We start from the raw sequence: 52,648 nt of genomic DNA on the forward strand, positions 1-52,648 counted from the left end.
GCCGCTGTCGCCTTCACCGCCGCCATCGCACCCTCCTGGCCCTGGGCCGGTGCCGCCTGCGCAGTACCCGCAGCGCTGGTAGCGGTCGAAAGGGTCCACAGCGGTGCGCACTACCCCTCCGACGTCGCCGCCGGCGCCGCCATCGGACTTACCACAGCGGCCCTCGTCCGAGCAGCACCCCGCCTTCTGATCAGAATGAGGACGCCCGGGTAAGTGCGTGCCGGCAGTCGGCTGCACGACGGCGCCGATGCCTGCCGCGTTTCTCCCGGCTGCTGAGGGGCCAATGGGAATGTCGTGTCCGCCGATACGACGCCAGATGTCGTGCGATGCGCCAGCGACTACCCCCTGCCCACAAGGCCAGAGGGTGCGATGTTGCAGTCCTGGTGAGTTCGAAGACTCCGGGAGCACGGGGGGCACTGTGCACGCAGAGGTTGGCGCGGAGGCGTCCGGTGCGCAGGCTCGGGCAGGAGGCTGGAGCACGTCATCAGGGAGACGGGCTGCCCGGCTGCGCACACGACGGAGATCGAAGCGAAGTCCGGGACCGTGCCGGTCCCGGACTTGCACTGACAGGTAAGGGCGATGGCTCCGGTCCTGACAAATGCGAGGCAGCTCAGCACCCGCTCGGGCCGTCTGTGAGTGCCGTCTTATGGTTCCGGAATGAGTAACTCTGCTGCGGCTGCGGTCCTCACAACCACCGACCTATCTGAAGCGATACGTGCGGTGCGTACCTTGCTGGGCATGGCAGACATCGATCAGGGAGAGGTGGACTTCGAAGCCGTGATCAGGTCGCCGGACGTCCTGACGCAAGTACGTCACGTACTGCCCGACCTCGAATGGTGGGCGTTGGCCGGCGAACGGCATGGGTCTTCGAAGGCCAACGACAACCCTGCAGACTGTCTGCCGATCCAAGTGTTCGACTGGGGGCATCCGCTGGACCGCGCTGAGCCCTTCGTCGCCGCTTTGGGGCCGGACCCCGCAGCTGTTCGATGGGATCTGAACGCATGGCCTGCGGTTCCCGAAGCCGGGCTGGAAGCGATCTCGCAGAAGTACGCCTACCTCACGCTGACAGTGAGATCGTTTCATCTTGAAGTGGCTGGCCACGGTGCTGGTGTGATCGTTCAGGGTGGCTCTCGCGCTGGTCGGCGGGTTGATCGGTAGCGGGAGATCGTCTGTCACCGGGAGACTTCGGCGCGGGTGAGGACGAGCAGGGCCCGTAGCAGGGCGGTGGCGTGACGGGCGCCGAGGCGGAGCTTGGTGAGCACGCGCCAGTTCTTGAGGTCGGCGAAGCCGTGTTCGTTCGCCGCGCGTTCGCGGGCGACGAGCTTGTTCGCCTCCTTCTGCGCGGCGGTCAGGCGGCGTCCGCGAGCGGCGCGGTAGCCGGTGATGATCACCGGGTTGTCCGCGTCGTCGTCCAGGCCAAGAAAGCCGAGGTCGCAGATCGCGCCGAGTCCGGCCTCGCGCAGGTGGGCGGTGAGGTGGTCGTGGCGGGCGGCGGTGATGTCGTGGGTGCGTCCGCGCCGGGCGGCCGAGACCCAGATCAGGTTGCCCTTCTCGTCGGTGAGTGCCAGGACGTGCAGGCCGTGCATCTTGCGTTTGCCCGAATAGTTGGGGCGGTCGTCCTTCCCGGTGCGGCGCCGGGTGGGTATCAGCGTCCCGTCGATCAGCACGACCTGCCCGCCCCTCTTGGTGATCTTCTTCAGGGCACGGTCCAGGCGCTCGGCGCGGGCGGCCAGCAGGTGGACGACTTCCAGCAGCCAGCGGCGCACAGTCGAGGCGGACACCTGGTAGGCGCCGGCCATGTCGGCGAGGCGCTGATCATGCCGGAGGACAGCGAGGACGATCAGGGCGATGCGGCCCGGCGGGAGCTTGCGCCACCGCGAGCCGATCTTCTTCAGGCGGGCCCTGATCAGGTCCGCGACCAGGTCCAGGGTCGTACTCGACAGCGGCAGACGGCACTGGTAGACAAGCGAGTCCGGGCCGTCGGCGGCAGTGGCGTTCATCGGCATGAACACCCCAACTGGCTTCGGGGGCCCGCTCGTTACGGGTGACGCTGATCACTGTGGCCGGTCGCCGAGGGTGGTGAATCGGCCGCCCGGGGTGCGGTGCAGCCAGCCCCGCTCGGCGAGCCGCTTCAGTTTCGCGCGGACCCCTTCGACCTGGCCGGGCAGCGTGCTTTTGCCGAGAGCCTCGCTCACCTGCCCGGCCTGGGCCGGTTCGGAGGCGTCCGCCACGACCTTCATGATCGCCTGGTAGTCGTCGGGCAACACGTCGGTACTCATGCCCGGCCCGCGGTCCGGGATCAGTCGCATCCCGCCTGCGCCAGGCGAGGCGGTGACCCGCTCCAACTCCACGTCCATGGCCGGATCATCAGCCTCACCCACGCGTTCGGCCTCGATGAACTGGCCGATCACGACCTCGGCGGCCTCCAGCCGGGCCACTTCGGCCTCAATCTCCACGAGTTCCTTGCGCAGTTGCTCGGCCCGGTCAGCCAGCACGACCCGTCGCTGGATCACCCACGTCAACACCTCGGCCACCAGCACATCCTCCCGTCCGCGAACTCCCGCTGCCCTGCGGACAGTAGGAGACACGACAAGGCCCGGACAGAAGTTCCGGCGAACTGCCCCCTGACAGACGATCTCCTGCTACTGATCAACCCGCCGACCAGGGCGAGAGCCACCCTGAACGATCACACCAGCACCGTGACCAGCCACTTCAAGATGAAACGATCTCAGTGAATTCCCGGGACCTCTACCAGGACGAACCGTCGCAGGACCACACCGTCCACGTTCACGTCCGGGATCGGAACGGCGACCAGATCGCCCGCGTCCACTGGCTCGCCGTTCAAGTGGGTGGCCGATTCACAGGCAGGGTGGAGTTGGCGCCTCTGTAACCCCTCAGCAAGCAGGCAAGATCGGTGTTTCTATCTGCCTCTGCCGCATGATCGGCCGGACAAGTCCTAGAGCCGAACTGCAGGGACGAGCTCTGCACTCAACGCTGCACCCTCGGGGTCCGGACGGCATGCGCGGGCTGGGTGCGAGTGGCATTCTTGGCCCGAAGATGCCGACAGCGGGACCGGCGAGTGAGAGCGCGGCCCTGATGCAGCTGTCGTCGACGTCCCTCCGCGGCGGTCCTGTCAGTGCATTCCCACACCGTGGTGGAGGGCGGCTTCTGATCCTGGGGTCGTTCTCCACCGGCTTCGGGGTGTTATCGGTGGTGTGCCGCCAGGGTGCCGCCGACGGCGCAGACCGCGGCTGTGGTCGTGCCGAGCACGGTGGCGGCTTCGGGGCCGCCGGTTATCGCCAGGACGGTGACTCCGGCCATGCCGAGCACGCCCACGACGAGCGTGGCCCAGCTCATCGGGTTGGCCTGACGGTGGTCTCGGGTGTGAGGTCTCACCGATGCTGCGGTAACCGCATGTTGTTGACCTGCGCTGCCACGGGTGCAATGCGACGGCTTCTGGGACCTGTATGGGCTGTCTGACCTGCGGCGCTGCAGGTTGGATGAGAGTGCCGCACATGTGGTGAGAATGCCTATAGGGGCGGAGGCAGGGGAGTCGCCTTCGGTACGCAGCTGATGGTGGTCCCACGTGCAGTCGCGCACGGCACCACAAACGATCACGATGTGGTGTGCTGACCACGCGCTGTGGCAGGTGTCGCATACGCTTTCCGCCGTCCTCTTTGCCGGTCACCCCGAGTGCGGATACGGCCGGTGGCGCCGCAGAACTCGCAGGTGCGCTCCGCCTCCGCCTCGGCTGGGGCGATCAGGCTCCGCAGGATGTCACCGCTACCCGGCGGCCCTTCCACGTAGACGCGCCGACCACGACTGCCGCCAGCCCGGCCGCACTGTGTGCACCCGCGCGGGGATCTGTTCCGGATGTGCGCCAGCGGGGGTGGAGTCGTCAGCCATGTCCCCATCCTCGAGCACAGCGCGCTCGTACAGGCTCCGCCCGTACCGGGTGCAGGTGCTTGCCCGGCACGAGCCCGGGACAGGTTGACCTCCTGTTCATAGGACGGCGCAGACGCTGGGGCCTGGGGATGTCAGCGGGGTGCTGGACACTGGTCATGTATGACTGCGGCGAGACCAGGGGGACCGACGTGAGTGACGATGCCGTCCAACTCGAGCGGCGTATCCGCTTCGCCTTGAGCATCCTCGGCGAGAGTAATAGCCATCACGAGTTCGAAGCCCTGTGCCTGGGCCTGGCTCGCCGGAGGATCACCAGCAATCTGCTTCCCGCGACCGGCCCCGTCAGCAGCGGCGGGGACCAGGGCCGGGATGCCGAGAGCCACTGGACGAACATCCCGCGGGAACTGCCCGGCACGTCCCTGTACACGTCGCTGGCCTCCACCCAGCGGGTGGTTATGGCCTGCACCCTCCAGGCCACCGACGTCCCGGGCAAGATCCGCAGGGACCTCGCCTCGATCTGCGGGCAGGGCACGCCCGTTGACCGTGTCATCTACTTCACGGTGACCGCCGTGCCCACCAGAAGACGGCACGACCTGATCGAGGAAGCCACCCGGACACATCAGGTCGACCTGGAGATCTGGGACGCTGCCGCCCTCGCCCTCCACCTCGCCGACTACGACCTGTTCTACCTCGCCGTCCAGTACCTCCACCTGCCCTCCGACCTTGCTCCGCCGCGCCCGGACGGCGCCGGTGAACTGCCCGACTGGTATGTCGAAGCCCGCCAGCGATGGCAGGCGAACGACGAGCCGGGCGGCACCCTGGGCGACCTGGTGGACCTACGGGCCCCGCTGCGCCACGCCACCTTCCACGAGGAGGCTCGCGCCGACCTACCGGAGTGGATCGGCCACGCACGGGCCTTGCTTGCTGCCGCAGTGGGGGAGCGCACCGCTCTGCGGGTCCGCTACGAGATCGTCGTGGCGACCCTGCGCGGCCTCGGGGACATGAACCCGACCGACCAACTGGCCCGCGACTTCTTCGACACGGTCACCGCCGATGACACCCTCACCGACCCCGGCATCATCGAGGACGCCGTCATACTCCTTCAGTACGGATTCGGGGCGCTGGCGCGCGGCCTCACCTCGCTGACTGCCAACGACCTGTGCGACTGGCAGCGCCTGCTGGCCGACAAGACCGACCGCCTGCTGGACGCGGACCCACCCGACAACGCCATGGCCCACCTGCTGGCCATGCGGGCCCGCCTGGCCCTGCACGCCGACATGACCGCCGAACTCGAAACCCTGCGTGAGGACCTGCCCACCGTCGCGGAGGTCACCGCAGCCGTCGTCGCAGCAGTAGAGGCCGGCGAGCCAATACCTGCCCTGCAGTCGAAGCCGCCGCTCACGGACCTCGACACCGGCATGAACATCCTGCTCCAGCTGGGCCACCACCTGGACAACGCGCCGCTGTTCCACATCGAGCACACCGCCGACCTCTTCGACTACCTCACCCCCGTACTGGTGGACCACCCGCTCTACCGGGAGGTCCGTGACCTGCTCGATCAGGCCACCGACCGGGTTGCCGGCCAGACCGCACGAGGTGAACGCGCCCAGGCCCGTGGCCTTGCCCTGATCCAGAACGGCCGCCTCCCGCAAGCGCTCCAGGAGATCCACGAAGCCAAGGCCAACTGGCTGCGCGGCGACACCCTCGAGGGCGGCCTGATCGTGCTGTTGCTGTGTGCGCGCCTCTACAGCGAACTCGGCCTGCCCCTCGCTGCCAAGCAGTACGCGCTCGCAGCCGCCGCCGCCGCGAAGACCGCACCCGCCCCCGAGCTCAATCGCTACGTCCCCCGCGGCATCATCCTCGCCGCCCAGTACGACCGCCAGGCAGGAAACTGGATCTCCGCCACCCGCCTGTTCTCCATCGGCCTCATGGCGCAGAACGTCTACTGCGACGAGCCGTACCACCACGAACGCTACCCGTATGTCTGGGAGATGATGGCCGACCAGGCGCTCACGCTGCGCATCGCCGACGCGGTGCGGCCCGGCTTCGTCCCGCTGCTCCGCACGATCACCGCTTTCGTGGGCATCGACACCCTCATCGACGACCTGCTCGCCCCGACCGCCGATGACCCCACAGCAACCGAGGAGACATACACCGAGGAGGCCGATACCCAAGGGATAGGACGGCCCTTCAGCGACGCCGGCCCCACACGCTCCTATGCCTGGCACGCGCTCGGTGTCGCTTGGGAGATCACCTGCCCGAACGACCGGCTGTCGGTGCTGGCCGCGGAACGCTACATCGCGGCACTCCAGGTGTTCCTAGGTGAACTCGCCACACAGGAACCGCTGTTCCTGCCCGGACGCGTCAGCGTCGAGATCCGCGCAGACGTAAGCCTGCCGCACGACCAGCCCGCTGTCTGCGGCCAGAGCGCCGAGCAGGACACCAACCGGTGGAGCCTGCGCCTGCCCACCGGCGTCCCCGCAGACCTGGAAGCGGAGCCACACCGTCTGCTCACCGCGCTAATCAAGGTGGTGCTCTCTCAGTCGCTGCTCTCCAACGAGGCATTCATGTATCTCGTCGAGCAGGCGCTCGCTAGCGGCCTCTGGCACAAGCTCCTCGTCGGCCGCCCCTACGACGAACTGGCTGACTTCCTGGAGTCCGAGACCTACCAGACGATGGCCGCGCTCGCCGATCCGGCCGTCGGAGCAGGCACGCCGCGCGGCCAGGCGAAGCTAGCTGTCCTGCCGGCCCGGAGCGGACCTGGACCCGGTTACGAGCACAAGGAAGCTCTCGAGGCCGTCCGCAACCGCTATGCCGTGATGCTCCCCATCGTGCGCTACACCCTTCCCCGCTTGTCCGCAGACCCCGGTTTCAGGCGCACAGCCACGCAGTTGCGGGAGGAGGGATGGCGCGACTGGCATCTGCTGACCGCCATCGCCAACGTGATCGGCAACCATCGCGCGCAGCAGCAGGGCCTGCACCCCTCCCCGGGCGATTCCTGGGAGTACCGGGCCCGCATCCTCGCCGCCATGCAGGCCCCCGAGCGTCCCGAGGACCCGCCTGTCCCCGCAGAGGCATTCACCGAACGCGCCCTGCGGGCGCACCTGTCGGTCGCGGCGGTGAACACGGCGCACTCCCTCGGTCTTGTCGTCCGTCATGGCCTCCTCGACCGGCAGGCACTGCTGTCGGTGCTGGGTGACCGGTACGGCTACTGGACGGACGACGTTGAGCACGATGACCCGTTCGGCTGGCCGGCCGCGGAGGACGTCACGACATCGGACTGAGGGCGCGCCTGACCCGCAGTCCCGGGAGGACGCCAGCGTGCTGTTCCTCCGCCCAGAGCCTTAAAACCCCTGGTCGAGTTGCTGATCCTGTGCTCACGGCTCACCGGAAAACCCCGGTGACCGGGCCACGGCCCGCCCCGCCTCGCAGGAGGCGGCCGATGACACCGCCGCCCCCCACTCCCACTCGGATCCACGCCGCGCACATGTATGTGCGGTCCAACCGCACACACTGCGGCACACCGCGCGGAGAGTGCGATGCCACCCCGGCCTGCCCTTGGGATGCGACGGCCTTGAGTCTGCGACACCCCGGCCGGTCAGCGCCGCACACCAGTTCTCGCGGTACGAGGACACCCAGGGCCCAGATGTCGCCGCCCAGGCGATGGCTTGAAGATCCCCTTCTGGTGATGCCCTTGTTGCGTGCGATGTGCGGCGGCAGGTCCACCGTCCCGTGCCCAGGTCCGGTCGGTTCGTCGAGATGGCGGGCAGGCGTTGCTTGTCTCCCGTTCAAGCAACGAGGCGATGGAGCCGGGGGCGTCGTGCACGGTGTCCGTCGTCATCGGCGCGTCGGCTCCGGGCTGCACCAGTCGCTGCGCTCGGCCAGCACGCCGGTCGGCAGGCGGGGGGAGGGCTGCAGCTCTACGTAGGCGCGCGTGCTTTAGCCCTGTGGGCGAGTGGTTGGTGCTCGGGTTGAGAGGCGGCCGTACCCGTAGAGTGTCCTCCCAGCACAGCGGACCAAGGGGACAGGGCGGGCAGCGGGTGGGGCAGCAGCATGTGCTCGGGGTGCACGGGATCGGGCAGGGCAAGACATCACAGCGGGAGTTGACCAAGAGCTGGCGCGATGCGCTCGATCGCGGTGTGAAACTGCTCCACGGCGGTGCAACGCCCCCGACGGAGAGCATGCTCGCCCCGGTGCTGAAGGTGCCGCACTGGTCGGCCCTCCTGGCCGATGACGAGGGCGGACTGAGCACGAAAACGGCGTTTCCTGATGACGCGACACCGTTCACCGCAGACGAGGAGGCTTTCGTCGTCCAGGCCCTGGACGACTTGCTCACCCCTCAGGAACGCGCCTACGCCGCGCAGGTCGACCCCACCACGCTCGGGCTGGTCAAGGTGCCGCCGAGCATCACCCAGCGTGCGATCGCCTACGACCGGCGCAATCCCGGCGGCCGGGTCAGCAAACTCATTCGGTCCCTGCGTGAGGTCAACACCTACCTGACCGAACCCGACCTGGCCAGCCTGGTCCGCAAACACGTCCTGGAGAGCGCCGACGCGCACACCACGGTCCTGATCGGCCACTCCCTGGGCAGCGTGATCGCCTACGACCTCCTCCGCCACGGTGAGATCGCCGCGCCCGGCACGGCGGGTGCGGCCGTGCACACCTTCGTTACCTGCGGCTCGCCCCTGGCCATCCCCACCGTCCAGCGGGGCATGTGTATCACCGACGGGCGGCTGACGCAGATCGCACCCCACCTGCGGTGGATCAACGTGTTCGACCCGGACGATGCCGTCACCGGCGCCGCCGGCCTGGCCCTGGCGGCGGACCAGGTCAGGGACATCGAGGTCGACAACGGCCGCCTCGATCCGCATGCCGCCGTCAAGTACCTGCGCACCCTCCCCGTCGCTCGCGCCGTCACCGCCACCTGGTCATGACCGACGAGCACGCCCCCGCCACCTCCGAGCGCCACCTCCTCGTGATCGCCGTCAGCGACTACGACGACGGCACCCCGGCCAAACGCAGGGCCTTCCGCGAGGGGATCGACGCCCAGGTCGCCGTCGTCAAGGACTGGTGGAACAGCTCTCGCCTGGACGACCAGCGCCGCTTCACACCCTCCCACCCGCCCAAACCACTGCAAAGCGTTCATGACCTGAGAACGTTCCTTATCGACAAGGACCTCATCGGCGCAGCGGATGACGAAGCCCTCGTCATCTACCTCACCGGCCACGGCCTGGCCCCTGCGGGACCGCAGCACTTCCTCCGTCTGCCCGACACCCACACCGACCGGCCCCTGGCTACCGCATTCCCTACAGCCGAACTCATCGCCGCGGCCCTCGACTCTCCGGCCGAGCACGTGCTGGTCATGGTCGACTCCTGCTTCTCCGGTCGCCTCGCCGAAGAACTCGACCGCACCCTCAAGGCCCTGCACCCCGACCGGCACGCCCTGAGCTCGCTGGTCGTCCTGGCCGCAGGCAACGAAGACAGCACACCCCGCCTGCGCGCCTTCGCCTCAGCCCTGGCGGCCGTCCACGCCCACTGCGCCGACGAGGCCAACGGCTACGCCCGCTCCCATCTGAGCTGGGAAGACTTCCATACCATCCTGGACACGGTGTGGGATCCAGCGCAGATGGCCGACATTCACGTCCTGTGGCCGCCTCGCAGCGTCAGCCGCCGTCTCGCCGCCCGTGAGCTGAGCCCCTGCCTGCCCAACCCCGGCTACACCGATACCACCCTGCTGGAAGACGCCCGCAGTCAACTGGGATGGACACGGCCCGACGTCGACGACTACTGGATCACCAGGGCCAGCGGCCAGATGTCCGGTGACGCGGGCTGGTACTTCACCGGCCGCACCGCACTCGTCACCCGCATGAACGCCTTCCTCGCCGGCAGCGACAGCACGCTCATCGTCACCGGGCAGGCCGGCTCTGGCAAAAGCGCGCTGCTCGCCCGCCTGGTCACCCTCAGCGACCCGCGCTTCTGCGACAACCCCGTCTACCGCCCCTACCTGGCAGCGATCCCAGAGGAACTGCGGGTGCCCATCGGAGCCATCGACGCCGCGGTGCTGGCCCGCAACACCGACCCGCAGGAACTGTCCGCCGCGCTCTACCGGGCACTCACCGGCCAGCCCGTGCCGGCCGGCACGGACGCCTCCGAGCTGCTGCGCGGCCATGCCCGCACCACGCTGGCCCGCACCGGCCGGCCGCTCACCGTGGTCGTCGACGGTATTGACGAAGCGAAGACCCCCCGCCGCATCATCACGGACGTCCTGGGCCCCCTCGCCGCCCTGCACGGCCACGGCCAAAACGCGGTCCGCCTCATCCTCGGCATCCGCAGCTCACCACCCCCCTCCCGCCACACCCTGCCGGTCAGGGACACACACGCCGAACGGGGCCTCCTCGAACTGCTCCGGCAGGCCACCGACGCAACCGCCCCACTGCGCACCGACGATGACAGTGCGCAAGAGGACATCGCCGCCTACACCGCAGCCCTGCTGCACGCCGAACCCGTCACAGGATCCCGGCTGGTCCACCGCAGCAACCAGCCCATTGCCGCCGTCGCCGCCGCCGTCGCACAGGAAGTCACCCCTTCCTTCCTGGACGCCCGGCTGGCCGCCCAGCAACTGCACGCCCGCGCCTTTCTGCCCGCGCCGTACGACGCCTCATGGCGCCGCCAACTGCGCGAGGGCACCCAGGAACTGCTGCGGCAGGACCTCGCGGACGTCGCCCAGCACACCCGCACCAGGCCCGAGGACCTCCTGGCCGTCCTGCGCGCCACAGCGTTCGCACTGGGCGCCGGACTGCCCTGGGCGACCGTGTGGCCGGCCGCCGTGCACGGCCTCGAACCCGGCTGCGACGCCCCGGAAGCGACGATCCGGCTGGTGCGCAACAGCCGCCTCACCGGATACCTGACGACCGCCATCGAAGACGGCCGAACCGTCTACCGGCCCATCCACGAACGCGTCAGTGAAACCCTGCGCACCGCCCCCCAGACCCTGCTCGTCGAGCAGGCCCTGCCCGGTTTCGACGACATTCCTGACACCGGCAGCACCCAGGTACACGCCCATCTGACCCAGGCCTTTGCCCGTCTGCTTGCCGTCGCACCCCAGCAGCCGCCGCATCCCTACCTGCGCCGTCACCTGATCGCCCACGCCGAGGCGGGCGGTGTCCTCGACGACGCGCACATCCCTGCATCGTTCCTGCCGTTCGAATCCCACGGCCGCATCCGCGGCGCCCTGGGACTTCCCGTCACCGCTCAGGCCGGCACTCGGCGCCTGGCCGCATGGTCCCGCATCGAGCCGTTCCTGGCCGACGCCCCGCCCGCCGCACGGGCCGACAGCCTGGCACTGGCCGAACAGGCGGACAGCGCTCAACCCGTGCCGCGCCCCGACACCCTGCCCCGGCCGCCGTCACTGGTACCCCGCTGGAACCGGCTCCGCCTGCCCAACAACATCCTCGCGGGTGCCCCCAGCGGCGTCTGCCAGCTCGTCACCTTCCGCAGCGCGGACCGATCGACCATCGTGGCCGCCGGTCACGTCGACGGCTCCGTCACCATGTGGGATGCCCGCACCGGAGTCCCCTTCGGTGCACCCTTCACCAACCTCGGCCCCTATGTCCGCGCCATGACCGTCCTGAGCACACGCCGGAGGAAAACCCCGCTCCTTGTGGTGGGCAGCGATGCCGGCCTGTGGCGGTGTGACCCGGAGACCGGAGGCATCTGGAGCCTGCTGGACGGCCGCATCAGAGCCATCGCATCCTTCACCGGACCGGACCGGGTCACCGTGCTGGCCGTTGCGACGCCGCAGGGCGTGCTCACGATAGACCCCTACACCGGAGCCATCGTGCGCGAACGCCCTCGCACGCTTGAACGCCGTCCCGCCACCGTCCACGCCCTGGAGACCATCACGCTGCTCGACGGCCAGACGCTGCTGGCCATCGGAGAAGACGGCTCACACATCCCGCTGCTGGACGCACACACCCTCGAGAGCGCCGGCCAGCTGCCCGGCATGGGCATGGGCACCTCGGCGCTGCAGGCCTTCACCGACCGGCACGGCCAGCCTCGTCTTGCCATCGCCTCCCGTTCCGGCAAAGGCGTGCGGATCTTCGACCCCGTCACCAGACGACCACAACCCCATGCCCCCATCCGCCGGTCCGTGGCGTCGATGGCCCACTTCCCCGACCTCGCCTACAACGGGCTGCTGGTCCTCGGCAGCGGAGTCGACGGAAGCATCACCCTGGTCGACCCCGACGACGGAGAACAGCTCTACACACTGCCCGCCGAACACACCAAGGCCATCCGCGGCCTGGCCGTCCTACGGGTGGACAGGGAACCACTCGTCGTATCCGGTTCCATGGACGGAACCATCCGGCTCTGGGATCCCGCCCGCGACGACACCCACGACAACCGGAGCGCCGACCGGCACGCCGACCATGTCGCCCTCCTCCCGCAACAGACCGGCCCGCCCCGCCTCATCACGGGCTACGACGCGAACACCCTCATGGAGATTTCTCCCACAACCGGGCGCACGACGTCATACCCGCACGATGGCCCCGACCTTCCCGGCCACCACATCACCGCCCTGGCCGCCCCGGAGAATGCTTCCCACCGCCGTCCCACGCCCCTTGCCGTCGGCTACAGCGACGGAAGCCTTCGCATCCTCACCGAAGAAGGCGACCACCATGTCCTGCAGACACCGTTCAACCACCCCCGCCGCAGCCATGCACGCACCCTGCTCTTCCTGCCGACCGCACCATCGCAACCCCCTGTCCTGGCCGCAGGGTTCAGCAACTCCTGTCTCGTCTACTACACCCTCGACGACGAGTACGCCCCAGGCGGGGACACACTGCATGCCGACGGCGCCATCCGTGCTCTGGCCGCAGCACCCGCCGGCGAATCACCCCTGCTGGCGGTGGCCACCCGCACCGTCCGCCTGCTGCACCCCGGCCAACCGGCCCACGCCCGCCTGCCCCAGCGCATCGGCAGCGCGCACAGCCTGGCCTTCATCGCCCTACCCGCCGCACCAGGCCCGTTCCTGGCGACCGGCGGCGCCGACGGCGCCATCAGACTGTGGAACCCCACCGCACCGCGCAGGGAAGCTCTGCCTGTTCTGCAAGGCCACCGAGGGAAAGTGACCGCCCTGACCGTCCTGCACCACCCGGCCTACTGCCAGCCCCTGCTGCTCAGCGCCAGCACGGACGACACCACCATTCGGGCGTGGGACTGCCAGACCGGCGAAGAGATACTGCGGCTGGTCACCGCAGCCCCCGTCACGGCACTTGCGGTGCTCCCGCCCGCCCCCCACGGCCAGGACAGCCAGCCGATCATCGTCTTCGGCAGTCCCCGAGGGGTCGCCGCGGCGACCGTCCACCTCTGATTCCTCGTCCAACTAGAAGCCGACAGCCCGGCCCCAGCCCTGTACCCGTGAAAGGGAAGGGGCCCCTGTCGGCGTACTTGCCTATGTGCAGAGGTGCGTACGGATGAACGTGCAGAGCAAGTAGCCGCCCGCTGCGCTCATCGCCATGCGAGAGGATGGTGCGGTGGACCTTCGTTACTTCAATCAGACCGGCTGGACCGCGATCTTCAATGGCACCGAGACCGAGATCGGCCGCATGGTGCGGGTGGAGGCATGGGACCCGGCAACTGGAACGGCGCTTGTCGTCGACCCGAAGCGAGGCGCCATGCGTCCCGTCACGGACTACGAGGACTTCTCCCACCTTGAGAAGGCCGACCAGGTCGTAGCCGCAGTGCCTGGTGGCGGGTGGCGGGCCCACTGGAAGGACGAGGGCCCGGGGAACACCCCGCTGACGGAACAGGTACTCGCGTGGCTGATCACCTCGCAGGGCCGGGCAACGGCCATCACGATGGATGCTCACGGGCATGTTGACGATGCCGACAGCGCCGACGCCTTCATCCCGCCGGGCGAGGAACTAAGCCAGGATTGAACTCCCTTATCAGGCCACTTCCGTCTCGCGCTCGATGGCCTTGAGACGGTTCTTCAGCCGGTAGCTGGGGCCGTTGATGGCGACGACTTCGCAGTGGTGCAGGAGGCGGTCGAGGATGGCGGTGGCGAGGACTTCGTCGCCAAAGACCTGGCCCCATTCGCTGAAGGTCTTGTTCGAGGTCAGGATGATGGAGCCCTTTTCGTAGCGCTTTGAGATGACCTGGAAGACCAGGTTCGCCTCGGCGCGTTCGAGGGGCTGGTAGCCGACTTCATCGACCACGAGAACGCTCGGCCGCAGGTAGGAGCCCAGTTTGCTGGTCAGACGTCCGGCCGCCTCGGCGGCTTTGAGGTTGCGGACCATGTCGTCGAGGCTGGTGAAGTAGATCGAGTAGCCGGCCCGGCAGGCCGCGACCGCCAGCGCGATCGCGATGTGGGTCTTGCCGACGCCGGGCGGCCCCAGCAGGGCGGCATTGGCCTTTGCTTCGACGAAGGACAGGGTGGCCAGGTCTTTGATCTTGCGCGGGTCGAGCTCGGGCTGGAACGAGAAGTCGTACTCATCCAGGGTTTTGTGGTGCGGCAGCCGGGAGAGCCGCAGGCCCTGGCGGAAGCGGCGGTCGTCGCGGACGGCGAGTTCTTCGGAGAGGACCAGGTCGAGGAAGTCGAGGTAGCCCATCTTCCCCTCGTTCGCCCGCCGCGTGTACTCGTTGATGGTTTCCGCCAGGTGGGGCAGGCCGAGCTTGGTCGCCGTGGTGCGGATGCGGTTGCCGGTCAGCTCGCTCAAGACGGTTCCTTCGTCGCTCGGTTACTGGTGAAAGGGCGGGTCCCGGTCAGTTCGTCATAGACCGACAACGGTCGGCGGCCGACCTCGACGCGGGTCGCCGCAGCCCGGTTGAGGAGGGCTTGCAGCGGTCCGCTCTCCTCGCCCGGGGGGCGATCGTGACGCGGCCCGGGCAAGGCGTCGCCGGTGGTGGTCCGGCGTCCTTTGCCGGTGGGCAGGCCGTCCCAGTGGTGTTCTTCGACGACACGGATGCCGCGTCCGACGGCCCGTGGATGCCTGGCAAGCAGCGTCTCGCCGCTGGAGTCGGCAATGGTGGAATGCAGCGTGACCTGCGACTTCGTGGCTCTGATCTCCACCAGCTGACGCGGTCGGACCTTGGTGGCGGGGACTGAGTAGAGGTTCCCTCCGAAGGCGACCAGGCAGTCCTTGCCGACCGGCCGCAGATGACGTTCGGCCACCAGATACGGAGTGGGTGGCAACGGCTTGAGAGCCGCGTGGTCACGAGCTGCCCGCTCGCCGATGATCTGCTGGTGAGTTCGGTGCGTGTGGGTTCGTCGTTTTGGCACCCAGGCGGTGAAGGCGGCGTCCATTTCCTCGATGCAGGAGAAGGCCCGGCCCGAGAGAACGTGGTCGCGGACGATCAGGACCTGGCGTTCGACGCGGCCCTTGCCCTGGGGCCGGTAGGCCGCCAGGACATCGATGTCGAAGTCGTAGTGGCCGGCGAACCCGACAGCCTCCGGATGCAGGGGAACCGCCTCACCTGGGGCGACGTGACGGCGCACGACCGTCTTGGTGCGGTCGTAAACGATCGTCATCGGGACCCCGTTGAAGTGCGCGAATGCCCGCCGGTGGCAGTCGAAGAACGTCTGCAGGTCCAGGCTGGTGGTGAAGCAGCAGAACGGATCACGCGAGTACGACAGCACCATGTGGAAGGAGTAGACCTTCGGGACGCCCATGTGGGCCAGGAGCTTTCCTTCATCGCCCCAGTCCACCTGAGCCTGAACACCCGGGATCACCTCGAACCTGCGATGCATCCCCGCCAGCTCCCGCGGAGCGATCCCCAATTCCTCCGCGATCCTCGGGCGGGCCTCCTGCACGTAGAGCTTGACCCGCTGGTAGTTCCCGGTGAACCCGTACTCCGCGGCCAGCCGCTCGTGAATCACCGCGGCCTTCATCAGGATCTCCGCCCGCAGCATCGCGTCGATCAACGGAGCGACCTCGTCGACCACCCGCTTGCGCGGCTGACCACTCGCCATCCGGCGCGGCGGCGCGGACGAGTCGGCAGACAGGTACTTGCTGACCGTCCGCCAGTTCAGCCCGGTCTCCTTGGCGACCTCCGACAGGCTCATCGCCCCGGACTCCACCAAACCACGAAAACGCCGGAGCTCGAGCCAGCGCTGCGGATCCAAGACCATGGCCCACCCCTCTCTGCGACCTTCGACAACAGGCAGCAGCGTGCCGGGGGCCGGCACTCAGCGCATCAAGAACTCTGCACGTTCATCCGTACGCGGCTATGTGCGTTCACGTGTACGCCGACAGCCCCGAGCAGGCCACGCGAAACAGGCTCCGCAAGCGCCGGGCACCGACGAGACTGGCCCACGGTGCCCCGCCTTCCCTCCGGCGCCGACGCTCGACCTCAGGGGTGTGCTCTCCCACTCTCCGTAGAGATCGCCGTGCTGATGGTGATGGGCGCCGCGCGGCCGGCCGATGACTATGAGGTCGGCCCGCTGACCGAGCGCATCCTCAACCTCAAGGGTATGGAGATCGTGGACCAGGTCGCCTGGACGGTCAGCGAGATCACCTGGGTGAGGGGACACCCCGACGACGCCGACTACCTGCTACAGCTCCCTGAGATTGGACCCACGGTCAGCCTTTCCCCGACTTGGCCCTACGGCGGCAACCGAGAAACGGGTTTCGCCAATGGGCGTTGGCCGGTCTCAGCGCACCATTTCCGCAGTAAGACACAGGACTTTCGGTGGGGTCCCCGGACTCATTAGAGCAGGGGTTTCTGCCACGGACCTTCATGATTATCTAGTGGGTGGTGCCAGCTGCAGGTTCGCGATTTACGCCCCCCGGCGGCTTCCCGTCGTTGGTCAACCAGCGCCGTCGTTGGCGATGTCAGTGCAGGACTCTACGCTGTGGAGCTGTGACGACAGCATCATTGTCCGGAGCGGTCTACCCATGGGCACGTCAGACAGTGCCGCTGGGGGAGTGGGCACCAGGCCGAGACCGTAGAAGCGCACCTGCTGCGGAAGGAGACCACGGCTGGCGACTGGAGGACCTGCGGGACGTGCCGGTGCTCGCCCTGTTCGGAGAGCGGGGCGCGGGCAAGTCGGTGGCGCTTGTGCAGGATTACCAGATGCTGGAGGCTGCGCGAGCCACGACGCGGTGGGTGAATCTGGGACGGCTCCAAACAGAGTCCCAGGTTCGGGCAGCTCTGGCTGCCACGTCCGCTGCCCGGGGAGCGGGGGAGTGGTGGGTATTCCTGGACAGCGTCGACGAGGGCTTGAACGTCCTGCCTGCCCTGGGCAGCCTGATCGCCGACTGGGTTGACTCGCTCACCGTGGACCAACGAGGCAGCATCAGGCTGCGTTTCAGCTGCCGCACGGGACGCTGGCCTGACGTCCTGCAAGACACACTCACCAGGCACTGGCAGTCGCCGCTTCAGGTGCGGCACATGATCCTGGCCCCGCTCAGCGCCCACGATGTCGCCGTCGCTGCCGACGACTACGGTCTCGATGCTGATGCCTTCTGTACCGCGTTGCGTGAGCGGAATCTGACCCAGTTGTCCAAGACTCCCGTCACTCTCCTGCATTTGCTCGAATACCACCATGTCCACGGGACTTTGCCGGCCACCGCGGCAGATGCCTACCGGCAGGCGTGTGTGCTCTTTTGTTCCGAGAACCGGCGCCCTGTCGACATCCGTGAACTGCGTGCTCAGCCCACAGGGGAACGTCTGCTCCCGGTTGCCGCTCGCGTCGCTGCTGCGATGCAGTTCGGTGCACACAACGTGCTTAGCGATGACTCCTACCAGCCCCCCGGCCGCGGGGAGATCACTCTGGCCGAGCTGGAAGGCGGGCATGAGCCCGGCCTGCTGGATGGCCAGGTCCCGTGCACGACCGACGAGCTGCGGCGGCTGACCGAGTCCCATCTCTTCGAACCTGTTGGCCTGCTGCAGTGGACCTTCGGGCACCGTAGCTACCAGGAGTTCCTGGCCGCCCACTACCTGCATGCCCACCAGTTCGACCCGCGCGCCCAGGACGGATTGCTGTGGGTCGGAGACGCCGCAGCGCGGCACATCTACCCGGCCCACCGCGAGGTGGCTGCCTGGCGCAGCGGCACCGACAGCACCCTCTTCGAAGACCTCCTGTGCGATGATCCGCTGGTGTTGCTCCTGGCCGACCTGCCCGCGCGGCCGGCAGCCGACCGGGCCCGAGTCGTCGAAGCCATCTTCAGCTTGGTCCAACAAGATGACACGATCGACATCGACCACACCACGCTGCACCGCCTCGAACACCCCGGTCTGCCGCAGCAACTCCTGTCCCGCCTGCGACCGGACGCGGACACGCTGGTGGTGTACACCGCGCTGCGAGTGGCTCGATTCTGTCCTCATCCAGCGCTGACGGATGCCCTGCTGCAGATCGCCGGGACCACCAGCCTGCCCGAGGAGATACGCGCCCTTGCCCTAGGGGCCATCGCCGACTTCCGTCCCGCGGATGTCCCGACAGTGAAACGGGTCAGGCAAGTGGCAGCCGATGACCCATCACCGGAAGTTGTCGCTGCCGCTCTCCACCGATTGTGGCCCAGCTCTCTGTCCCTGCGAGAACGTCTCGACCTCTTCCGTGACCCGGCTGCCGACTACTACGGCCGCGCGTGGGTACTGCGCTCGGAAATCCCCGCCCAGCTGGCCGCAGCCCAGACCGCGGAGGCTCTGCTGTGGGCCCGCGACACGATTCAGCGGCCGCTACCGGGGCGCAGCATCGTCCTGGCCACCAGCCTGATCAGTCGCGCGGTCACCCTGGCCGGTACCGATGACCTTCCTGGACTGCCTCATCCCGAGACCGTCATCGGCGAGGCGCTCATCGCGCTGGCCAACCACAGCGATCTGCTGTACAGCCCTGAAGGGCGCACCGAACACGAGGCCTTGGGCGATGCCTTGCGCACCCAGCACAGCCTCCGCCGTGCCCTGACACTCCACCTTCTCACCCACCTCGGCGAGCAAGACTTCATCCGCGTATGGAGCGCGGTGCCACGTGGCGGCCTGACGACCTACGACGACGCGTTCTACTGGATGGGGCACTGGGAACAACTCGCTGACGTGCCAACCGCACTAGCCCGGCTAGTCGTATCCATAACCCCACCGACCGACCCTGATCTACAAGCTCTGGTAGAAGCAGCCTGCCGAGCCCATCCCACCCTCCGGCAGATCACCGAGCGTTGGGCTCCGGCCCCCGCCCCAGAACCCGCCACCACTCGCGACGAGAGTCGCGTCTACAGCGAGACACGGCTACGCGAAGCGCTTGCCGCCGTTCACACCGCCAGCCCCGAGACCATCCGCCACGCCTGGGGCACCGTCATCGACCAGATGAGATGCACCCACGACGGAGCCGCGCCTTCTCGCCTGTGGGAGGATCCGCTGCTCCTGTGGGCGCACCACGCCCCGTCCCGTCCGGGGCAGGGCAGCGACCTCGATGCGGAGCTGAGAGCTGCTGCCCGACTGGTGCTTATGACTGCGCCGCCACTGCCAGCGCACCTGCTGGCCTATGGCGGACGCGCCAATCCGCGCCTGATACTGGAGCTCAGTGCTCTCGCAGTACTGGGAACCCCGGACGAACTCCCCTCGACGACCCCTGCTCACTGGGCCGGCTGGGCTCTCGTCCTGGCCACCACGAACGCGTACACATCCCCCGGCGAAGCCGTCCGGGATGCCTTCCTGCCCTACTGCACTGAACAAGCAGGCCCCGCGCTGATCACGCTGCTTGACGACGTGCTCAGCGATCCCCACACCGACGCCGCCACCACACATGACATGGCCCGCCACCTCGTCGCCCACACACAGCAGGACGCCGTCGACGCTCTCACCGTCTGGGCCGCCCACCCCGACCGCGACCCTGAACACTGGCAGGGCGTCACCAGCGCCTTGGCCTTCGCCGGCCACCCCAGCGCCCACGCGCACCTGCAGGCGGCCCTAGACCTCAACCCTTCGAACCCGGCCATGACACCCGAAACCCTGACCCGATGGCTCATGGCAGCGCAGATCCTTCTGTACTGTCCGGCGCTCCCGAAACTGTGGCCGCTCGTGCAGAAACGTCTGAACGTCGAGGTGCTTGCCAGGTCCTACATCGGCCAACTCGGCCAGCGCCTCGTGCACCACTACACACAGCCGCACCAGCTGGCTGGCCTGACCGAGGAAGCCCTCGCCGAGCTATACCTCGCGCTCGCCCGCCATGCACCAGCGGAAGCTCTTGACCCTCCCTTGAGCTCCGGCTGGATCGGCGAGGACCACTTTGGCGAGCTGATCCGATCCATTCCACCGCTCCTCCAGGCAAAGAACACGCCGCAAGCCGCCCACCAACTGCGCCGTCTGGCCTCCCAAACAGGACTGTGGCGTCTACGCCAGCTCGCCCGGCAGACTGCCACCGCCGCCGCGCGATCCCTTCACGCCCCGGTAACGCCGCCCCAGCTCAGGGAACTTGCCGAATCGAACCAACGCCGCTGGGTCACCGACGAAGGACACCTTCTGTCGCTTGTGTTGGAGGCTCTTGGCCGCTTTCAACACGCCCTGCGTCGTCCCAATGGCCTGAGCATCGCCCTGTGGAACCGCTCGGAGTCCTCCGCGGCACAAGCCGAGTGGTGGCCCTGTTGGGAGGAAGACCTCAGCGACATCCTCGCCGCATTTCTCCTGCAGGACATCGGCGGCTACCGTGTGGTCGTCAATCGTGAAGTCCAACTCGACCGCCCGGGTCTGTCCGGTCGCCGCACCGACATCCAGATCGAGGTACCAGCCCCGCCAAGCAGCGGCCACGATCCGGTCAGACTGGTGATCGAGTGCAAAGGTTGCTGGAACAGCACACTGCCCACAGCCTTGGAACACCAACTCGTCGACCGCTACCTGAACACCCCTCGCACGGCAGGCATCCTGCTGACCGGTTATTTCGACTGCGACCGCTGGACGCCTGCTAAGCGGCGGTCGTGCCCCGCAACCCAGCACACGCTCAAATCCGTTGACCAGCACCAGCAGCATCAGGCCCATACACAGCAAGCCCTCAAGGGTGTCCCCGTCGCAGCCTTCACCCTCGACTGCACCCTGCGCTCGTAAGGCCGGCAGGCATGAATCGCCGCGATGAGATGGGCGCCCATAGAACCGATCAGATGCCCACGATAGCCAACGGATTTTGCAGGCCACGGTATCTCGGCGACCTTACCGCCCCCTCGGGCAGGTCATACACGGCGCGTGGGTCGGCGCCCCGGTCCGTGCTCCGCAGGAGATGGACAAGAGGACACGATGAGGGCATGTCCGATCCCCATGACCGGCACGGGGCTCACCAGAAGGCAACTGCCCAACCGGATAGGTGTATTGCCCCGCAGTGTTGCCTACGCGACTGATCGTTGGCTGGCCGCCGAGTGCGGTGCGGCGGCCGAGCCCGTACGCGGCCGCCCTCCGGACTTCTTCCGCTGCTCATGCCGCGCTGGCCTTCGAGTCTGTCTGCCCGGCGTGCCGCACGGCGACGGACCGGTAAACGAGGGTGTCCGGTGCCATCCACTCAGGCGTAGCGGGATGGCCGCCCTGGGAGAGGACCTCGAACTGGGAAGAGAGAAGAGCAAGGAGTTGTCCTGCGTCGTTGCGCGCTGCGGTGAGCAGTGTGCTGGCTAGCTGCCGGTCGTATTCCTCGATCGTCTCGTTCCAACCCCTTTCGCGCAGTTCTTCAGCTTCTTCGTCCTCGGTGGTCCAGAGCAGTTTGACCGTTACTCCGAGGAGGCCCCCGTCGCGGACGGAGGTCCGCGCGGCGAGCGCTGGACGTGAACGCACCAGAGCGCGCACCTCGCCGCACAGCACGGAAGCGTCGATCAGACGCGCAACCTGGTCTGCGCTGAGCTCCGGAGCGGCAGCGGTGGTGATGGTCAAGCGGTCAAGCCCCTGGTCGTGCGCCGTCACGACTGCCTTCTGGAGGCGGCTACGAGCGGTGAACACCTGGGTGCCCGCAGAGCGCAGTCCTTGGGCAAGGGACTTCAGCCGTAGGGTTTCACGAGCTTCCGCAATGGCGTCACTGGACGCCTGGCGGATCGCGGGGGGCTCGGCAGGTGTCTGCTCGTCGATCTGGGCGTGGGCGCGTACCTCCACGTCTGGCTGGTCGGGGTAGTCGCGCAGTACGCAGGCGAGGAAGCGGTCCAGCATCTGCTGCGCAAGGTCGTCGGTACCGCCGCACATCCCCGAGTCGGTGAAGTACAGTCCCGGCTGCTCATCCTCTTCCTCTCCTTCGAGGTGTTCGTGGTGCTCCCACTGGGTTGCGCTGGACGTCCTGGTCTCGATCCAGGCCTTGTAATAGATCACTGAAGGTCCTCTCTTGGTGATGGAACAGTCGCTCAGTAAGGGCGCTAGCCGAGTTGCGCCGTTCGCTACGGCTGATGGGTGGGCGTGGAGCCGCCGACCGTGTAGCGCAGCTCGAGCTGGGGGACTTCGGCGCTCCTCCAAGGCTGACTCGCTCGGAGAAGCAGGTAGGGACACCGTTGGCCGTGGATGCCCTCAAGCGGCCGAGCCCTCCACACGGGGCATATTCCGACTCAGCCAGGCAGGAGGGGGTCTTCGTTGAAAGCGCCGACCAGTTGATTGTCGAGGAGCTCTGTGGTGATGGCTTCGGCGCCGGTTTCGATGGCTTCCTGGGCGCTGTGGCAGATGAGCTGGGAGAGGGGTTTCATGTAGCCGCCGGTACGTCGGTGCAGGTGCTCGGCCAGGGCCAGGAGGTCACCGGGCTTGTGCTGGTGCAGCCGAAGGCTCTGGTCGAAGAACTTGACGATTTTGTGGAACAGGGCGTGGTCGTCGGGGCTGTAGGGGATCGGCAGTACAGGGAGGGTGGGGATGCCGCCGGATCCGCTGGAGGGAGGGCCGGGGTGCTTGCCGTGGCGGGCGTCGTTGACGATCTCGCGGGCGCCGGTGCCGCAGTAGACGAAGCAGACATCGCATTCGGCGGCCAGGTAGCCGAAGTAGTCGAAAGCTGTCGACAGTTCGGAGTTGTCGAGCCGGTCGATGCCGTCGACCAGGACGAGGCGGGTGCCGCGGGTCCTCATGACATGGCAGACGGGGCCGGTCATGTCGGTGCTGCGACCTGCGGTTTCCGGGTCCTTGGTGTGCTTGAAGCCCAGGAACTCGGCGAACGGGATCGACATGTCCAGTTTGCTGCCCGGTGCGAGAGGGGCGTTGATGTGGATGACAGGGACCCGGGTGGCGTCGGCCGGCAGCTGAGCACGGACGATCCCTTCGAAGGCGCGGCCGATCTTCCGCAGGACCGTGGTCATGCCGGTCTCCCCGGGCCCGTCCACGGCCAGGTGTAATTGGCCCTCGCTCCGCGGGCCGCTGGCCAGCCACAGACGGCGCGCCAGGGTGAGGGCCTTCGCCATGGGCGGCGTCTGAACCGTCTGCATACCGGCGTGGTACAGCATGCGTGGGTCGTCCGGATCGACCGGAGGGTCTGTCGGCGGGCAGGGGCCGAGTGCCGGCGGGCTGACGACGTGGGTCAGGCGGGCCTGCCACCCGGCGCGGACCGTGGCGGGGAGACTCAGCGGGTCTGCGGATGGATCATGAGAGTGCATGGGGAACAGTCCTGGGGGAGGGGTATCAGGTCGCGCCGTGCGGCAGCGTCGCAGCGGGCTGTACCAGGGGCAGGGGGCCGCTGCACAGATGGCTCAGGGAGACGTCCATGCTGGGCAGGGCACTGATTGTGTGGAAGTCCGGGGCGGGGATGCCCCGGTAGGGGTCCGGGGCGGGCTCGACGCCCACGGTCATTCCGCGGTCAGCAGCCGGGGCGGGCTCGCTGTGCGAGGACGCGCGGGAGGGGCCGTGGCCGGCGCGCTGCAGCAACGCCCGGACCTCTCGGGCGATGGCCGCCTCGTTGTGGGTGCTGCCGCCCTTGTCGAGGTGGTGGGCTGTGGCCAGGTCCCAGATCTGTTCGGTCCATGCATCGCCGATGAGCCGCTGATACACGAACGTGGCTTCTTTCCACCCACCGGCGGGCTTGGTCTGCAGCCATACCTTCTCGGGCTGGTGCGGGTGGTGGCGCACCGGCCAGCGCTGTCCCTTGCCCGGCCAGCCCGACAGCTTGCCACGATACGGGTTCAGTGCGCGGCTGTCGTAGGTGCGGTTGTTGATCCGGATGCCCTTCTCGGTGACGGTCACCCAGGTGGTGGGCAGCAGCCGTAGACGGTCCTCGGGGCTCAGGCGCATGGGCGTGTAGCCGTTGCTGGCGACATGGGCGGCGAACATCTGGTTGGGGGTGCGGGGCGGCATCGACGGCAGGAACGGGTTACGCAGTTCGGCATGCGGGCGCTGCTGCCAGCCGAGTGCGATCCACTGCTGCAGGAAGTCATTGATCTGGTCGATGCGCCACAGCCGCTCTTTGGCGACGCTCTTGCCCTGTTGGGAGAGGTCCTTGCCCATGTAGCCGGGCAGGAACTGGCTGAAGAGGCTTTTGACCGAGCCGAAAGTCCGCTCCACGATCGCTTTGTGGGTGGGGGAGTTGTAGGCGGCGGGGCGTACCGAAATCCCCAGCTGGGCGCAGGCGTCCATGAAGGCGCGGCCGGCGAAGACCTTGCCGTTGTCCATGACGATCATGTCCGGGACGATCACCGGACGCGCTGCCGCACCGGCCATGCGCTCGTCAGCCTCGACCAGCTCCGCGTACGGCAGATCCGACCCCTCTGCCGCAGCCTTGAGCGACCAGTGCGGGCGCATCGGCTGCGGGGTACACATCTCGGCCAGCAGCAGCAGCGCGTCCACGGCCTTGGTAGACCTCCCGCCGTGCCGACGGGAGCCGGAACCGGCCTTGACCCCCGTGGACTTGGGCCGGACCACGGCGGCGAGGACGGACCGGGACACGACTTCGATGGCCGCGGTCAGTTCGAGCGAGACGACCCTGCCGGCCTCGTCGATGCCCTTCAGGTCCAGCGACGTCGTGTCGATCTGCACCTGCTCGCCCAGGGCCGTGGCCATGGGCAGCGTGAAGGGCGGTTCGGGCCTGTTACCGTCATTACGCCGACTGCGGGCGGTCTCTCTGCCGCAGGCGATGCCCAGGCGGTCAAGCAGCCGGTAGAACGTCGCGCGGGAGGGCATCAACTTCTCCGCCCTCTTCTTGAACTTCCGCCGGCATGCCCGGCCGAGCAGCTCGAAGAAACGTGAGCGGGTCCCGATGGACTTGCGCTCGTAGCGTTGGTGAATCTTCTGCAGCAGGCGTACGACCTGCTCATCGACGCGGCCGTAGGCCGTCGTGGTGCGCAGACTGCGCTTGTCGACCAGCCCCCACACCCCCTCCCGGAGCCAGGCCAGCCGTTTGCGTTCCACCGTGCCCGCAGACACTTGGTGGTGGGCTGCGCGCAGTTCGGCGGCCTTGGTGGCGTAGCGCTGCCGCAGAGTGGTGCGGTCCGGGTCGAAGCAGGACCGCGGAACGGTTCCCGGGACGGCGAAGCCGGGCAGGCCGGTATGCACCTCCAGGACATGGTCCAGCCAGAACTCGGCGTCCTCACGCACGTTCGGAGGGAGACCGTCGAGCAAGGGGGCACAGCCCAGAGCCGGCCGCCCGCTCCGGCCCGCAGCACCGCCTAAGGCTCCGTCGGTCAGCTCGGCCCCCGGATGCGCTTGGTCCACGATGCGAAAGCCGGGGGAGGAGTACAGGACGTCCAGGAGGACGACCGCGTCCTCGCCCTCGGCATGCTGGCTGAGCAGATGCACCCTCCTGCCCTGGAGAGCGGCTACCAGGTAGCTCTCGCCGCGCCAGTGGACGGCCTGTCCCAAGGCCACCTGGCCCGGTGGTGCCACGGCGGTCGTCACGGGGTCTCCCGGCCGGTCCAGACCAGGGAACGGCCCGGGGTGAACGGGCGGCTCCAGTCGATGAGCAGTTCGCCCCGCCAGATGAGATGGAGTCCGCACGCGGCAGTTCTCATCGGTGGCAGACCGCTGGTCTGGATCCCGGCGTCGAAGGGGCGGGGGTCGGCGAACACGTCCCGCAGCACCCGAGCGGTATCGGGGCACGCCATCCGCATGTGCCGGTAGCGCGCCAACCTCTGCCGGTTCCGCGTCACTACCGCGTCATCGCTTTCGTGGACCCGCACCTGCCAGCCCGCCTGTTCACCCGCAGCGGTCACCAGTTTCAGGGCTCTGCCCCAGGCATCGCCGGTCGCGGCATCGCCGGTCGCGGCACCGCCGCTCGGGCGGCGGACCAGCAGGCAGGCCTGTCCGTCGCGCAGCCGGGCGAAGAAGTCGGGCACGTACCCGTCCGTGCTGCCGGCCCGGAAAAGCCGCACCGTCCACGAGGCGAAAGCGGTGACCTGCGGGTCGAACTCCAGGGAGATGGCGGCCTCCAGCGCACCCAGCGTCGCGCATCCGACGTGCCCGGCCCGGTCCGCGGGCCGCCACCACGTCGTGATGGCCCGCCGTCCCCGGTAACGGGGAGGCTCCCAGACCCCCGCACGTTCCTCCAGCCTCTCTCCGGACAGCTGATGTACGGGCCGCTCGACCGGCCTCCCGGCACTGGATCGGAACTGAGCCCACACCACCTCACTCACCCACTCGCCCCTTTCCTCGACGGCAGAAAACCGCGCCGGTTGCATCGAACGGACCATCGACGGTGCTCACGCTCTCCTCACGACCACAAAGAAAGGAAGAGGTCACGAGGCTCTACGTTCGATTGAGTGAGGCGCGCGCAGAGGCCGCACGCTCCCCCGATGGAGTGTTCCAGTACGCGTTTTCCCATTTCAAGGCCGCTTTCTGAGCGCGTGTCAAGGGGCGCACGGTGATGGAATTCGTGCGCGCATCACTCGTTCGAACTACTCTTTGTCGCGAGCTGATGGCTCTCTCTGCAGGTCAGGACGGGACGTATCGTTTTTCCGTCTGAAGAATAAAAAAACCTCTCCATGTGATGCTGCGTCGCGAACCGCAAGGCGAACGCCTTGCGGTGAAACCCTTTCCGGCCAGCAGCCCTCACGGGAGTTGAAGCGATCGTGGATGCCCTGTTCGACTCCGATGAGGTCTTCACCGCCAAGCCGCGTCCGGACCTTCCGCCCGCAGTCGAACGCGCCGGACTCCGCGAGAAATTCAAACTGACCCCATGGCAGGTCGCCGACGCGTGCGGCATCACCGAGGGGACTTTCCTGGCCTGGGAGAAGGGCACCTCAACCCCGCTCGGAGAGGAGGCCGCCACCTACGGCTACCTCCTTGCCACCCTGCAGGCCCATCTGACAGGCGAGCCAACACAGTGGCCAGTACCGACTCTCCTCCCGGACTGGGCCGCTTTGGGCCGCCTGAAGCACGAACTGACCGCCGCGATGACCGGAGCGGAACCTTGCCGACGCTGCCACGAGCCCACCGCGCAGCGCGTCGGCGGGCGACCCCAGCACCTGGGCACCCGCTGCCCCACCCCGGGCGTCCCACGTCCCCGCGCTTCCGTCGCAGCCTCCACAGCTCCGCGGCAGCCGCAGCTCGCCCCGGCCGTCTCCTTGCCCGCTCCTCGCGCCGCCCAGCCCGCCTCACCGCCGCGGCATCTGCACTACCCGGCGGCGCGAGGACGCCGCTACGGCGACGGCCCCCTGGCGGTACTCGCAAGCGATACCACCGGCCTGCTGGCCCACCTGGCCGACGGACGGGTCCGCCCCTGCCCCGCCAGAGACCTGCCCGGACTGCTGGAGTGGACCCTGCGCGCCCCACTGGGAGCCGCACCCATCCGCGCAGAGGGCCTGCCCAGCGGCCCCCTCCTGGTGCTCACCTCCACCGCGCTCGACCGGCTTGGCCTGCCTACTGAAGCCCCCGACCAGGCCCACCGCCACCCTCGCAGCGACCACATCCTGCTCAGACAACTCCGGTCCATCGGCTGGCAGAGCGACGACCACGGCCTGGGCCCCTGGATGCGCCTGCACCCCACCACCGGTGACCCGGCCTGCGAGAGCATTCACCTTGCGGTCACCACCTGGGGAGCGCTGCACCAGGACGCGTGGCAGCTGCCCGACGATCTCTCGCCCACACAACTCGCCGCCGCGATCGGCCAGTACGCCGACCTCGTACGCATCCCTACCGGAGCGCCCGGCACCTGCGGCCACCGCCTCATGAGCGACCTGCGGCCACCGGAGCACCGCCACACCGTCACCCGGGCCCTGGTCGCCTGCGGAGTACCCAGCGCCCTGACCACCCGCGCCGACCCGGCTCCCTGCGAGGCACCGCCCGGCCACCAACTCGCCGGCGACGACACCCTCGCCGACACCGACATCGACTGGTGGCGGCCCCCTACGTTTGAAGAAGCCTCACGCCCTCACGTGGTGTGCTTCGCAGTCAACCTCCACCACTTCGCCGACAGCAACAACATCCGGGTTTCCGACGCGCCGGCCCACCACGTCTACCACCCGGCCTTCGACCCGAAAACTCCTGGCAGCTGGCTCGTCGACCTCTCCGAAAGCGACCCGCACCCACTGCTGCCACCCGCCTTCGCCAGCAAAGGCATGGCCTGGCACACGACCCCTGCACTCGCCTACGCCGCCCTGCGCGGCCTCAGGCCCCAGCCTGTCCGGGCGTGGCTACGGCGCGGGAAATCAAATCCCTACTTCGATCCCTGGTACAAACATGTGCGTTTGGCCCGGCTCGCTGTCCTTCAGAGCCTTGGCCTGACCAACGACCTGGACACGCCGGACCTGCTCACCGCTCTCGGCGATCTGCCCCGCGCCGACCGCGTACAGAGAGCCCTGCTGAACGCCCTCGACGCCACCGCACAGGATGCCTTCACCATCCTGGACCAGCCACCCGCCCAGCCGGACCAGGCACTGCTGAACAACTGGACCACCCCCGACGACCCCACCTGGCGCCCCGACCTGCGTGCCGCGGTCACCGCCAACGCACGGGCCAACGTGCACCGCAAACTGAGCCGCACCGCCCGCGACGGCCACATCCCCCTCGCCGTCGCTGACGGCCACCTCCTCTACGCCACGCACACCCCCGACCTGACCGAGATCACCGAAGCACCCAGCTGCGACTTCAGGATCGGCCTCTCACCCGGCCAGATCAGACCCGTAGCAGTGCGTCCCATGGACTGGTACCAGGCCCAGTGCACCGACAACACCAACGCTGCACGCACCCTCAAGAACTCCTGCGCATCCTGGTGAACATCCCAGAAGCCCAGGCCCTGCCACGCCGCACCACCGCCACCTACTCCAGTACGGAAACCGGGCGCCCCAGCCGCCACGCAAGGCAAGAAGCGTCCTCCAACGGCCCCTGCCCGACCCCGCCCACATGGGGCTGCAGAACCGGCAGCCGCTGCGAAAGGTAGTCAGGCGGCGGCGCCTCCCGCCCCAACCGCGCCACCACAGGCTCATCCACACCATGCTGCAGCGTCCACTCCCGCAGCGCCCGATACCCGCCGTACTCCATCGGCGCGCTCATCCCCAACCGCTCACCGACAAAACTGATCCAGCGCCTCGACACCCAGCCCGGCGCCCCATTGTCGAACTCCCGCCCCCACCGCCGCTGCCGCTCATACACCGCCATCGCCTCAGCCACCACCACCGCCTCCGGGTACACCACCAGAGGCACCGACCACTCCTGCCGACCCGCCCCCAGGACTCCCTCACGCCGAGCCCACACCGTCTCCGACCCCATGAGCCGGCCCTGCCACCAACAGGCGGCCACCTGCAGCGCATCAGCCAACAACGCCCGCGCGTATGGCCCCACACGCCCCCGCATCCGCTGCCAGCGGCGATGCGCACGGACCACCTCCTCAAGCCCGGCCAACCCCACTTGGGCGGGACCTCCAGCCGCAGCATCACGCATCCAACGCCCGTGGCGCACACACACCTGCCAGACCTCACCGCTGGCACACCACACCGGAGCAACAATGTCCTCACGCCGCGCCAGACACCCCGCACACGGCTCCAACAGCGTCCACCGCTCCGGCCAAGGCGCCACCCTCACCGCCCTGCTGCCGCGCACCGGGACGCCCAGCGTAGGCAGACTCCGCCGCAGCTCCTCTGGGGTACGCCACGCCATCGTGGCCAGCCGCTCAACACCTTCATCGCTCAAGAACACCTCATGCGCCCGAGGATCCCCCCACTCCGCCACCCGCCCGCCGCCCGCGGCCTCCCGCAGGACCACACCGACCGGCCGATCGTTGACCCGCGCCAGCCGGCGGACGAACGACCCAGTCGCCTCACCCGGCACCGCCCGCAGCCCCACCGGCTGCGGCCCCGCCTGTCCCATCCCGCCCCCTCAATCCACCACCGAGCCCCTCACCACGGACAACGACCCATTCGCCCCACGGCAACGCGCCCCCGCCGCGCAGAAAGACACGCACCCGTGCCCACACCCCCAACCACATCCATCACCCACGCACTCGACCTCGCCGACGCCCGGCACTGGACCCGCAAACCGCCTACCCGCCCCGCCCCACGCCTGCGGTACCTCCTCACCGCCCAGGAGCCTCACGTCCTGGCAGCTCGCGTCTTCGCCTATCCCACAGCCATCGAACGCTGGGCCCGAGGAGACAGCCTCGACGACCTCACCCCCACCCACGCCCAGCTCATCGAACGCGAGATCTACCGCAGCTGGCAGCCGCTCACCCGCCGCCAAGCGCACCGCCAGATCCTTGACCACGAAGGCTGCGTCACCGCCCGGCTCCACGCCCGCTTTACCTACACCACCCTCACCGGCGAATTCCCCGACGACCGCCTACGCAACATCACCGAAGACCTCCCCGCTGCCCACGTCCGCCGCCTCTTCAACGCCCGGCACGCCGAATCCGCCGACGACGAACTGAGCCGCATCCTCGCCGACGCCATCGGAGAGGCCTACTTCTTCCGCGCACTGCCCCCCGACCAACAACAAGCCGCAGTAACCATCAGCGACCTGCACCTCATCCAGTTCCACTACTGACACCAGCAGCCACCCCCCCCACCCGTCACAGGAACAGCCATGACCCACATCTACGCCTTCCAGGACAACAACGGACAGTGGCACGGCGACCCCGACGCAGCCCCGGTCAACCCCGCCGACAAGCCCTCCCGCGGCTGGCTCACCTACCAGCCCGTTCCCGGCACCCCTGAAGCGAGCAGCCCCTTCGCCGGACAAACCCTCGCGGTCCTCTACGGAGTCACCGAACTGGAACCAGGACCAGTCATCTACCAACTCGACAGCGGTGGACGCTTCCAAGCCACCTGGTACGTCCACACCCTGCTAGCGACACCTGTCGGCTCAGCCGTCATCCCTCCACAGCGCCGCGACCAACCCCCCACCCCCAGCCTGGAAAACAGCCTCACCCACAACGGCCGCCTCTACGCCCTGACCGCCACCACAGGCGCGAACGGGCACCTCACCACCGAAATCACCGTCACCGACAACCACGGCGAAATCCAGGCCGAACTGCGCGGAACCCTCAACCTCACCGACCTCCACCCCCTTGCCCGCCTCCTGCACGCAACCACCCCCGACTCTGCCCCACCGGCCGACAGCTACGAGCGAACCTGGAGCCCGGCCGACTCCACCAGACTGGCCAACCGATTCCGCACAGAGAGGGACTTCGGTGCCCTCGCCCAGGAGTTCAACTGCCGTCGCAACGACATCTACCGCCGTCTGCTCGAACTGGAACTGATCACCGCCCCCGCCCCCGCCCAACGGCGTCAGGGACGACCCCCGCAACCTCAACCCGCTCCCACCCCATCGCCTGTCCTGCAGCAGCGACGCCTCCAGCACAGCAACTCCCACGCCCGCTGGACCGAACAGGAGGAAGCCCTACTGGCCCGCCAATGCGCAAGCGGAGCCTCAGTTGCGCAGCTCAGCCAGGACTTCGGGCGCAGCGAACTGGCCATCGAGGCGCGCCTGCGCCAGATCGGAGCTGAGGGCCCCGCAGCTGACCAGGCAAGACTCAACGTTCTCTAAGTAGCCGTTGTTCTATCGATCATGGTGGGTGTGAGTTCGAGTGTGGTTGCCCGGCCGGGTGATCTTCCGGTGGTCTGGGCATGAAGGCAGGGCCTCCCGAACAGCTCGTGGGTGTCGAATCCATCCGAGCGTCAGGAGACCCTGGTGCCGCAGTCTTTCGTGCTGTCCACCGCGTCGTCCAACTCGTCTTCCCGGTCGTGTGACTGCCTCGCCCACGTGTACGGGAACGCGGGCGATCGTCCGAGCCGGGAGCCTCGGTATCCGTCGGACATGACGGACGCGGAATGGGCCGCGGTCCGTGCCGCACTTCCGGTGCCGGCCTGGTTGGAGGGCCGGGGCGGGCAGCCGGAAGGCTACTGCCACCGGCAGATGGTCGACGCGGTCCGCTACCTGGTCGCGGGGGGTATCTCCTGGCGGTCGATGCCCGCGGACTTCCCCGCGTGGGACCGCGTCTACGCCTTCTTCCGACGCTGGCGCGACAAGGGCTGGACGGCCGAGTTCCACGACCGGCTGCGGAACCGGCTCCGTGAAGCGGCCGGCCGCGACCGGGAGCCGACCGCGGGCATCATCGACGCCCAGTCAGTGAAGGCGGCTGCGTCGGTGCCGGCCGCGACCAGGGGCTTCGACGGCGGCAAGAAAGTCAACGGCCGTAAGCGCCACATCGTGGTGGACACCCTCGGCCTGCTCCTGGCCGTCACAGTCACGGCGGCGTCCGTCACCGACCGGGACGCGGGACAGACACTGCTGGCCCGGCTGCGCGAGCGGCACTGGCGCATCACGCTGGTCTGGGCCGACGGCGGCTACACCGGCCAACTCGTCGACTTCGCCCGCAACGTGCTGCGGATCGCGCTGACGGTAGTCAAACGCAGCGACGACACCACAGGCTTCGTCGTCCTGCCGAAAAGATGGCTTGTCGAGCGCACGTTCGCATGGCTGATGCACTCACGCCGCCTGGCCCGCGACTACGAAACCCGCACCGACAGCGCCGAGGCGATGATCAGGTGGTCGATGAGCATGGTCATGAGCCGCCGCATCGCCCGACGACGGCACTGAACACCCCCGGACGTTCCTCCGCCAGCCAGCCCCGCGCGGCCAGGCGTTTCACCTTCGACCGCACGCCCTCCACCTTCGCGGGCACCGGCTCCAGCCCGACCGCCACCGCGAGCTGCCGACAGTCCATGGCCCCGGCACGCGACCCGTTCTCACCAGTCAGAGCGTCCACGAGTTGCTGGTAATCCGGCGCCAGCGCCGCAGCAGCGAGGCCTTCCCGCCACACCGGCACCACCGAGCCGGGCACCGCACCCACAACCCGCGCCGGCCCCTCGCCGACCACCACGACCGGTGACACGTCCTGGCCTCCGCACGGTTCCGCCAGGACCTCGGCCACCGTCTCACGGGCGATTACGAACCGCTCCCACACGGCCTCTGCCTCCCGCAGCTCGGCCTGAAGGGCGTCCACCCGCTGCCGAGCGGCGCGTTCACGCTCCTCCAATAGCCCCATCACCGACGGCATCCGGCACCTCCACCGAAGAGACGACACGACATCTCGTCCCTGCCACCGAAACACCGGCCCCATCCCTGACCAGCGGAAACACACCCATCACGCTCGGAAAGACAACGGCTTCTAAGAGACGTACCCTCCCGCCGGCTGACGCGGGTCACCTCGAGGGCCTCGTCATCGCGGAGACGCCCACATACGCGGGGTGATCGGAAGACCACAGCACGCTAGGGTGCCTTGAGAACGTCTCGTCCTCGAAGGAGCCGTGCGCGTGGACACGTCTTTGGCACACCGGTTGCGCGCCACCGTGGCAACGCTCTTGCACGAAACCGGCGAGAGCCAGGCGGGGCTGGCCGAAGCCATCCGTGTGAGCCAGGCCCAGGTCAGCCGCCGCCAGAACGGAGCGGCTCCCTGGGGCCTCGACGACTGTGATCTCCTGGCCGCACACTTCGGCATCGACGTGATGGACCTTCTGGCCGGCCCCTCTCCCGCTTTCCAGGCACTGCAGCGCAAGCGCGTGCAAAAAGCACAAGAGATCGCGGACTGCTGAAGGCCTCGCCTTGGCAGGGCGAGGCGGCGCAACCGTAGAGATACGGCGATTCGACGGACCCCTCGGGGCACGGCGAATCGCGGCGTCACACGCTTCCAGGTTCGGTGCATATCTCAGCTGCTCCGGGTGCCGGTGGCGACGGGCGCCGTCGCCTGCGGATGCGGTTGCCAGTCGCCCCCTAGGTCGGTGAATTCACAGGCAGGCGCAACAAGCCGAGACGAGTCAAATCAGATAACTGATGCAACTTGCATAGTTGGTGGGGGTGGCGGTAGCGTCACGGCAGCAGGCACCCCGACCGATATGAAGGCTCGTCATGCTGCTCACGACAGGGCAAGCCGCCGAAGAGCTTGGCTGCGCCGTCACCACCTACCGGCGCCTCATCACCGCAGGCGTGCTCCCGGAACTCTCCCGGCGCGGCGTCCGCGTGATGACACCTCTCTGGGTAGTCCGAGCCCTGCAAGAGCGCGCCCACCCCACCTTGAACCGCCTCAACGTCAAAGAAGTTGCAGTACTGCGAGTCGACGCGGCACGCCCCAGCGAGGACAACCAGCAGGAGCCGATCGGATACGCGGCAGACCTTGACCCCGACGTACTCCTCAACCGCTTGAGGGGCTGGTGGCGCTGCGACGCTGCCAGCGTGGCGGCCGGGGGAGTGCTCCCGGTGACCCTGTCCGGCTACGTGGTGGCCGTCCTCACCGGCCTGAACCGCTGGGGAAAAGGCAGCGGCGGGCGGCACGCATTTCCGGACGCCGTCCTGGCCGGACACGTCACCGACCTGGCCACCCCGGTCAAGCACCTGACCGCACCGCAGCAAACCGACCGGGACATCGCGGACCTCCTCCTGGGCACCCGCTTGCCCTCGCAGTCGAGCGGCGCGATCGCGTACGTCTCCACCAAAAGCCCTTCCGCCAACTGACCTGCAGGTACAAGGAATCGTGATGGACGCAAAGACCTACAACGCGGAGCTGGCCGAGCTGCGCGTCCTGCGGGACGGCATCAGGAAGGCGCAGGCTGCGCTGGAGAAACTGGAGACGGACCGCGCCCGCAGGATCACCGCGCTCGCGGGATACGAGAAGGCGAAGGCGGAGCGCATCGCTCCCGCCGCCGGGCTCAGCCTGGCCGACATCGTGGCGATCGCCCCCATCCTCGCCCCCGACCGGCTCATCACCGCAGCACAGCCAAACCCTGCTCCCGTTCCTCCGTCGCCCGAACCGGCAGCTCCGCCCTCCCCGGCCGTCCAAGTCCCCGAGCCCGCCGGGGAAACAGCACTGCCCGGCGGCACCGAACCCGCACAGACCCCGGCCCAGACAGGCACGGTCGCCCCCGCCATGACCCGCCCCGCCCCTGAACCGGCAGCGGAATCGGAACTGCCCGCAGCCACGTCTGTGCCAGCCTCGGCCGCCGCCGCTCCTCTCGCGGCCCAGGGAGCACAGCGCACCCTGCCCGGTATCCCCGAAGGCCCTGATGGGGACCGTTGGTTCGCCCATACCGCGAACCTGGTCTCCGCGCACCCGAACTTCACCCAGCAGGCCCGCAGCACTGTTTTCCTCGACACGCATACCGGTGTGCTGGTCCACCGCGACCAGACGTTCCGCATCGACCTGCCGACCGCCAGCGCCGCGGAAATCCTGAACACCGTCTTCCACGTCCTGCCCGGCGGCGTCGAGCGGATCTACATCACCGCAGGAGCCCCCTGGCACCGGCAGGCCGACCAGCACCCCTTCCTCAAGGACACCGTCGCCGCCTGGCTGAACGCCCCCACACCCGGCTGGCGCACGGACACCGGCCGCGGCAAGGACCGGATGGCCGGCCACTTCGTCCACCCCCGCAACCCCGTCGGCCGCTACCAGCGCGAACACGGCGACCAGCACGTCGAGATCCGCTCAGCGGGGGAGTGGTTCGACACCGAAGGCACTGAGCCCGCCGTCATCCGGGACGCGTTCGTCCTGCTGTGGAAGGCCCTGCGCCGCCACTGGCCCGACGCCGTCCTGATGGGCTCACCGTCCCAGACCGGCCGTGACCTGTGGACCCGCACCATCCCGACCAAGGGCCAGCACGCGGACGGTTACCCCGTTCTGTCCGAAGAGCTCCGCGGTCTCTTCCACGCCACCGCAGGGCAGGGCCGCACCGAACTCATCACCCCGCCCCACGTTCCCGCCCAGCTCCCCGCCCTGGTCGAGTACGACCGCACCTTCGCCTACGCCAAACACACCTGGAAATCCGGAGTCGGCACCCCCCGCCGCGTCACCGCCGCCACGTTCGCCTCCTGGTCCCAGAAGGAACAGACCAAAGCCCTGTTCGCCTGCGGCCACTGGCACGTCCGCGTCACCGTCCCCGACACCTGGACCCACATCGGGATCCTCCCCGCACCCGCCCCCGGCGACCGCGCCTGGCACTACCCCGCTACCCCCGGCACCACCTTCACCACCTGGGCCGGCGGACCCGAAATCCACACCGCCCTGTCCAACCCCCACACCCCGTGGAAGATCGAGATCCTCGACGGGATCCTCTTCGACGACGGCAAACCACTCGACGACTGGTCCAAGAAACTCAAGGAAGCCTGGTCCTCCCTCACCGCCCAGGCCGACCTGAACGGCGACCCCGACCAGCGCACCGCCGCCCACCTCGCCGCCCGCGCCGTCCGCGCCCTCCTCCTCTACGGAATCGGCGCCTTCGCCCAACGCCCCCGCACCGTCACCGGCACCACACCCCGCACCATGGAACGCGACGTCCCACCGGACGCCGAAATCATCGGCTTCGACGACCAGACCATCACCTGGCAACGCCCCACCGGCTTCACCCGCGACCCCAACGCCCACCCCGAATGGGCCGCCCACATCTGGTCCTCCGCCCGCGCCGCCCTGCTCTCCCAGCGCCACCGCGACGACAACACCTACGCCGGAGCCCTCCACGCCCCGCCCGGCACGATCGTCGCCTTCCGCACCGACGCCGTCTACCTCACCCAGCCCCAACCATGGCCCCACCACGGCCAGCCAGGCGACTACCTCAACAAAGGCCACCTCACCGGCCCCATCCCGGCCCCCGCCACCGAAGACGAACTCCTGACCCTCCGCGACAGGGGCCGCGCCGCCCACCACGCCGCGCCCACCCCTGGGAGGGCCTGATGCCACCGCGCCGCAAGCGCCCCCCGGCACAGCACCGCAACGAAGCAGCCCGCCTCGCCGACCAACTCCAACAAGCCGGCTACACCAAACGCGACATCGCCCGCATCATCAACCGCGACGCCTCCCTCGTCTCCCAGTTCTACACAAAGAACAAGGGCGCAGCCTTCGTCCCCGCCCTCACCCAGGTCCTCACCGCCGTCCACACAGCAGGCATCAGCGACATCACCGAACTCGCCTCCATCGCCGCCCCCCACACCACCCGCCGCACCACCGCCAGCGGCACCCGAGCCCGCGTCCGCACCAAAGCCGTCCTCATCACCCCCACCGGCACCGGCACCGGACGCGCCGGAGCACAGGCCATCGCTTCCGGCTCGTCCCGGCTACGCCCCCTGATCGCCGAAGCCGCCCGCCAGGGCCTGCGCCTGGCGTTCACCGTGCGCCTCGCCAAGACCGGATACGTCCACGTGTCAGGAAGCCGCACCGACTCACCCGGCATCCGCCGCGACGTCATCCAGCGCGCCGACCACACCGAGGAACGCTCCTACGGGTCCGCCACAACGGGAGGTTTCGCGGCAGCCGATATCGCCCGCCGTGTCGACGCGGCGGGCGGAGACGTCACCACGGCCATCCACCAGTGGCTGGTCGAAACCGGCCGCATTCATGCCGACGCCCACATCACCCACCTGGAAATCCGTACCTGGCGGCATCGTTGACCTCGCCGGGGCAGCACAGCCAACCCAACAGCCGGCCGGGAGCGATGCCTATGCGCACCGGCTGATCGTGGCAGCCGACCGTACGCCCCGAACGGCACAAGAGCCTTCGGCGTACAGGGCGTGGCTTGTCTGAAGGAGGGGGTCTCCCTCGTGGCTGACTGTGCGCTCTTCAATCGTCTTGGCTGGGTCGGTCTACCTGGCGGATCAGAGGGCACCCCCGGTTCCTCGCTCCGATTGCATACCGGGGCCCATTGGCAAAGATGCCCTACCTCGGGAAAGGCTCCAGAACGACCACTGCCCGGAACTTGGAGGCACCGATTTCCAGCCACACCTGCAGGGTGCGAACACCTGGTGAGCGTGTGTATCTACACCTCACGACCAGTCTTGGGCCGAGCGACACGCTGGGGCGCCCGCGCACGGGACGTGACCTCAGGATGCGGGCGAGGCCCGCCTGGACAGGCGTGATGGTGAAGGCCACAGGACGGGCGGCTGCCGACGGCGAGGCGGATCTTGGCGGTCAGCCCCCCCGGGGAGGCCGACCGCTGGTCCCCGACCCGAGCCGAAGCCGACCGGACTGGTCCTGGCCCGGGGCATCTAGGCTGAGCCTCGTCACAGGTGAGCGAGTGTTTGTGTGTGGCTATGGACCGTTCGAATGCCTGACAGTCCCGCCCGTCCTACCGCGTAGAACGCAGGCCAGGCACTCCCGTCCTCCGCGGAACGCAGGACAACAGCGCCTCCAGGCTGCCCGTTGCAGGTGCGGCAAGCCCGGCAAAGAGACTGATGCGATGATTGAGAGCACAGAGAACAGGCTGATCAAAGGGGTTTCTGGTGGCCGCTTACGAACTGGCGAACCGGCTTGTCATCGGCATCGCCTCCAGCGCGCTGTTCGACCTCGCAGAGTCCGACGCGGTCTTCCGCGAGCAAGGCGAGGAGAGCTACCGCGCCTACCAGGAAGAGCACCTTGAAGACACGCTGCGCCCCGGTGTCGCCTTCCCGTTCATCCGCCGCCTGCTCTCGCTGAACGACCTGAACGACGAAGCCGACCCTCTGGTCGAGGTCATCGTTCTGTCCCGGAACGACCCCGTCACCGGACTCCGGGTCATGCGGTCGATAGAGACACACGCGCTGCCGATAAGCCGGGCCATCTTCATGCAGGGCCGCTCGCCCTACAAGTTCATGCCCGCCCTCAACATGTCATTGTTCCTCTCAGCCAATGCCAGCGACGTCCACGAGGCCGTCTCCCAAGGGCTGCCGGCAGGGCACGTTCTGGGCGAGCCCTACGGGGACGACACCAGCGACCGTGACCTGCGCATCTCCTTCGACTTCGACGGCGTTCTTGCCACCGACGCATCGGAGCAGGTGTTCCAGACGGGAGGTATCGAGGGCTTTCGCGCCCACGAAGTTCTGAACGCCGCGGTGCCGCATGACGCGGGACCGCTCAAGGAGTTCCTTGCCAGCATCAACCGGATCCAGCAGCGGGAGGAAGAGGAGCGGCAGAAGACTGCCCACTACCGCATTCGCCTCCACGTATCACTCGTCACCGCCCGCAACGCCCCCGCGCACGAGCGTGCAGTGATGAGCCTGAAGCGCTGGGGGGTGACGGTCAACGATGCCTTCTTTCTCGGAGGCATCGACAAGGGCGAGATCATGAAGGTTCTCAAGCCGCACATCTTCTTCGACGACCAGGCAAGCCACCTGGCCAGCACCTCACGGACCACCCCGAGCGTTCATGTGCCCTTCGGCAAGATCAATGAGCCGAGCAGTCTCGAGGAGCCCTGACGGGACGAGGACGTCTTGCCTCGCCTGTGTGTCCTTCCCACATGGCGCGCCTGACCTGACCAGCGCTGAGGTATGCCGCTCCAGCAGGGGTTCTTCAGCGCGGGAGGGCCCCGCAGACCGGGCTTTGCCTCTGCCTAACCTGGAGCCGCGTTCGGGGTCGCACCGGCGAGGAGTGATCGCCGGTGCGACAAGGTTGATGATGCCGCACGAGCCGGTCGGGCGGGCACCCGAGGCAGCAGAAGGTCGACGCCCGAGGGAATGGAGGAGCCACAGGGCCATGACGGAGCCCTGCGAACAGTCGTCGTTCAGCGTCCCCGCCACCCGGCTAACTGATCGTTTCAATATGAGCTGGTGGGCGCTTGGCATCGGGATACGCCGTAGGTGAGCCGCCAAGAATGGTCACCGACCGGTGGATGACTGTCCCAGCGCGGTCTGCGCGTCGACTGCCGCGAGCACAGTGTCAGCGAGTTCCGCGACGGACTGTCCGCCGCCTGAGGTTCTGGCCCCCATAGGCCAGCCAAGGCGCCTTTTGCGCCGCTTTTCGTGATCGGCTCTTTTCCCGGCAGGCTGCGCGGCATGATCGCGAGAGTTGCTCTGGGTGTGTCACCCAACGGTGCCCGGGTGGGGGAGTGCGAGCGTGAGCGTGAATGGGTTTCGTTTCAACCCGCCGCCGAACTGGCTGTTGCCTGAAGGGTGGGTTCCCTCGGACGGCTGGCAGCCTGACCCCTCGTGGCCGCCGCCTCCGCCGGGCTGGCAGTTGTGGCTGGCTGAGTCTCCCGACGCTCCGGTGACCGGTGCCATCCCTCACCAGTACGGGCCTCAGCCCGCGGCTCCTGCCGGCCGGAAGCGGGGCTGGTTCGGCCGTAGGCGACAGTCTGAGGCAAGTGAGCTCGAAGAGCTGAAGGCGTGGATCGCGCAGGCCCATGGCGCGGATGCCGCCCAGGTCGCTGGGCTGGTGCACCGCACGCGCCAGGAAGCGGCCGTGCTGCTGACCCAGGCCCGGGCGCAGGCCGAAGGGATCGTCGAGGAAGCACGCCAGGCTGTCAAAGACGTCAAGAGGGAAGCCAAGCAGGTCGCCAAAGACGCCGAGACAGCCCGCAAGGAAACCGAGCGGCAGCGCAGTGAGATCTACCAGGCCGAGAGCCGTCTGACCGAACTGCGCGCTCAGATCGTCACCACCGACGAGACCGTCCTGCTGCAGCAGGCGGGAATCTACGCCTACCGGCACCAGCTTCACGACGCGGTCGCCTACCGCAGCCGCCTGGACTCCCTCAAGGCAGAGATCAAGGATCTTGCACGCAACAATCAGGCGGTCCTGGCAGCTACGGACTGGACCGTCAACGGCTCCGCGCGCGAGGGCCGGAAGATGATCCGCGACTTCTCCAAACTGATGCTCCGCGCCTACAACGCAGAGGCCGAGTACGCGGTGCGCACCATGCGCCCCCACCGCCTCACCTCGCTGGTCGACCGCCTCTACAAGAGCCGGGAGACCATCGCCAGACTCGGCGCCACCATGCACATCCGCATCTCCGACGCCTACCACGACGCCCGCGTCCGCGAACTGCAGCTGACGGCCGACTTCCTGCAGAAGAAGGACGAGGAGAAGGAAGCCCAGCGCGAGACGAGAGCCCGCGAACGCGAAGAAGCGGCAGCCCAGCGTGAGCTGGACCGCGAACGAGAGAAGCTCAACAAGGAACTCAACCACTACGAGGCCGCCCTCGAACGCCTCCGCTCCCAGGGCAACCACGACGCGGTACGCGACATGGAAGCCAAACTCGCCGAGATCCAGCAGGCACTCCAGGACGTCGACGCACGGGCGGCGAACGTCCGCACCGGCTACGTCTACGTCGTCTCCAACATCGGCGCCTTCGGGGACAGCATCGTCAAGATCGGCATGACCCGGCGTCTTGAACCCCTCGACCGCGTCTACGAGCTCAGCGGCGCTGCCGTCCCCTTCCGCTTCGACGTCCACGCCCTGATCTTCAGCAAGGACGCCGTCGGCCTGGAAACCCGCCTACACCAAGAATTCGCCGACCGGCGCGTCAACCGCGTCAACAGCAGGAAAGAGTTCTTCTACGTCACCCCCACCGAGGTACGCACCGCACTGGAGCGCTTCGCAGGAGAACACCTGGTGGAGTTCAGCGAGACCCCGCAAGCGCTTGAGTGGCGTGCCAGCAGGACAGGCTGACGCATCGCGACGCAATCACTGCCCGTAAGCCGGGCGAGCACGTGGCCTTCCGGCCGAGCCGGAGGGCGACAGGCGGCTGCACTGCGCGACGAAGACGGTGCAGCCCCCGGTCAGCCGCAGTCAGCACCCGCTCAGACAGAAGTGATCCCTCCCATGACCTCGTACGCCTTCAGGCCTTCACACAGATCAGCTGCTCCGGATGCGGTATCAGCCGCATCCGGGGAATCATCTGCTCTGACTGCGGTCACCGTCCCCAGCCATGGGAAGATCGACACGGTCGGCAGAGCACGCCGCGAGGCCGCTGCTGAGGCGCGAAAGCTGCTGGCGCAGCCCGTCGCCCCACTGCCCACCGGCCCGCTCGGAGTCCCCGAGACCCTGCACGCCGCTCTGTTCCAGCGTCTCGCAAAATGGCACAGCAGCTTCTTCACAGCCGTAGCAGAGGCAGCACAGGCCACCGACGGTGGAGCGGCAGACCTCAAGGCCTGCCCGCTGAGTTCACCGAACTTCGCGCCTTGGTGCACAACACGGACGCCAGAGGCCCGCTGACAGCACTGCCCACCATCCTGCGTGAGCTTGTCGCCGAACTGACCTCGATGATCCATGCGCACCTTGCCGCACTGCTGGCCGCCACCCCGCTCGAGACACAGAAAACACGGGACAAGCCCCAAGCCACCTCGGCCGCGCCGCGGAACTCATCAAGACCGCCATCGACGCTGCGGACGGAGCGGAACTCCTGGCTGCCAAGCGGGACACCTCGCGGATTGGTGGCCGGATCGTGCCGCTGATTTCCGGGCTGATGTTCTGCCCTTCGGGGTGGGTGGTCGAGGGCCTGCTTTCCGTCATGGGAACTGTTTCAGCCTGCCGGTCCGGCGATGGTGTGGCGCTCCGTTGCGTCATTGGGCGAAGGCTTTCCAAAGGCGCTCAACTGCACCGGACGGCGCGGTGCGGCGGGGTGTGTACGCCTCCGCTTGCCGGCTGTTGTGTCTGCGCCGTGCTCATCCGGTGTTGGAGGCGTCAGGACTGTCTCCGGCAGCTCGTGCTGGCGGATCTCGGCCAGATCATCTGGGCTCTCTCGTGCGCCTGGCTCCCTGTGTGTAAGTTGTGACGCCTTATGTGCAAGGCGTGAACTTGTGTGTTCTTGCGCGGTCGACGGGGTTGCTCTGGGGAGGGCAAGTGCTGTTGCACGGGGAGCTGTTCGGGGTGCGCAGGGGAGCACGGCGCCCATGGCTTGCGGTGGGCATGCTGGTGCTGGCTCTCTCTGCAGGTGCGGTGTCAGCAGAAGCTGTGCCGCCCTCGCCGAGCTCGGCGCCGGTCTCGGGTCAGTCTGCTGCTCCTCCCGAGTCGCGGCCGTCACCTCAGCCGGCAGCAGAGGCCGAACCGGGTGCCCCTGGCCCGAAGAAGGCGAAACCGGGTACGCATGGTCCGGCTGCTGCGGTCGCGGGCATCAGCAACGCCGTCTACGCGTATGACGCCCTGGGGCGCATGGTCGGGGTGACGGATCCTGCTGGGGAGACGGCGCGTTACCGGTTCGACGCGGCCGGCAACCGCCTCGCCATCGAACGTTTCCCCTCCGGCGTCCTGTCGGTGCTGTCGGCGGTGCCGGTACGGGCTCCCGCCGGAGCGAAGCTGACGTTGTCGGGCACCGGGTTTTCTGCCACTGCCGCGAACAACACCGTGCTGTTCGGCGACAAAGCCGCCGCGGTCATCTCTGCGACGGCTACCCGGCTCGTGGTGACGGTGCCGGCGGGAGCGGCTAACGGCAAAGTCTCCGTGAAAGTGGGGAGCGCGAACGCACAGTCACCTGAGACGTTCTCCCTGGCCCCGTCAGGGCCGGTCATCACCCAGGCCACTCCGAACTCTGCCGCACCCGGCGCCCAGATCGTGCTCGCGGGTTCGGGCTTCTCCCCGGTGGTCACTGACAACGTGGTGCGCTTCAACGGCGGAATGCTGGGTGAACTGGTCGCCGCGACGACTACCTCGGTGACGGTCAAGGTGCCTGAAGGGGCCAAGACCGGTCGCCTTCAGGTGGAGACACCCGACGGGCTCGCGACCGCGGCCACCAACTTCACGGTCACACCCGGCAGCGATGACGGCACCTTCGAGATGACGGTGCAGACATCGGTGACGGACGAGACTCCTCCTACCGTGGCGGTGACAACGCCGAACAAGCAGGCGCAGGTGCTCTTCGACGCTGAGCAGGGCGACGACATCGGGTTCGGTGTGAGCGCTTCAACGTTCGACTCCACCATTGTTCTGAGGCTCTACGACCCGCAGGGCGGCCAGGTGGGGAGTGCGACGTCACTGAACAAGCAGGGAAACTGGGAGGCCCGCGAACTCGCCATGGGCGGAACCTACTCCCTGGTGATCGACCCCGTGGGCGCCACGATCGGTGCGGCTACCGTCACCGTGTCCAAAGCATCCGGCGGTGTGCTCGACCTGGCGGCACCGACCGCGGACACGTCCCTGCAGCGCGTCGGTCAGGAAGGCCACTGGACTCTGGCAGGCACCAAAGGCGAATCGCTCAGCGTCGGCATCGACGCGACCAACATGACCAGGGGCACGTCCATGCACGTGGTCCTGCTGGGACCGGACCGGCAGCAGGTCGCACAGGCTTACGCCAACGGCGGATCCGCTATCCAGCTCGACATCGGAGCGTTGCCCTCGACGGACCTCTATGATCTGTGGCTCGACCCGGCCAACACGGCAACGGGCACGGCTCGCGTGACGGGCTCCCGCTATGCCGATGCGGGGCAGCTGTCCGCCACCGGTCCGGGAACCGAACTGGCGATCACCCGCCCGGGACAGAACGGCATCGCCCAGTTCTCCGCGCAACTAGGCCAGCGGGTGTCCCTGGGCGTCAAGGCCAAGGATTTTCCGTCCTACACCTCGATGAAGGTCATAGGACCGGACGGCAGGGCTCTCGACGGCGGGTTCATCGCGCCGTCGAACTCCTCCAGTGAGTGGGACAGCCCCGTCCTGGCGGCGAGCGGAATCTACACACTGAAGCTGGAGCCGGAGCAGATCGGCACCGGCACGATGACGATGACGCTGTCGACGCCCGCCTTCAGCCCCGAACTCACCAGGACCGGTCCCGCGGGCACGGTGACCATCGACCGGGCCGGCCAGGACGCGGAGACAACCTTCCAGGCCACGGCGGGCGATGACCTGTCCCTGGGCTCCAGCGGCAACACCTTCACCACTTCGGTCTTCGTCACGGTATTCGCACCTTCGGGAGCGAAAGTGATCGACAGCCAGAGCCAGTCCGCTGGAAGCACACGCACCTTCGTTCTGGAAGACCTGCCCGAGACGGGCCAGTACCGTGTGCTGATCGACCCCTACCAAGGGGCAGTCGGCACCCTGCAACTGGCACTGTCCGCAGATGTGGTGAGCACCCTCCCGGTCGACGGAGCAGCCCAGCCGCTCGCCATCGCGCGAACCGGGCAGCGGATCCGGGCACAGTTCGAAGCACCAGACGCAGAGTTCTTCGGACTCGCCCTCACCGACGTCGCGCTCACGACCTCCGGAGAGGCCCGCCTGGTGGGCCCCGCAGGGGGAACCGGTACCTACCTCGGTTACGTCCCGGCCAGCACTCCCGTGGCGTTCTATCTCAACAGTCTCACCCCCGGCACCACATACACCGTGGTGATCACTCCCGACCAGGGCGGTACCGGGACTGCGAAAGCATGGCTCTCCACTCCTGTCCAGGCAGGCTCCCTCTCATCCGGGCAGCCCACCGCTGGCGGAACGATCACCCGCCCGGGCCAGCAGTTGCAGTTCACCTACGACGCGGCAGCCGGCGCAGGCGCCGCCCTGGTCATGAGCGGCAACACCCTCCCCGGATCCAGCCGCATCGCTCACTGGGCACCAGGAGCAACAACAGCAGCAAACCTGGGCTCCATGACCGGCACCGGATTCGACGCATCCCTCAGAGCCCCGCTGGCCGCCGGCAAGCACAAAGTGCTCATCCAGCCCAACACACCGGCACAGGGAAACACCACAGCCACCCTGCTCCCCGACGTACAAGCACCCCCACTGACCGTCAACGGCGGCAAGAAACCCGCAACGATCACCACAGCAGGACAGAACGCCCGCTACACCTTCACCGGCACCCAGGGACAGAAACTCACCCTGACCCTCGACACACCCCCCGGCCCCTGGAAACTGTCTCTGTGGAGCCCCGCCGGCAGATGGGTCTACGACGCCACCTACATGACCACGACGACCCTCTCCAAGGACCTCACCACCCTGCCGGAAGTCGGCACATACACCCTGACTGTCGACACGGCCACCGCCTCGACCGGCACCTACAACCTGGGACTCACCACCACCCCTGCCGCGGCAAAGACCCCCACCGACAGGCAGACACCTCCCCAGAGCGCCAGCCCGGAGAAGAAGCCCACAGACAAGAGCGCCGACGCAGGCATCATGCCGACGGGGGCAGACACCTGGCAGCCCGGCGCAGCCAATCTGCAGGGCCGCGACTGGACCACAGCACGCGGTGACGCCCCCAAAGCCCCCGCACGCCTCAGGGCACCCCCCGGAACAACCGCTCTGACCGGCCGCGTTCTCCGCCTCGATGGCAAACCGCTCGCAGACGTCACCGTGCGAGTCGGATCACACCGCAGCCACACCGACGCCCAGGGAAGATTCCTGCTGGCCCACATCAGCCCGGAGTCGACCACCCTCGTCGTGGACGGCGCCAGTGCCAACACCAAGCAGCGCCAGTACGGCCGATTCGACATCCGCATCCACCCGGAATCCGGCCGCAGCGTCGACCTCGGATTCCCCATCTGGCTGTCCCCACTGGACACCAAGCACACCATGTCCTTCGCTGCCCCGGCGAAGAAGGACATCACGCTGACCACCCCGCAGATCCCCGGCCTTGAGGTCCGCATCCCCAAGGGCAGCGTGGTCCGGGATGAGAACGGCAAAACCGTCACAGAGCTGGGGATCACGGCCATCCCGATCGACCGGTCCCCGTTCCCCCTGCCCAAGAACGGTGTCGTCCCGGTCTACTTCACGGTCCAACCCGGGGGGACGTATGTGTTCCCCAAGGGGGCGCAGATCATCTACCCCAACTACACCCGTGAAGCTCCCGGAACCCGCGTCGAGTTCATGGACTACGACCCCAAGGGGAAGGGATGGCACGTCTACGGGTACGGGCGGGTCAGCCCGGACGGCAGGCAAGTGGTCCCCGACGCCAAGACCCGCGTGTGGGCCTTCCACGGGGCCATGTTCAACATCGCCGACCTCGTCCCCTGGGACCTGACCGGACTACGCGATGTCATCGACTGGCTCGAAGGCGACCCGGTCGACCTGGCCACGGGCATGCTCACCGACTCCAGAACCGACCTGGGCGTTGCCGACCCCCACAAGTCGGCCGAGGTGAACCGCACCTACTGGCAGGGCGACACCCGCAAACGAGCCTTCGGGATCGGCCGGGACCTGTCGTACAACGCCTTCCTGCACTCCGAGGAGCAGTACACGGAAGTCGACCTCTACCTGCCCGGAGGACAGAAGATCCACTACGTCCGGACCACACCAGGCACCGGATTCGACAACGCCTTCTTCGAACCGATCGACACTCCCACCGGCTTCCGCGGCTCGACGATCAAAGTGGTCAACAGCCAGTGGGAACTGCGCTTCAGGGACGGAAGCGTATGGGTCTTCCCGCTCTACTCACCCCTGAAGGAAATCCGTGACCGGCACGGCAACGCCCTCAAGCTGACCCGCCGCAATGGCAACCGAGGCGACCTCATCCGGATCACGGCCCCGCAGGGTGGATGGATCATCCTCGAGTACGACCTTGAGCACCGGGTGCGCCAAGCCCGTGACAACGCAGGCCGCACCACCTCCTACACCTATGACACCGCAGGCCGGCTGAGCACAGTCACCGACCCTGCCAACAAGGTGAGCTCCTACACCTACGACGGCACGTCGAACCGCATCAAGACAGCCAAAGACGCCCGTGACATCACCTACATGACCAACACGTTCCACCCGGACGGCAAGCTCAAGGACCAGGTCCTCACCGAGAACCAGAAATACTCCTTCGCCTACACCCAGACGGGCACCGGCCGGATCACCGCCACAGACGTCACGAAACCCGGCGGCGAAGTACGCCGCGTCGAGTTCAACACCGCCGGCTACGGAGTACTGGACATCGCCGCGCGCGGATCTGCACTCGAGCGCAAAACCCAGTACGTGCGCGGCCCCTACAACCGCATCGACGCCATCATCGACCCCTACCAACGCCGCACAGAGCTGACCTACGACGCCAACGGCTACGTGACGAAAACCGTCGAACAAGCCGGCACCCCCAATGCCCGCGCCTCGGACACCGCCACCTTCAACGGCCCCTTCGACCAGCCAACGAAGATCACCGACCGGCTGGGCAACGACACCCTCTTCGACTACTTCACCAACGGTGACCTGAGAACAGTCACGGACCCGGAAGGCCGTAAAACCTCCTTCACCTACCAGCCGGACGGACAGATCACCTCCGCCACCGACCCGTCCCAGGCTGTGACCGAGTACACCTACCGCAACGGCCAACTGATCGCGGTCAAGGACGCAGAAGGACGGATCTCGGGACAGTTCACGGACGCTGCCGGAAGGCTGTCCGCTCTGAAGGACCCCGCCGGCTCCCAGACCACCGTCGCCTACGACAAGCTGAACCAGACACGCAAGATCACTGACCCACTGGGCCAGAGCACCAGCTTCGACTACGACGACAACGGCAACCTGACCACTCTGACCGATGCCCGCAACAACGCCTCCATCTGGGCCTACGACAACGCTGACCGGCCGAAGTCCGCAACAGACCCGCTCGGTGCGCAGGCCAGCTTCGAGTACGACGCGGCCGGCTTCCTGAACAAGGCGACCAGCCGCTCCGGCCTGGTCGCCACCACCGAACGCGACCTCCTCGGCCGCACGAAGAACGTCAAGTACGGCGTCAACGCCCTGGGAGTGGCGGAGTCCACCGCCACCTACGAATACGACGCTCTCGACCTGGTCAAGAAGGTCACCGACACCCAGGCCGGCGCACAGACCTTCGCTTATGACGCCTACGAGCGACCCAAGACGGTCACCGGACCGACCGGAGCGGTCGGCTACACCTACGACGCTACGGACCGCCGCGAGACCATGACCGCAGGCGGAGCCACCACCACCTACGGCTACGACCGCTCCAGCATCCTGACCTCGCTCACCTCCCAGGGCCGCCAGGTCACCTTCCACCTCGACCCGACAGGCCGGGAGAAGAGCGCAGACATACCCGGCGGCTTCACCCGCACCACCGGCATCGACAAAACCGGTGCCATCCAGTCGATCGCCTACACCCAGGGCACCAAGAACATCGGCCAGCTCGCCTACACCCGCGACGAGCGCGGCCTGCAGACAGGCCTTACCGGATCGCTGGCGAACGTCGCACTGCCGGCCGCCGAAACCGGGGCAGTCTTCGGCAAGGACAACCGCATCACCACCTACAGCGGCCGATCCTTCACCTACGACGCCGACGGCCAGCTCAAGAACGACGGCCTGCGCACCTACACCTGGAACGCCCGCGGGCAGCTCACAGGCCTCAACCGCAGTGGCCAGAGCAGCACATTCGGGTATGAACCGCTCGGCACCCGGAACTCCAAGACCGTCGCAGGAGGTCAGACAAAGTTCCTGACCGATGGATCCAATCCTGCCGTCGAGCAGGACAGTGCGGGGGCCACCAAGGCAACGGTGGGCATGTCGGGACTGGATGAGTTCCTGACCCGCACCGAAGGCACCAAGACACAGGTCTATCTCACCGACGCGCTGGGCACCGTCCTCGGCCTGGCCGACCCGGACGGCACTATCGCCACCAAGTACACCTACGACCCCAACGGACAGCCCACCACCGCGGGCGCCACATCCTCCAACCCGTACACGTTCACCGGACGCGAGAACGACGGCACAGGCCTGCTCTATTACCGGGCCCGCTACTACGACCCGCAGACCGGGCGCTTCATCTCCCAGGACCCCATCGGCCAAGCCGGAGGCATCAACCTCTACCAGTACGCCCTCTCCTCACCGACCACCTACACCGACCCCACCGGCAACACCCCCATGGCCGCCGCCTGCATAGCCGGCGGACTGCTCGACGGAGGCCTGGACTGGCTTGGCCAACGCCTCTCCGGCCGCAAAGTCAACTGGGGCCAAGTCGGCACCGCAGCTGCAACGGGGTGCCTGTTCGGCATCCTGGGGGCAGGAATCGGCTCCAAACTTGCTGGCGGTCGCTGCCTCACCGGCAACAGCTTCACCGGCGACACCCCCGTCGTCATGGCAGACGGAAGCCGCAAGACCATCAAGCAGGTCAAGGTCGGCGACGAAGTCCTCGCCACAGACCCGAAGACTGGTGAACGCGGCCCCCGAAAAGTAACAGCTCTCATTGAGGGCAGCGGGAAGAAAAAACTCGTTGACATCTCCGTCGAAAGCCCGGGTGGCCCCACCGACAGCATCGTCAGCGCCACGGAGGGGCACCCGTTCTGGGTGGCGGACAGCCAGGAGTGGGTCGAAGCAGGGCAGCTCAAAGCAGGCCAATGGCTACAGACCAGCGCCGGCACGTGGATACAGGTCGTTGCCGTCCGCGCTTATGGCGAGGCAACAACGGTTTACAACCTCACTGTTGAGGACCTACACACCTACTATGTACTGGCGGGCGCCACCGCAGTTCTCGTGCATAACTGTGGAACCGGAGTGGAATCCAACGGCAAGTCTGGCGACCTGCCGTTCGAACAGATCGCGGCCGATTTCGACGGGGTATCCGCCATTGCGGCTGGCTCTCCAGGGTTCTCGCAGGCAGTCGCAGGGGGCGGCAGATTTCTCTGGACGGTAGGAGAGAGCGGTAACCTGAACATCGTTCGCAACTTGCCCGGGATTCACCACACGATAGCCAGCGGTGGATCTCCGGTCGTTGGAGCTGGGCAGATTACAATCGGAACCGGCGGAAGAGTCACCTCGTTCGACAACTTCACAGGTCACTACACACCAAAATGTGCCGAATGTGCCGCTTCTTTCGTCAGAAAGGGTGTAGATGCCTTCGCTGAAGTCGGAATTAGAATACCACTAGCAGTCATTCGAGACTTTGGCGGGAGAGCACCGTAGGAAATGAAGGTAGATTCAGATCTTCAGGAAATGCGAGATGTCCCTGAAGGGCGGCTTGATGACTGGGTGTCTCGCCGCTTTCCTGACGGCACCTCTCCGCAGTGGTGGCTATCGATCTTCGAGTCCCTGGAGCTCGGCGCCGCCCCCTTTAGGGAAATTTCTCCTGATCGACGCACAAGTGACCTAAACCTCGCCGCAGAGGCCATTGTGCTGGCTGTGGAGATTGAGGGTATTCGGGCTGCGATCGGAGCTTACTGGATTCTCAGAATTGCAACGCTCACTCTCCGATTCGACCCTCCGATATCCGGCCTACCGTACATCCTTACGCCGGATGGATCTGCAGAGTGGGCGCTACGGAAGATCCCCATTACGCGCGAACATGCAATCGCGGAATCGGGTAGGCGCGAGGCCGAGTACCTTAATGCAGATGAGGGGTTTTACGCGCCTGTTGGCGAGGATATGACGCTGGCAGATGAAGTAGCTTTTTCGGAGTTGCAAGATGTTGAGCTCATCCTTTCAGCTCTCGCGTGGGTATTTTCTCACGTCAAAGAAGAGGGGGTGCAAAGGGAAATTCACTCCTGGATGGAAATCCAGGGAATCTTGTGAGTATGCTCGCAATGAGGCGAGTGGGCGTAGGATGGGTATTTTTGTGGTGTCTATACAGTGATCGAAAATCTTCTTGCTGTAAAAGTAAATGATGCCGGTCTTTGCCCGCCTAAAAGTTGATGCGAAGGAGATATAGGGGCATGGTGAGTAGACGCTTCCTGCTGGCTGCCACTGGAAGTATCTCTGCGGGTGCCTCGATTGCGGCAGATTCTGCAAAGCCCAGCCGTATTGTTAAATTTCAAACTTTTCCCGACTTCGCTCGGCAGATCTGGATGCAAGCCCCCAGAAGGCGTGTTTTGTGTGTGGTGCTGGACGTGCTGCAACCAGATGTATCACGATTCTCCGTCGCCTTTGGGCAACTAATTAAAGGTGTCGCTCGGGAGAATGTGGGGAGCGTAAGTATCAGTGTGGGGCTGGGTAGTTCTCTTTTTTCTAACGCCCACACCCTGGGGCCGCGTCACCTGAAGCCCATGCCCAGTTTCTCTGGCGACCTCTTGGATGAGTCGCAGACTCATGGTGACGTGCTGGTGTATTTGGAAAGTGGCAGTGCGGCTGATCTGGAAGACGCCGCAAGGAGGCTTCTTTCTGTCATGCCGGTGTGGAGGCAGCGCTGGAAGATCGGCGGTTTCAGGAAAGAGAATCGGACCCAGGGTGGTAAGTGGCTGGCGCGTAACCCGTTTCATTTCACGGAGGGGTTCGGTAATCCGGATAGTGAGCGGGAAGTCGTCGACCGTGCTGTCGTTGTCCCGGGGCAGGGTGAGCCGGTCTGGGCCGAGGGCGGGAGCTACCAGGTGATTCGTATCGTGCGGTTCGCGACGGATCTCTGGGACCGGGACTCGGTCGACGAGCAGGAACGCATCATCGGGCGCCGGCGGGAGGGACGATGGCTCGATGGCACGCCGGGGGAGGAGCAGCCGAACTTCGCCGCTGACCTCCACGGCAAAGCCACGCCCCTGGACTCCCACGTACGGCTTGCCGCACCTGACCGGCGTAACCCGCCGCCCATGGTGCGTCGTAGCTACAGCTACGACAGGGGTGATGGCGACAGCGGCCTGATCTTCTCCTGCTTCCAGAGAGATCTCGTCCAGGGCTTCGAGACGGTACAACGCCGCCTGGAGGGCGAGAGCCTGGCGAAGTACGTCCTCACCACAGGCGGTGGCTACTTCTTCGTCCCCCCGCCAGGTGATAGCTGGACAGAATCCCTCCTGCCGTCGTAGACCGTCAACCAGGCTGTTCCTCACGGCAGGGGATGCTCCGGCCACTGTGCCTCGGTCAGTTTGAGTAGAACGCTGCTGAGGTGGGTGGTGTACTCGGTAACTG

General features: G+C 67.3%; 32 protein-coding genes (1 of these 32 only partly in view). 21 read left to right on the forward strand and 11 right to left on the reverse strand.

The window, feature by feature from the left end:
* Window positions 1-213, forward strand: partial view of a phosphatase PAP2 family protein gene (locus ACK8N7_RS37225; RefSeq protein WP_500445585.1) — the end only. It extends 342 nt beyond the left edge of the window; the window shows 213 of its 555 coding nt (coding positions 343-555); its start codon lies off the left edge, out of view; it ends in the stop codon at window positions 211-213.
* 525 nt (window positions 214-738) lie between these two features.
* Window positions 739-1,158 (forward strand): hypothetical protein, encoded by a 420-nt coding sequence (locus ACK8N7_RS37230; protein ID WP_500445587.1) that lies wholly within the window; start codon window positions 739-741, stop codon window positions 1,156-1,158.
* Window positions 1,159-1,172: 14 nt separating this feature from the next.
* Here the strand turns inward: ACK8N7_RS37230 and ACK8N7_RS37235 are convergent, their stop codons facing one another.
* The 3 genes from ACK8N7_RS37235 to ACK8N7_RS37245 all read right to left on the reverse strand — a co-directional run bounded on the left by ACK8N7_RS37235 (window position 1,173) and on the right by ACK8N7_RS37245 (window position 3,357).
* Window positions 1,173-2,000, reverse strand: a complete 828-nt coding sequence (locus ACK8N7_RS37235; RefSeq protein ID WP_500445386.1) for a transposase family protein — start codon at window positions 1,998-2,000, stop codon at window positions 1,173-1,175.
* 54 nt (window positions 2,001-2,054) lie between these two features.
* The gene (locus ACK8N7_RS37240; protein ID WP_500445384.1) at window positions 2,055-2,534 is read right to left on the reverse strand and encodes a hypothetical protein; all 480 of its coding nucleotides are present in this window, start codon (window positions 2,532-2,534) and stop codon (window positions 2,055-2,057) included.
* A gap of 670 nt (window positions 2,535-3,204) precedes the next feature.
* Entirely contained in the window at window positions 3,205-3,357 is a 153-nt protein-coding gene (locus ACK8N7_RS37245; RefSeq protein WP_500445589.1) for a hypothetical protein, read from the reverse strand.
* A gap of 737 nt (window positions 3,358-4,094) precedes the next feature.
* On the opposite strand from ACK8N7_RS37245, the gene ACK8N7_RS37250 reads away from it, so the two are divergent.
* From ACK8N7_RS37250 to ACK8N7_RS37265, 4 genes are all read left to right on the forward strand, one after another.
* On the forward strand, window positions 4,095-7,187 hold the full coding sequence (locus ACK8N7_RS37250; protein WP_500445591.1) for a hypothetical protein: 3,093 nt from the start codon (window positions 4,095-4,097) through the stop codon (window positions 7,185-7,187).
* A gap of 756 nt (window positions 7,188-7,943) precedes the next feature.
* A complete protein-coding gene (locus tag ACK8N7_RS37255) occupies window positions 7,944-8,837 on the forward strand; it encodes an endopeptidase (RefSeq protein WP_500445593.1) in 894 nt (297 codons plus the stop codon).
* Window positions 8,834-13,273 carry an AAA family ATPase gene (locus ACK8N7_RS37260; RefSeq protein ID WP_500445595.1) on the forward strand — a complete coding sequence of 1,480 codons (4,440 nt, stop codon included), beginning with the start codon at window positions 8,834-8,836 and terminating at the stop codon, window positions 13,271-13,273. Before ACK8N7_RS37255 ends, ACK8N7_RS37260 begins: the two co-directional genes overlap by 4 nt.
* 163 nt (window positions 13,274-13,436) lie before the next feature.
* Window positions 13,437-13,841, forward strand: coding sequence for a hypothetical protein (locus ACK8N7_RS37265; RefSeq protein ID WP_500440289.1), 405 nt, complete (start codon window positions 13,437-13,439; stop codon window positions 13,839-13,841).
* A 9-nt stretch (window positions 13,842-13,850) separates the two neighbouring features.
* Here ACK8N7_RS37265 and istB read toward each other — a convergent pair whose 3' ends face one another.
* Window positions 13,851-14,621, reverse strand: a complete 771-nt coding sequence (istB, locus tag ACK8N7_RS37270; RefSeq protein WP_500440290.1) for an IS21-like element helper ATPase IstB — start codon at window positions 14,619-14,621, stop codon at window positions 13,851-13,853.
* Window positions 14,618-16,033: an IS21 family transposase gene (istA, locus tag ACK8N7_RS37275; RefSeq protein WP_500445597.1), complete on the reverse strand. Its 1,416-nt coding sequence runs from the start codon at window positions 16,031-16,033 to the stop codon at window positions 14,618-14,620. Before istA ends, istB begins: the two co-directional genes overlap by 4 nt.
* A gap of 258 nt (window positions 16,034-16,291) precedes the next feature.
* Between istA and ACK8N7_RS37280 the strand changes: the two genes are divergently transcribed.
* Window positions 16,292-16,615 (forward strand): hypothetical protein, encoded by a 324-nt coding sequence (locus ACK8N7_RS37280; protein ID WP_500445599.1) that lies wholly within the window; start codon window positions 16,292-16,294, stop codon window positions 16,613-16,615.
* A 293-nt stretch (window positions 16,616-16,908) separates the two neighbouring features.
* Complete coding sequence (locus ACK8N7_RS37285; RefSeq protein WP_500445600.1) at window positions 16,909-20,937, forward strand: hypothetical protein; 4,029 nt, start codon at window positions 16,909-16,911, stop codon at window positions 20,935-20,937.
* 360 nt (window positions 20,938-21,297) lie between these two features.
* Here ACK8N7_RS37285 and ACK8N7_RS37290 read toward each other — a convergent pair whose 3' ends face one another.
* The 4 genes from ACK8N7_RS37290 to ACK8N7_RS37305 form a co-directional block, all read right to left on the reverse strand.
* Window positions 21,298-22,170 carry a hypothetical protein gene (locus tag ACK8N7_RS37290; protein ID WP_500445602.1) on the reverse strand — a complete coding sequence of 291 codons (873 nt, stop codon included), beginning with the start codon at window positions 22,168-22,170 and terminating at the stop codon, window positions 21,298-21,300.
* Window positions 22,171-22,400: 230 nt separating this feature from the next.
* Window positions 22,401-23,258 carry a P-loop NTPase family protein gene (locus tag ACK8N7_RS37295; RefSeq protein WP_500445604.1) on the reverse strand — a complete coding sequence of 286 codons (858 nt, stop codon included), beginning with the start codon at window positions 23,256-23,258 and terminating at the stop codon, window positions 22,401-22,403.
* 193 nt (window positions 23,259-23,451) lie between these two features.
* Window positions 23,452-25,656 (reverse strand): TnsB C-terminal domain-containing protein, encoded by a 2,205-nt coding sequence (locus ACK8N7_RS37300; RefSeq protein WP_500445606.1) that lies wholly within the window; start codon window positions 25,654-25,656, stop codon window positions 23,452-23,454.
* A complete protein-coding gene (locus tag ACK8N7_RS37305; protein WP_500445608.1) occupies window positions 25,653-26,390 on the reverse strand; it encodes a TnsA-like heteromeric transposase endonuclease subunit in 738 nt (245 codons plus the stop codon). The genes ACK8N7_RS37300 and ACK8N7_RS37305 overlap by 4 nt, the downstream gene beginning before the upstream one ends.
* 435 nt (window positions 26,391-26,825) lie before the next feature.
* Here ACK8N7_RS37305 and ACK8N7_RS37310 point away from each other — a divergent pair, with 435 nt between their 5' ends.
* Entirely contained in the window at window positions 26,826-28,970 is a 2,145-nt protein-coding gene (locus ACK8N7_RS37310; RefSeq protein ID WP_500445609.1) for a DUF8841 domain-containing protein, read from the forward strand.
* Window positions 28,971-29,013: 43 nt separating this feature from the next.
* On the opposite strand, the gene ACK8N7_RS37315 is transcribed toward ACK8N7_RS37310, so the two are convergent.
* Complete coding sequence (locus ACK8N7_RS37315) at window positions 29,014-29,397, reverse strand: hypothetical protein (RefSeq protein ID WP_500445611.1); 384 nt, start codon at window positions 29,395-29,397, stop codon at window positions 29,014-29,016.
* A 759-nt stretch (window positions 29,398-30,156) separates the two neighbouring features.
* Here ACK8N7_RS37315 and tpg point away from each other — a divergent pair.
* From tpg to ACK8N7_RS37330, 3 genes are all read left to right on the forward strand, one after another.
* Entirely contained in the window at window positions 30,157-30,732 is a 576-nt protein-coding gene (gene tpg / locus ACK8N7_RS37320) for a telomere-protecting terminal protein Tpg (RefSeq protein ID WP_500445613.1), read from the forward strand.
* A 39-nt stretch (window positions 30,733-30,771) separates the two neighbouring features.
* Complete coding sequence (locus ACK8N7_RS37325) at window positions 30,772-31,734, forward strand: hypothetical protein (RefSeq protein ID WP_500445615.1); 963 nt, start codon at window positions 30,772-30,774, stop codon at window positions 31,732-31,734.
* Window positions 31,735-32,004: 270 nt separating this feature from the next.
* On the forward strand, window positions 32,005-32,787 hold the full coding sequence (locus ACK8N7_RS37330; protein WP_500440422.1) for an IS5 family transposase: 783 nt from the start codon (window positions 32,005-32,007) through the stop codon (window positions 32,785-32,787).
* Here the strand turns inward: ACK8N7_RS37330 and ACK8N7_RS37335 are convergent.
* Complete coding sequence (locus ACK8N7_RS37335) at window positions 32,753-33,247, reverse strand: hypothetical protein (protein WP_500440424.1); 495 nt, start codon at window positions 33,245-33,247, stop codon at window positions 32,753-32,755. The two genes, ACK8N7_RS37330 and ACK8N7_RS37335, sit on opposite strands and share 35 nt — an antisense overlap.
* A gap of 256 nt (window positions 33,248-33,503) precedes the next feature.
* Between ACK8N7_RS37335 and ACK8N7_RS37340 the strand changes: the two genes are divergently transcribed.
* The 9 genes from ACK8N7_RS37340 (at window position 33,504) to ACK8N7_RS37380 (ending at window position 52,545) form a co-directional block, all read left to right on the forward strand.
* Entirely contained in the window at window positions 33,504-33,782 is a 279-nt protein-coding gene (locus ACK8N7_RS37340; RefSeq protein WP_186785038.1) for a helix-turn-helix domain-containing protein, read from the forward strand.
* A gap of 313 nt (window positions 33,783-34,095) precedes the next feature.
* Window positions 34,096-34,698 carry a helix-turn-helix domain-containing protein gene (locus ACK8N7_RS37345; protein ID WP_500445617.1) on the forward strand — a complete coding sequence of 201 codons (603 nt, stop codon included), beginning with the start codon at window positions 34,096-34,098 and terminating at the stop codon, window positions 34,696-34,698.
* A 22-nt stretch (window positions 34,699-34,720) separates the two neighbouring features.
* Window positions 34,721-36,907 carry a hypothetical protein gene (locus ACK8N7_RS37350; RefSeq protein WP_500445619.1) on the forward strand — a complete coding sequence of 729 codons (2,187 nt, stop codon included), beginning with the start codon at window positions 34,721-34,723 and terminating at the stop codon, window positions 36,905-36,907.
* Complete coding sequence (locus tag ACK8N7_RS37355) at window positions 36,907-37,620, forward strand: helix-turn-helix domain containing protein (RefSeq protein WP_500445621.1); 714 nt, start codon at window positions 36,907-36,909, stop codon at window positions 37,618-37,620. The genes ACK8N7_RS37350 and ACK8N7_RS37355 overlap by 1 nt, the downstream gene beginning before the upstream one ends.
* Window positions 37,621-38,448: 828 nt before the next feature.
* On the forward strand, window positions 38,449-39,399 hold the full coding sequence (locus tag ACK8N7_RS37360; protein ID WP_500445623.1) for a 5'-nucleotidase: 951 nt from the start codon (window positions 38,449-38,451) through the stop codon (window positions 39,397-39,399).
* 982 nt (window positions 39,400-40,381) lie between these two features.
* The gene (locus ACK8N7_RS37365) at window positions 40,382-41,587 is read left to right on the forward strand and encodes an SNIPE associated domain-containing protein (RefSeq protein WP_500445625.1); all 1,206 of its coding nucleotides are present in this window, start codon (window positions 40,382-40,384) and stop codon (window positions 41,585-41,587) included.
* A gap of 1,173 nt (window positions 41,588-42,760) precedes the next feature.
* Window positions 42,761-50,722 carry an RHS repeat-associated core domain-containing protein gene (locus ACK8N7_RS37370; RefSeq protein ID WP_500445627.1) on the forward strand — a complete coding sequence of 2,654 codons (7,962 nt, stop codon included), beginning with the start codon at window positions 42,761-42,763 and terminating at the stop codon, window positions 50,720-50,722.
* Window positions 50,723-50,725: 3 nt separating this feature from the next.
* Window positions 50,726-51,328: a hypothetical protein gene (locus tag ACK8N7_RS37375; RefSeq protein WP_500445629.1), complete on the forward strand. Its 603-nt coding sequence runs from the start codon at window positions 50,726-50,728 to the stop codon at window positions 51,326-51,328.
* Between the two features lie 140 nt (window positions 51,329-51,468).
* Complete coding sequence (locus ACK8N7_RS37380; protein WP_500445631.1) at window positions 51,469-52,545, forward strand: Dyp-type peroxidase; 1,077 nt, start codon at window positions 51,469-51,471, stop codon at window positions 52,543-52,545.
* The last annotated feature ends 103 nt before the right edge of the window (window positions 52,546-52,648 follow it).

The sequence above is a fragment of the Streptomyces griseobrunneus genome, assembly GCF_046713465.1.
Lineage (GTDB): Bacteria > Actinomycetota > Actinomycetes > Streptomycetales > Streptomycetaceae > Streptomyces > Streptomyces microflavus.

Coding starts and splice junctions, on each gene's coding strand:
- ACK8N7_RS37260 (WP_500445595.1), top strand. CDS start 8,834: ATGACCGACGAGCACGCCCCCGCCACCTCCGAGCGCCACCTCCTCGTG.
- ACK8N7_RS37245 (WP_500445589.1), bottom strand. CDS start 3,357: ATGAGCTGGGCCACGCTCGTCGTGGGCGTGCTCGGCATGGCCGGAGTC.
- ACK8N7_RS37375 (WP_500445629.1), top strand. CDS start 50,726: ATGAAGGTAGATTCAGATCTTCAGGAAATGCGAGATGTCCCTGAAGGG.
- ACK8N7_RS37295 (WP_500445604.1), bottom strand. CDS start 23,258: ATGCAGACGGTTCAGACGCCGCCCATGGCGAAGGCCCTCACCCTGGCG.
- ACK8N7_RS37345 (WP_500445617.1), top strand. CDS start 34,096: ATGCTGCTCACGACAGGGCAAGCCGCCGAAGAGCTTGGCTGCGCCGTC.
- istA (WP_500445597.1), bottom strand. CDS start 16,033: ATGGTCTTGGATCCGCAGCGCTGGCTCGAGCTCCGGCGTTTTCGTGGT.
- ACK8N7_RS37325 (WP_500445615.1), top strand. CDS start 30,772: ATGACCCACATCTACGCCTTCCAGGACAACAACGGACAGTGGCACGGC.
- ACK8N7_RS37350 (WP_500445619.1), top strand. CDS start 34,721: ATGGACGCAAAGACCTACAACGCGGAGCTGGCCGAGCTGCGCGTCCTG.
- ACK8N7_RS37235 (WP_500445386.1), bottom strand. CDS start 2,000: ATGAACGCCACTGCCGCCGACGGCCCGGACTCGCTTGTCTACCAGTGC.
- ACK8N7_RS37380 (WP_500445631.1), top strand. CDS start 51,469: ATGGTGAGTAGACGCTTCCTGCTGGCTGCCACTGGAAGTATCTCTGCG.
- ACK8N7_RS37335 (WP_500440424.1), bottom strand. CDS start 33,247: ATGCCGTCGGTGATGGGGCTATTGGAGGAGCGTGAACGCGCCGCTCGG.
- ACK8N7_RS37230 (WP_500445587.1), top strand. CDS start 739: ATGGCAGACATCGATCAGGGAGAGGTGGACTTCGAAGCCGTGATCAGG.
- ACK8N7_RS37355 (WP_500445621.1), top strand. CDS start 36,907: ATGCCACCGCGCCGCAAGCGCCCCCCGGCACAGCACCGCAACGAAGCA.
- ACK8N7_RS37330 (WP_500440422.1), top strand. CDS start 32,005: ATGACGGACGCGGAATGGGCCGCGGTCCGTGCCGCACTTCCGGTGCCG.